Below are 57671 nucleotides of genomic sequence, written 5' to 3' on the forward strand. Positions count from 1 at the left end.
CTTTTAATCGTCCAGGTATCAGGCAAGTCGAATCCATCACCAACGAAGTATTTAATGATGAGGGCTACAGAAAATATTGCGGTTACTTTTTTGCCTTTCCATTTCTTGTTACCAGTATATTTCTTTTAGGTTCGATTTATTTTAACCGTTTCCATTACATTAAAACAGCATTATCCTTGATGGTGTTTATCGGCCTGGCATCATACCTGGTGGTTAAATTTTCGATGTGGATAATGGAAGGCAAGGTTCCCTACCATCACAGTTACAGGAAAGATGATAAGGACTGGATTTTGCTGGCACTTTTACTACTAACAAGCATCATCACCATCATCATTTGGGCGATTACATACATCCGCCTTAAAGAAAAAGAAGTTTAAATTTTAACGGTATCGATATGGAATTTAGAGACAATAAGGCAATATACCTTCAAATTGCAGAATATGTTTGTGAACATATATTGCTCGGAAAATGGAAAGCGGAAGAAAAAGTACCCTCGGTTAGGGAATTAGCCGTTGAGCTTGAGGTAAACCCAAACACCGTAATGCGCACTTATGAGTTGCTACAGAATAAAAACATCATTAATAATAAAAGAGGGATCGGATTTTTCATCACTGATGATGCTATAGACCATGTAAAAAGCTATAGAAAAGTATTGTTTATGGAAGATGAGCTCCCGGTGGTGTTCAGGAATATATATTTATTGAATATTAGCTTTGGTGAACTGGAAAGCAGATATAAAACATTTGTAAAAGAAAATTTTAACGCTTAACAATATGAAAACAAGTAATAAATTATTAATCAGCCTGGCGGTACTACTCATCGCTATACCAATTATAGTTGTGGCCATAAACGCAAAAGTAAATTACAAGGAAAGAGGGATTGAAGACTCTTATTTGGGTACACAACAAATCAATAATGAAAGTTTTGAACAAAAATCGAAAGAAAGGGTTAGCTTTTCATTGCAATCGCCTTTTAATGCAGTTCAGATTAAAGATGCAAAGGGTTTCAGTGTACAACTTTTTGTAAAAAAAGATAACAAATACGGACTTAAAATTCAGGAAAGGTTTAAAAACGATTTGAAGTATGAAGTAGATGCAAACGGTGTACTTCAACTATCGATTAAAAATTTTAACGAGGATAATGGCATTGAAAAAATTGTTATTGTCGTTTATTGCCCAAATATCAGCGAAGTTTCGGTCAAAAATTCAGATATTTTAGAATTTAGTGCACATTCTGATGCTGTAACATTAAACTTAGACAACGTTAAAGATCTATTTTTAACCGGAGATATTACCAGCAACGATTCAAAAGGGAAAATCACAAGTATAATTAACCCAACTAAAATTGGCAAACTTTACCTTAACCTAAATAAAACCAAGTTTAGCGGTTATACAAATTCTTTTAGGGATCTGTATGTTAATGCAAATAAATCAGAAGTTGAAATAGGGAATATGGATGAAAATAACACAAAGCCTTTCCCTTTTGATAATCTGAGTATCAAAACAACAGACACTTCCAGGGTACAATTGCAAAATGTGAATGTAAAATCCTTTGCAGGCGATTTCTCAGATGCTACAACGTTACAGATCCCAACACCCTTACTTAAACAGTTATTTAAGAAATAATACCAATTGGAAGTATTAATTAACCTTCTTTATTGAGCTTAAGTAAAAAAAGGGCATGATTTTTAAGCTAACTAATTGGCAAAAGTATAACTTGGGCCAATTAGTTTAGTTTTTACATCAATACCTGATTCATGAAGAAGTTTTTCTTGTTGTTTACCCTTTGTTTCTTCGTTCTTAGCCAGCTTAAAGCACAAAAAACAGATACCCTATCCATTACCCTAGATAACGTAAAATACCCTTATCCGGTTAAATATTTCCCGATCAATACTGAAGGGCAAGACATTAAAATGGCCTATATGGATGTTGCCCCCACGGCAAATGCAAATGGCAAAACAGCAATTCTTTTCCATGGAAAAAACTTTGGCGGTTACTATTGGACCAATGTTATTAAAGCCCTAAGCAACATTGGCTACCGCGTTATTGTTCCCGACCAGATCGGTTTTGGCAAATCATCAAAAGCATTTATCCATTACAGTTTCCACCAAATGGCTACCTGGAACAAGAGGCTTTTAGATACACTTGGCGTTCAGAAAGCCGTGGTTTTGGGCCACAGCATGGGTGGTATGCTGGCCACACGCTTTGCTTTAATGTATCCTGAAGCAACAGAAAAACTCCTGCTCGAAAACCCAATCGGCTTAGAGGATTACAAAACATTTATTCCTTACATTAATACCGCTCAACAATACAAAACCGAACTAAAAACCACTGCAGAAAGCGTTAGAAAATATTACCAGGGTTCTTATTTTACCTATTGGAAACCTGAATATGAATACCTGGTTGATATTGCAGGCGGCGTAACCCATAGTGCCGATTATCCGCGCTGGGCTAAAGTCGCAGCATTAACCTACACCATGATCTATGAACAATCGGTGGTATACGAATTTCAGAATTTAAAGGTACCTACTGTTTTATTTATTGGTAAGGAGGATAAAACCATTGTAGGCAAAGGATTGCTTACGCCAGATCAGCAGGCCCTGCATGGCCAGTACAAACTTTTAGGCAAACAGACGGCGGCTAAAATTATTGGTGCTAAAATCATCGAATTTGATGCCTGCGGGCATATACCGCACATCGAAATCCCGACCGAATTTTTGGTGGCTTTAACGGGTAGTTTGTAATATAAGTATTTTTGACCGATCGTCATTCTCGCGCATGCGTGAATCCTAAAGCTTATGATAAGCACCGTTATAAAGCATTAAGATTCCCAATCAAGTTGGGAATGACGACAACGCTAAACTTAATTAACCTCTTTTCCTATAATTTTATTAATGCCCTGCATTTCAAAATCGATGTCCTGCCCCATTGATTTCATTTTACCGTACAGTTCTACGCGGAGGTGGCTGTTTAATACAATACCGGTTTTAACATCAATTGATGTTTCTCCTGAGTTGGTACCACTTAAATCGGTTTCTATTTTGTTGCCCATCACTTCAAAATCACCTTTTGAAATCAATGTACCTTTTACACCCAGTATGGCCATGCCATCTTTTATTTCTTTCAATGTGTACTGTGTGATGGTCTCAATGGGCATGCTCATTTGCATTTTGGTATCAACGGTCCAGCTATCGCCTATTTTAACGGCCTTGTCAGGGTAAATTTTAAACGACGATTCCATCGTTTGTTTAACCACCTCATTGTTAAATTGTTTACTTAAGGCATTTTTAATCTGTTTAACCTGACCGGTATCCTTGCTCATCCTTTGCGACATATTATCGAGCATTTTATCTATACCTGCAACAGTTTTAATCCCTCCGTTTGGGCCTACCGTCATAAAAAAAGAGGCTCCTTTTATTCCCCTAAAAGGATTGTTTTTGGTGCTATCCTGATCGTCTGAATTAAGTGTCATGGCATTTCCCATTGCAGTCGATTTCATAAACGACCGGTTATAGGTTACCTTTATATCTTTATCGCCATTGTGAGCCTCGGTGATATCAAAAGTGTAATCGGTTTCTATGGTTTGCGTTGAGTGAACGTTCCTCCCACTAATTTTCTGGTTGATCATCTGATCTGAAATAAACGAGAAATTATATTTATTTCCTACCGGATAATTTTGCCTTAATACATAGGTTTTCTGCGCAAAACTGCCGATCGAAACCAGACTAAGGATTAGGGTGGCCAATATTCTCATTCGGTAATTCATTTTTAACCTGCAGGCTGTTGTGCAAAAATGCGGCTTAACTGAAAATACAGCTCTGGGTGTTTTTCTTTTAACAGTTCGGGTTTTTCAAAGAAATACTCAGATACTACAGCAAAAAATTCGGCCTGATTGGTAATGGCATAAGGGTTAATATCCGACTTGTTTTCTTCAATTTTTTCCATTTCCTCATGCATCATTTTAATCCATGGCAAAGTATATTCATGTGCCAGTAAATTCTCAGGAATACCGTCTGTCGCCCCATCAGATTTATCTAAAAGGTGCACAAATTCGTGTATTGCTGTATTTTCTTTACCTGCACTTTTAGAAAAACCATGGCGCAGTGCCGAACGCGATAAAATCATCTGTCCGTTCATATAACCCGTACCCACCATGCCCATAATATTCCTTTCGCCACCCTCGAACTGAAAATCTTTGTTAAAAGTATCCGGATACAATAAAACGCTCGTTAAGTTTTTGTATTGCCAATCGTCGAAACCAAAGATGGGGATAACGGCACTGGAGGCGATCAGCAACTCGTCTAAAGTGGTCATTTCTAAACCCACCGGCTCGATTTTAACTGTACTGAAAAATGTAGCCACCTTTTCTTCAAACCTAAGTTTATCTGTCGAATCAAGATTGTGGTAGTAGCTCACATAGTCGTCGAGTATTTTTTTGTCGACATCGGTTAATGGCTCTATCGCGACTTTCTTTTTCTTCAGGATTAAATAAAGGGCGATCAGGAAAATGGGGATCAGGTATGCAAAGGGAAGAGAATTCATGATAAGGATTATGTTGTTACCGGGCTTTCTATGATTTCTATCTGTGTTAAAACATCCTCGCGTGTTACCGGATACGGTTTTTTATTGCTTATTGCCTGGTAAACCGCTTCGAAAAGCGGCAAATAATTTCCTGCTTCTGATGGGATGATCTCCTCGGTCTTCTTTCCATTGGCATCAATGGTTGTTAATAAACCATCCTTATCCGCAGCTTCAATACCATAGCCCGCATCGGTTAATTTCATGCCTGCAAGCAACTGTTCTTCCTGGATATCACTCCTTTGTTTAATAAAGCTGCCATTTACACCATGTAAAACAAATCCAGGCTGTGGGTTTACTACTAACATGCTCGAGGTTACAAAAACATTTACGCTATCGGGATAGCTCAAATGGATCGAAAAATAATCATCCACCAATGTACCTATTCTATTTTTACCTAAAATTTTATAAAAACTTAAAGGTTTGCCAAATAAACTGATTACCTGATCTAAAAGGTGTGGGCCTAAATCGTATAACAGGCCACTGGCCTCTACCGGGTTTTCTTTAAATGCCTTTGGCCCGATTACGTTGCGGTAACGATCGTAACGCAGGTGCATCTCGTTCAACTTACCCAGTTTACCGCTTTCGAGTACTTTTTTTACGGAAGCGAAATCACTGTCCCAACGGCGGTTCTGGTAAAAGAAAATCTGTTTGCCAACGCTATCGGCCAGTTCGAAAAGTGCTTTGGCCTGTGCTGAGGTGGCGGTAAAAGGCTTTTCTACCAAAATATGTTTATGTGCATGTAATGCAGCCTTCGAATGTTCGTAATGAAGGTTATTGGGCGTATTAATCACCACCAACTCAATTTCTCCATCGTTCAGGAGTTCATCAACACTGTTGTAGCTTACCATATTAGGGTAATCGTTAACTGCATTTTTATTGCTACGTTCTACCACTGCCTTTAAATCGAAGCCTTCATGTGCATTTAGGAATGGGGCATGAAAAACCTTTCCTGACATGCCATAAGCTAATAAACCTGCCGTAATTCTTTTATTGATATTCGTATCCATAGGTCATAAATGTAACCAAAAATACCATTACCATTCAAGCTAAAGTGTTAAAAAGCCTAAACGTTTTACTTAAGGCTTACACGTTTTTACACTATCTTTGCAGGATATGAAACCATCGGAGATTAATGCCAAATGGAAAGTTTTACAGGAAAGGATTTCTCGGGAATTTAACTCGGAATTTCCGGATTTAAAGGTAATGCTTTTTCTCATTGGCATTCAGGAACTGGGCAAAGGGCCAAAGAAATACAGTAAACGTCAGAAAGAAGAACTGATGCATATTGCTACCTGCCGCTTATTGAGCGAAATGGGATTCTATGAACTGGAGGGCTTGGACCAGGATGGCTGGCCACATTGGAAACTGGTAAAAGCAATCCCGCCTTACACCATGCTGGAACAGGAGATGCTGATGAAATCGCTCGTGGTGAATTACTTTGAGGATATTTATTCAGCAGATTAAACCCGGTGGTGTCAGATATTTCTATCTGACACAGCGCTACCTAGTCAGGATGGCATTATCAGGCTGCGCAGTATTCATAATAGTGCTGGATATTCTCATCCTGCACAAACCTATTCAAAGATTTTTTAAATATTTTGTGCAGGAAAGATGCTGATCAAGGCTAACACAAGCTTGTATATTCTTATAGTTTTTTGAAAAGCAGGTTACTGTGGTGATCGGTTCCGATAGTCCCGCCATTCGCTTTACCTCTCTGCGCTCGGTGTCCGCTGCTGTCGGGTTTAGCTAACCCGGGGCAGTAGTTCTTAGGAAGGGTTGGATTACCGCGCTGGCTTGGACAAAACTTCGTAAGTTTTTCTAGCACATCTGCAACCCTGAATAGCTGCACCAGCCTCCAAATTTAAACGGGATTGAAGCGGCATCCTCCGATCCGATTTTCCATCGGAATCGAAGATATAGCGAAAAGCCCGGCTAACATAAAAAAAACAAGAGACCCTGCTTTCCAAAAATAGACCCTGAAACAAATCTGGATGACGACCGTTTATGCAATTTATTGTGCTATATCAGATACCACAAAAAAACCCCAGTGGATGTACACTGGGGCTGCATATATAATGACCTCATAGGTAGAGGGAATTTGCAATATTATCCTTGTTTTTGTGCTGTAGCTTTTAAGGCATCGTTAGCAACAATTACAATTTCTACACGACGGTTGGCTGCACGGCCTGCATCGGTATCGTTATCAGCAATTGGCTCAGAAAAACCTTTACCAATCGTCACCAACCTTGATGCCGGAACACCTTGAGAAACGGCATACGCTTTAACAGCTGCTGCTCTTCTTTCTGAAAGGCCCATGTTATATTGTTCGGTACCACGGCTATCGGTATGGCCGATAATTTTGATATCGGTATCAGGATATTGGTTTAATGACGATGCTAAACTCTGAATATTGGCTTTAGCTGCATCTTTTAAGGCAGTTTTATCGAAGTCGAATAAAATACCACTATCGAATTTTACAATAATACCTTCCCCTTCACGAATAACTTCTGCGTTGGGAATAGCTTTCTGAATTTCGGCAGCCTGCCTATCCATTCTGCGGCCGATAAAAGCTCCTGCTGTACCACCAATAGCACCACCAATTAAGGCTCCAACTGCTGTATTACCGGCTTTTTTACCGATTAAAGCGCCGATTACACCACCGGCAGCTGCACCTATACCAGCACCTTTTTGTGTTTTAGTTAAACTATCACAACTTTGGAATGCCATAGAGCCAACGGCCAATCCTATACTTAGTGTTGCTATTCTTACTTTTGAAATACTCATGATATGCTAGATTTATAATTTCCATCCGACATGTTCAAACACAATGCCAAAAACTAACGGAACCCATACTTCGGCTCATTTTGATCAATTTTCGTTAGAAACAAGAACCTTATTTACAAAAAAAGAGTCCCAATTAATCAGGACTCCTCTTACATATTGTATCATTCTTAGTACAAAAACTAAGCAGAGAAATAGCTCTCCAGTTCTTTTAACGTGTTTTCATCTGTCTTAAAATCCTTAATTACCTGTCCTTTTTCTACCAGCACAATGCGGCTACACACATCGGTAACATGATTTAAATCGTGACTGGAGATAAAAGTAGTCATGCTGCCTGCCTGTTCTTTTAATAATTTCTTTAAACGGATCTGGGTAGTTGGATCGAGGTTAGCAAAAGGTTCGTCCAAAATTAATATTTCGGGTTTTTGCATCAATGCGGCGGCAATACCTACTTTAACCTGGTTACCCTTGCTAAAATCGCGTATGTATTTGCCACTGTTCAGGATTTCGCCATTAAAAAACTCCACGTATTGATTAAGGTATTCAGATACATCCGCTACACTTAAATTGTGTAAACTGCCAATAAAAATAAAATACTCTTCGGGTGTGAGGTAATCGATCAGGAAACCTTCATCCAAAAAAGATGCGGTATAATCTTTCCATTTATCGTTCTGCATTACGTTTTCGCCCTTCGATAACACTTCGCCTGTAGTCGGGCGGATCAGATCTAAAAGCATCCGGAAGAAAGTAGTTTTACCTGCGCCGTTATTCCCTACCAAACCCACAGTTTCGCCGGCAGCAATCTGCAGATCTTCGATGTTTACAACAGTTTTATCGCCGTAAACTTTTTGTAATTTCTTAACTTCTAAAATCATAATTATTCTCTAAAGCCTTCGGCTATTTTATATCGTTGTTTTTCAAGTCGTTTCGCAATGTAGTTTACCCAAAAGCCCCTTAACAGTAGCATGATTAAACCAAATATGCTCACTACAGCCAACCCCCAGTAAGGTTTATTCAATATACCAAATGGCACATACATTAAAATTGGGGTAAGTGCATAAGGGAACATTAAAAGCCATTGCGTGGCACCGGTGCCCTGGTAATTAAAGCTCGCGGCCTTGGTAATATCCAATCTTTTATAATTTAGAGTAGCGAGATAAAGCACGACCACTGTTCCAAAACCAATATTATATAAATACGCCGCTAAGTGCAGGAGCAATAATTTCGGGCTTAAAAAGCCATAAAAACTGGCCAATATTGTAATGATGGTACAGCCAATGGTAAATAACAAAAATTTAGCCTTGATGAAATCTTTAAAGTTAATTTTATTGGCCAATAAGCCATCAAAATGAGCACTTTGCCAGGCAAACATGAACTGTCCATAAATAATAATCGAAATGCCGGTCATAAATATGGCGCCGAACATCATCTGACCGAAGGCATCGCTATTGATTGCCTTTTCCTTGTAAAAAATAAACCCATAAAAAAGGAAAAAGAAGCCCATAATAACTGCTGAACGCGGGCGCTTATGGCGAAGGATTAATTTTAGCTCTAAAGCAGCCAGTTCGCCAACTTTACCAAAACGGTTAAGAAAAGCGTAATCGGTACTGCCTTTTTTCTCCTGTTTCTTACTCAGTTCCTCTACATACAGGTTTTTACGTAAGAAACCGGAGTTGAAATAAAATATAGCTATGGCAGCCAGGGTAAATACAAATGCATAATACGGATGCGCTGCAATGGCACGGAATACAAAATCGGAGCCGCTCATAATGGAAATTACCTTGTAATATTCCAATGCGGCAAAAGCCGCAATTACAACCAATCCTAAAAAGGTATAAAGTGTATTGGTGATTGATTTCCGTTTGATATACAGCACGAAATAATTGTTAAAAACCATAATTGAAAATATCGAAACGATATACATGACGGTCGTAACTGCTCCTAGTGCTGGCGCTATTTTAATAAAGCAGAAAGGCAGAAAAATAAAAAAGGGCCAAAGGTTAAAAGCCGAAAAGAGGGCTTTAACATTTAAAAACCTGATGATCTTATTTCTCGAAATTCTTAAATGCAGATAGGGAATAATGCTTAACGTTGGCAACTCCTGAAATTGCAAACGCATGATGAAATCGAATGCAAAATAATAAAGAATGATGCCGTTAAAACTTTTGATCGGGTCTTGTTTGGGGAAGAAGTAGGCCAGTAAGTGCGACATACCAAAACCGGCCGCGAGTGCCAAAACCAAAAAATACAATAAAAAGAAGCCCAGAACAATCTGGCCGGCAATGCTACTGCCCCTGTTCCGCGAACGCCAGAAAGATTTTCTTTGATGGCTTAAAAAAGTACTCAGCATATTTAGTTTAGGTGTTTGATTTTATCGTTATATCCACTATTAGTATACATTAGGCAGAAAATGTTACACTAGTAGTTGTATTTGTTTTTCCAGTTCTGCCTAAGCTTTTCGCGCAATTTCTCTTCAGCAGGGTTTTTACCAGGATCGTAGATTTTCGTGCCGCTTAATTCTTCCGGAAAATATTCTTGAGGTGAAAAATTACCTTCGTAGCTATGTGAATATTGATAATCTTTTCCATAGCCGATATTTTTCATCAGTTTGGTAGGTGCATTGCGGATGTGCAGTGGCACCGGCAGATTACCCGTTTGCCTAACCAATGCCTGCGCCTTGTTAATGGCCTCATAAGAGGCATTGCTTTTGGGCGAACTGGCCAGGTAGGTTACACATTGCGACAGGATAATACGTGCCTCCGGGTAACCGATTACATTTACGGCCGTAAAACAGTTATTGGCCAATAAAAGGGCATTTGGATTGGCATTACCTATATCCTCAGAAGATAAAATCAATAACCGACGGGCAATAAATAGCGGATCTTCTCCCCCTTCGATCATTCTTGCCAGCCAGTAAACTGCCGCATTGGGATCACTGCCCCGGATTGATTTGATAAAGGCCGAAATAATATCGTAATGCTGTTCTCCGGCTTTATCATAAAGTGCGAGGTTCTGCTGTGCATGGGCCAGCACATTCTCATTGGTGAGCACGATTTTATTACCTCCAATACCGTTGATGGCAATTTCGAGTACATTTAAGAGTTTCCGCGCATCGCCACCGGATAAACGGATTAAGGCTTCATGTTCTTTGATCGAAATTTCCTTCTCAGCAAGAACCGCATCTTTTTTGATCGCTGTTTGCAATAAACCAACCAATTCTTCTTCTGTGAGCGATTTTAAAATGTAAACCTGGCAACGGGAAAGCAAAGCGGAAATGACCTCGAAAGATGGATTTTCGGTTGTAGCGCCGATTAAAGTAACCAGTCCCCTTTCTACAGCCCCCAATAAACTATCCTGTTGCGATTTACTGAACCGGTGGATCTCATCAATAAACAAAATGGGTAAACCTAAAAAGCTGTCTTTTAGCTGAGCAGCACGGTCAATTACCTCGCGGATATCTTTTACACCGCTATTAATGGCGCTTAAATTAAAAAATGGCCGGTCTAATGCTTGTGAGATGATATAAGCCAAAGTCGTTTTACCTACTCCCGGCGGGCCCCAAAAAATCATTGATGGCAGCTGACCGCTTTCAATGGCTTTGCGCAATACGGCATGCTCTCCTACCAAATGCTGCTGACCAACATATTCATCTAGGTTTTGAGGGCGCATACGTTCGGCTAATGGAGGCAGGTTTTGCATAATGGTAAATATATAAAAATTGAGTATTTTGTTTGTCGATAATTTACTAACCAAATGTTAGCGGCATAACCCATCAACAGTGGTGTAGCTAAAACAAAAAGACGAATGCTTTAGTTCTAATTTATATTATGGACATTAAAAACTTAGACCACCTGGTCCTAACGGTTGCCAATCCAGAAAGTACATGCAGGTTTTACAGCCTTGCCCTGGGAATGGAAATTATTGAATTTGGCGCGAATAGAAAGGCCCTGAAGTTTGGAAATCAGAAAATCAACTTGCACCAGTATGGATCGGAATTCGAACCGAAAGCTTTTAAACCCATGCCCGGAACGGCCGATTTATGTTTTATCACAGATCTCCCTCTCCGGGAAGTGATGCAAGAACTTAAAGAAAAATGTATCGAGGTGGAGGAAGGACCTGTGGAGCGAACAGGTGCAAATGGTAAAATTATTTCGATCTATCTGCGAGATCCGGATATGAATTTAATTGAAGTGAGTAATTATCTGTAACCGCCCGGCACTGTTTGCTATATTGGCCGTTTGAGCATGCTTCCTGCAAAATAGCCCCTGAATAAATTTCTTTCATGCCCGGTTCAGGGCGACGAGTTAAAAATCAATCTTCAATCTTGGAATGGTGCTTGGTATCTTTCATGGTAGTATACAAAATCAGGGAGATTAAAATACAGCCGGTTACATACCAATAGAAATAACGCTCGTGTCCGATATTTTTAAACCACAGGGCAAAATATTCTGCAGTTCCACCGAAAATGGCAACGGTTAACGCATAAGGTAAACCTACGCCCAAAGCCCTGATTTCGGCAGGGAATAGCTCAGCTTTAACCACCGCATTAATACTCGTATAGCCACTTACAATAATCAAAGCGCCCACCATCAATAAAAATATAATAGTGGTATTGGTTTCTTTGGCTAAACCGGTTAATATTGGATAAGTACACAAGGTACCTAACACACCGAAACCAATTAACAGGGGCTTTCTACCGATTTTATCAGATAACAAACCAAATAAAGGCTGCATAATGGCAAAAACCAACAGCGAAATGAATGATAATGTTGTAGAGGTTTCTTTGCTCAGGTGAACCGTATTTACCAGAAATTTCTGCATATAGGTACTAAATGTGTAAAAGGCGATGGTTCCGCCTAAGGTTAGCCCCACCACCGTAAAAACCTCTTTCGGATATTTCAATAAAACAGCAATGCCGCCTTTTTTGTCTTCCTCATTTTTACTTTTGAAGGCTGCTGTTTCATCGATATGCCTGCGCAGGTACAAAGCAATAAAAGAGAGGATAGCCCCGATAAAAAAGGGAATACGCCAGCCCCAATCGTGTAGTTCGGCAGGGGTAAGCAACCAGTTTTGTAAGATCAACTGGATCCCTAAAGCCAATAATTGTCCGCCAATGAGGGTTACATATTGAAAGCTTGAATAAAATCCACGGTGTTTTTTTGTGGCCATTTCGCTGAGGTAGGTGGCCGAAGTTCCATATTCGCCGCCAGTGCTCAGGCCCTGGATCAACCGGGCAAAAACGAGCAATAAGGGCGCTGCAATTCCAATCTGTTTGTAGCCTGGGGTTATCCCGATTATTAATGATCCTATGGCCATAATCAGCACAGAAAGTGTCATTGAGCGTTTTCGCCCCAGTTTATCGGCAATGCTTCCAAACAGCCAGCCTCCAATGGGGCGCATTAAAAATCCTACGGCAAAAATACCTGCAGTATCCAATAGCTGGGCCGTTGGATTACTGTTCGGAAAAAAGACAGGAGAAAAATAAAGGGCAAAGGCAGAGTAAGTATACCAATCGTACCACTCCACAAGGTTACCAACCGAACCACCAAATATAGATTTCAGCCGGTATTCAACATCCTTAGCGTTGTGCTGTAGTAATGCTTTTTTCATATTATCGAATAATTAAATGTTGAATACTGAACGAAACTTAACTTCTGCAACAGTTGTTTCTCAAAAATATAATAATTTTATAAAGAAAGCACGGAGATGTTTTTCATCGCGCTTCCATTCGCTCCTTTCATCATGCAAAATCCAATCATTTATCCCCATGAAAGATAACTTTTCTACCCAATCTGCCGATTACGCCGTATACCGGCCAACGTACCCCCAGGAATTATACGATTACCTGCTCGCACTGGTAAAAAACAAGGAAAGGGCCTGGGATTGTGCTACCGGGAATGGCCAGGTTGCACGGGTACTGGCTCAGCATTTCGATGCAGTTTATGCGACAGATATTAGCGCGAACCAGTTAAAAAATGCTTTTCAGTTGCCGAATATCACCTACAAATTAGAGCCGGCAGAACAAATATCGGTGGATGATGCCAGTTTCGACCTGGTTACCATAGCGCAGGCTATCCACTGGTTTAACTTCGAAGCCTTTTATGCAGAAGTAAAAAGAACATTAAAACCAGGTGGGCTTTTTGCGGTAATTGGCTATGGGCTTATGTATATCGATAAAAAAGTAGACAAGGTTATTTATAAACTTTATGAAGACATACTGGGTAAATATTGGGACAATGAACGCCGCTACATCGAAGAAGAATACCAAACCATCCCTTTTCCTTTTGAAGAAATTGTTGCGCCTCATTTTCAGATCAAAACTACCTGGCATTTTAACCAATTAATTGGTTATTTGAATACCTGGTCAGCGTTACAGCACTACAAAAAAGCCAACGAAAGAAATCCCCTCGAATACCTGTTTACCGAGCTAAAAGAAGCCTGGGGCGATGACGCAGAGAAAGATGTTCATTTTCCGATTTTATTGCGGGTTGGGAAGTAAAGGAACGACGAAGCAATCTTAAAATGAGACTTTAAGAGCGGTCGTTGTAAGATTGCTTCGTCGGCTGAAAAAGTCTTCTCGCAATGACGAAATTTCTTAGTGTTATTTGTGTCTTATTGGTTAATAACCTATTTCAACAACTCCAGTATGGCTAAAACCGTTAATTTTTTCTGTTCGCCGCTTTGCATATCTTTCAGCGTAAGTGCTCCGCTGGCAATTTCATCGCCCCCGATTAATATGACATAAGGGATATTCTTGGCATCTGCATAGGCCATTTGTTTTTTCAGTTTCGCCGAACTTGGATATAATTCTGCGGATATGCCTGCATTTCTAAACTGCTGCACAATCGGCAAGGCATATTTTTCAGCTTCTGCATCGAAATTACTGATCAATACTTTGGTTCCAACTTCTGTCGAGACCGGGAAAAGGTTAAGTTCTTCTAGCACGTCATAAATACGGTCTGCACCAAATGAAACACCCACGCCGGTTAAATCTTTTAAACCGAACATCCCTGTTAAATCATCGTAACGGCCGCCACCACCGATACTGCCCATGGCCACTTCGTTGGTTTTAACCTCGAAAATGCAGCCGGTATAATAATTTAATCCACGGGCTAAGGTAATATCCAGTTCTAATTTGGCCGTTAAGGGCAAACCATAAGCAGTTAAGCTTTCTACATAGTCAAAAACCTGTTCTATTTCTGTTATGCCTTTTAACCCGGTTTCGGATTGTGCTAAAACTTCTTTTAAACTGGCCAGTTTTTCTTCGTTAGTTCCTTCCAATAAAATTACCGGACGGAGTTTTTCCAGGTCGGTTTCGGTAAAACCACGTTCCAGCAGTTCTTTGCTTACGCCTTCCAAACCGATTTTATCCAGTTTATCAATGGCTACCGTCATATCAATGATCAAATCAGGTTTACCGATAATTTCGGCAATACCAGATAAAATTTTCCGGTTGTTAATTTTAATGCTGAAATCTTTTAAGCCTAATTTGCTTAAGGCCTCATTGTAGATCAAAATAAATTCAGCTTCATTCAATAAACTCTCCGAGCCCACTACGTCAACATCGCACTGGTAAAATTCACGGTACCTGCCTTTCTGCGGACGATCGGCACGCCAAACCGGCTGTACCTGGAACCTTTTAAAAGGAAAGGTAATATCATTTTGGTGCATTACAACGTAACGGGCAAAAGGCACGGTTAAATCGTATCGAAGTGCTTTTTCCGAAATTAAAGTGATCAGTTTGTTGCTGTTATCTTCTCCGGCAAAATCGAATGATTTCTTTTTTGGATCTTTTAGAAATTCGCCGCTGTTTAAAATTTTAAAGATCAGTTTGTCGCCCTCATCGCCATATTTTCCGGTTAGGGTAGAAAGATTTTCAAAACTTGGCGTCTGGATTTCGGCGTAACCATATTTCCTGAAAACCGTTTTAATGGTATCGTAAATAAAGTTGCGTTTTACCATTTCTACCGGAGAAAAATCGCGGGTACCTTTTGCTAATGAGGGTTTAATAACTGACATAGCGGCAAAAGTACAAAAATGTAAGATAATGTTTAAACCCCGCAGGTTTTTGAAACCTACGAGGTTTGAAATGTCATTTCCCCAACACCTCTTTCACCAATTCCCGATTTGGTTTAGATACCGGAATTTTATCGCCATTATCCATCAATAAAGTACCGCCATCTTCTTTTAGCCAGCTTTTTACAAACCGCGGGTTAACTAAATGGCTCTGGTGGGTACGGATAAAACCATGTGGTTTAAGCAGATCTGAATATTCTTTTAACGATTTTGAAATAAGCATTTGATCACCTCCGCTAAAAAAGAAGTTGGTATAATTGTTATCCGCCTCACATCTTACAATTTCATCAGTATTAACATACCTGATTTCGTTCTGTTGGGGCAGAGCAATCCTGCCATTTACCTTAATCGGCTCTTTCTTATCTGCCCCTCCATCCACCAGTGGATTTTGATATGCTATGGGAGGTGCAAAATTTATGGCAACGGTATTTGGCGCTAAATTTGGCGATGTATTTTTACTTTTTTTAATTAAATAGTAAATCAGCATAAAAATGCCACCGAAAAACCCCAAAAACAGCAGGCCTGCCAATAAAAGCATCATAATTTCTGGAGTTCCTATATTTAAAAAATCGGCATGGGCAATCTGAACACCATAGGTTAGGATAAAAATTAATCCGAAGATTAGCTTATTTTTCATTTTTAGCAGGCCTAATGCGTTTAATTAAGTATAAACATAAAAAAATAATCCCTATAACAAAGGCTAAAGCAAAAAAGCCTGTTATCAGAAGCAGAATTATCTCTGCCGCACCAAGATTCAAAAATTCTGCATGGGCAACCTGCAAACCAAAAGAAATAACAAAAAATAATAAGAAGAATAACCGTTTCATATTGATTGATTTAAATGTTTAACGAAAGTAGTTTCGCTACATACATTTAAAAACCAATATTGAGAATTGAGTAGGTTTTGATGAGGATTGAGCGCCAGGTTTTTTAGTATTTTGCAAGATCAACCATGGCTGAGAAGAAACAGTAACTGCCCTGATTTGTCTAGGGAAGTAATCTTTCATGGCTGTGATGTATACTTAAAAAGGGCCCTCGATCAGGCTCAGGATGACACCTCTTTTTAATTTAACCATAATTTAATCTCATTGATACTAACCTCCGGCCTTTTTGGCTTTATAGCCGTCTTTTTGTAAGATGCCCATCACCTTATCCCGAACATCACCCTGGATCATAATTTCGCCATCTTTAACCGAACCGCCAACGCCACATTTGGTCTTCAGCATTTTGCCTAATACCTCTAAATCTTCCGAACGCCCCCTAAATCCTGTAATTAAAGTTACAGCCTTACCTCCTCGGTTCTTTTTATCGAGCATTACCCTTAAATCCTGCTGGTTGTTCGGTAAGGTAACGGTATCATCAACTTCTTCTTCGTATTCGAAATCAGGATTGGTAGAATACATAATTCCGCCAAGATCACTTAAACTGTTTTTCTTTTGTTTCATTTTTTATAAAAGTTCATTGGTTCGTTGGTAAATCGTTGATGGTTCATGGTTTTAATAGCCTATAGTCAGATTTCCTCTAAACTCCAAGCGCTTAACTCCAAATTAAGCTACGGCACGATCACTTTTAACGATAGCGGGTTCACTATCGCTTCTATCTCAGTTCCCATCTGCAAAGGTTCGCCATCTACGTGCACCGCACCTGCCATTTCTCTTATAATTTTAATGTTTTTTCCTTTGATGATTTCGATCATATCAGAGTTTTCTGCTTTAGCCCTTAACATTACATAACCCAAAAGAGGTAATTTTATTATGGGGAAAGGCTTAATGATGCAAACATCCAGCAAGCCGTCCTTTACCGAAGCATTTGGTGCGATATAAACATCATTTCCATATTGCGATGAATTGGCAACGCTGATGGCAAAGGCCTTGCGGGTATAAGCGGTACCATCTATGTTTAACTGATAGGTTTGTGGTTTATAATTAAAAACCTCTTTAAAACCCAATTTTATATAGCCCGATAGTCCGCGTTTTTTATCTTTCGAAAAAACAGCACTCAGGTGCGCGTCGAATCCCATACCCGCCAGGTTGAAAAAACATTTGTTATTAAACATAGCAGTATCAATTTCATCGATCTTAAAATTATTGATATTCAGGAGCGCATATCTTAAATTTTTTGAAATACTTAAAAAGCGGGCAAGACCATTGCCTGATCCCAGTGGCAAAATCCCTAAAATTTTATTATGCTTCAATACTTTTGTAGCCACCTCATTTATAGTACCATCGCCACCCGCAGCTACAATCACATTGAAGTTTTTGGCCGCCGCTTCGTCGGCCAGTTCGCCGGCATGCCCAACATATTCGCTAAAAACAAAATTCGGACTAAACTTTTCCTTATCCAGGTACTTATCGATAAAGTCGGGAATACGAAGTTTTCCCTTCCCACCAGAGATAGGGTTGATGATAAAGAGGATATTGATCTTTGTGTGCAAAGTGTAAGATTGAATGCACAAAATAATCTATAATTTTTGAAATAAAGAAAATATGCTAATTTTGCGCCAGTAAAAAGTGGATTGATTTGCTATCCCGACACCTCGGGACCGGATTGCAACCACTTAAAAAAATTGCTAATGCCTCCTTTCAATCATTTTACCACCTGTTTTCAAGGGGTTTGGCAATTATAAATTTGTTTATTTATCATTAATTATTTAATAAATGTCATATTTATTTACATCAGAATCTGTTTCTGAAGGTCACCCAGATAAAATCGCCGATCAAATTTCGGATGCTTTAATTGATAACTTTTTAGCTTTCGATCCGGAATCAAAAGTAGCTTGCGAAACTTTGGTTACTACTGGTCAGGTTATTTTGGCAGGTGAGGTAAAATCTAAAACCTATTTAGATGTACAACAGATTGCCCGCGATGTAATCAAGAAAATCGGTTATACCAAAAGTGAATACATGTTCGAAGCCAACTCTTGCGGTATTTTATCTGCCATACATGAGCAGTCGCAAGACATTAACCAGGGGGTGGATAGAAGCAGCAAAGAAGAACAAGGCGCGGGCGACCAGGGAATGATGTTTGGTTATGCCACCAACGAAACTGAAGATTACATGCCATTGGCATTAAACCTTTCTCATAAATTACTACAGGAACTTGCTGCTTTACGCCGCGAAAATAAAGAAATTACTTATTTACGCCCGGACGCAAAAAGCCAGGTTACTTTAGCGTATGATGATAATAATAAACCTATTCGCATCGATGCGATTGTAATTTCTACACAGCATGATGATTTTGATGAAGAAGCTGCCATGTTGTCGAAAATCAAAACAGACCTGGTTAACATCCTCATTCCAAGAATCATCAAAAATAACCCGGCTTACGCACATTTATTTAACGATAAAATTGAATACCACATTAATCCGACCGGTAAATTTGTAATTGGGGGTCCGCATGGCGACACGGGCTTAACCGGTAGAAAAATCATCGTTGATACTTACGGAGGTAAAGGTGCTCACGGTGGTGGGGCTTTTTCGGGTAAAGATCCAAGTAAAGTAGATAGAAGTGCGGCTTATGCCACACGCCATATTGCTAAAAACCTGGTAGCGGCAGGAATTGCTGATGAAATTTTGGTTCAGGTATCTTATGCTATCGGTGTTGCAAAACCAATGGGTATTTACATCAATACTTACGGAACAGGTAAAGTAGGTAAAACCGACGGCGAGATCGCTAAAATTGTAGAATCAATTTTCGATATGCGCCCTTACTTTATTGAACAACGTTTAAAGTTAAGAAACCCGATTTATAGCGAAACCGCAGCTTATGGGCACATGGGCCGCACACCAGAAACCGTTACCAAAACTTTCAAAACACCAAACGGTGAGGAAAAAACGGTTACGGTTGAGCTGTTTACCTGGGAGAAATTAGATTATGTAGATCAAGTTAAAGCTGCTTTCGGCATTTAATTCCTTAAATAAATTCATAGAAAAGGCGTTTTGCAGCAGTGCAGAACGTCTTTTTTGTTATCGTGCAATTGGTAACACCTTACTCCACCCAAAAAATCATTAATAAGTTTTTGAAAAGCTAGGTCCCATGCTCCGTCGGCCCCAAAAGCCCTGCCATCCGCTTTATCCCGATGTAAAATCGGGATGTCCGCTCCTGTCAGGTTTAGTTAACATAGGCAGGTGGTTCTTAGGCAGAAGAAATCTCTTTAAAAATAAATACTCTGCAACTTTGCTTTTTCCGATAATAGAAGTACAAACCTAACGGATCTAAACCTGATTGACGCGAAAATCCTTTTTTGCCGCATTGAGCGCAGTCGAAGTGAAAGACAAAAAAGATTGTAGCAAAAAGCAGGACGAAGCATTAAAAAAGAGCCGCTGCATCTGCTTTCCAAGAAATAATACACAAATAATTGCCCGCCTATCTTCTAAATCAGATACAACCATCTTAAAGCCTGAAATTATAATAGCTTTTTTAGGATGAAAGACCCTGAAATAAATTCAGGGTGACGAAACAGGGCTTACGAAGTCGGCAAGGACTAACAGCAGACTTCGTAAGTTCTCTAACCTCTCCGTATTTAGGCCAGATGATATTTTAGCTCCTGGTGGCTGCCCTGTTCTACAACCAAGCCTTTATCCAATACAATAATTTTATCGGCATTATTCAGTGTGCTCGATCGGTGGGTAATTACAATTACAGTTTTATGTTCTTCTTTTAGCATTGTGATCATCCGTTGTACATGCTGTTCCGAAACCGAATCCAGTGATGAAGTGGCCTCATCTAAAATCAGGATTTCAGGATCACGGTATAAAGCCCTTGCGATGGCAATACGCTGTCTTTGTCCGCCTGATAAAGAGGTGCCGTTTTCGCCTAAATACGTTTGAAAGCCTTTAGGTAAAGCTTCAATAAAGCCGATTAAACCGAGTTTAGTGGCAATATCAATGATGCGTTGCATATCGGGTTCTTCTTCTCCAATGGCAATATTCTCGATTACATTGCCTGCAAATAAATCAATCTGTTGGGGCACTACCGATACCATTTTGCGGAGCGAGGAGTTGGTAATGTATTTTAGATCATATTGACCAATGCGTACATTACCGGCTTGTATCGGATAAATATTTTGCAGGATCGACATTAATGTCGATTTTCCGGAGCCGCTTTCGCCCACAATGGCTGTAAACTTGCCCTGAGGAATGGTTAAGTTCAGGTTTTCGAAAACGGGCAATCTGGCACCATAGCGGAAAGAAACATTTTCGAAATGGATATCGCCAATTTTATCGATAGTGAGCTCAATTTGGTTTTCACTTCTTTCGCGTTCCAGGTCCATAATTTCAAATAAACGGTCGGCCGCAATTACCGCATCCTGTACGGTTTTGTTCATCCCGATCAAGGAAGAAACCGGTCCTGTAAAATAACCGATCAAAGTATAAAACGACAACAACTCTCCCGGAGTGATCGAATTGCCCAATACATAACCTGCACCAACCCATAGCAAAACAATGGTAATCATCCGTGAAACAAATTCGGTAGATGTACCCGATACCACCGCGTTAACATTCGATTTAAAACCGGTTTGAAGCAATTTGATAAACCGGGTTTCGGTTTTTTCGTTGGCATGATCTTCCAGGCCGAAACGTTTAATGGTTCCTACAGCATTTAAACTTTCTACCAATTGCGATTCGAGTTCGGCTGCATCTTCCATTAACCTGCGTTGCGTGCGCTTGTTAAACCGGTCGGTAACCATGTAAATTGCAAAGTATAGCGGAATAACGGTAAGCGTAATGAGTGCCAGTTTCCAGTAATAGGTAAACATCATGATAAACGAGAAAAAAACGATAAAAATGTTCACCACAAAATTTACGCATACATCGTTTAAAAAAGTCCTGATTTTTACCGCATCGTTTATCCTCGAAATAATTTCGCCTACCCGCATGGTATCAAAAAACTGTTGCGGCAAACGGAGCAGGTGCTTATAATAACCTAAAATAAGCTGCGAATCGATTAGTTGACCGGTTTTTAACGTAAAAACTGTTTTGGCCGAGCCGATAAATAGCTGCACCAGCAAAATTACCATCATGGCAATACTCATCAGGTTAAGCAGGTTATGATTGCCATCAACCAGCACAAAATCGACCAGTTTCTGAACAAAAATAGAGGTGGATAAACCCAATACAGTATAAACAATAGCACCAAATAAAACTTGTGTCAGAATGCCTTTATGCGGTTTAATCAAATTCCAAAATCTACCTTGGATTGATTTTTTTTCATTGCCGATCTGAAAGTCTTCAGATGGCAACAACAAGACTAAAGCACCAGTCCATTCCTTTTTAAATTCATCGTGTGTTTTACGGTGCACTTTCCCATCTATAGGGTCCATCACCTCTATAAACTTACTGCTTACTTTGTAAATGACTACATAATGCTGAAGGATATCATTTACAATGATATGTGCTATAGCAGGAGTTGGTATTTTGAATAAACTATCGAAAGGTGCCTTTACCCCTTTCGCCTCGAATCCTAGTTTTTGAGCTGCTTCTACAAGTCCTAAAACAGTTGTCCCTTTTTTATCCGTTCCGGCAAGTTGCCTGATCCGGGCAACAGCCAGATCTAATTTATAATGAGCAGCAGCAGATGCCAGACAAGCCGCTCCGCAATCTGTTATATCCCTTTGTTTAACCTTTGTACTCATTACCTTTTATGTTTTTTGGATTAAGTTTGGATTAACCCAATCGTCTACCTTATCGTAAAGCAACTGGTATAAACTCCGGTTGGTTACTTTAAAACGGGCAGTAAAATTCATTCCTTTTTTCAAGTAACCTTTGTAGCCGTTTTTTAACATCAGAAAATTTTTATCCATTAGGCACTTTACTTTAAAGGCAGGTTGGTTATTATTTAATATAACAATGTCATCCGAAATATCGACAACCTTACCCACGGCTAAACCCCATTGGTTATAGTTGTAGGCATTGATCTGAAAATGCACTTCCTGTCCTTTTCTAATAAGGCCTATATCTGCCGGGTTGATATAACAGTAAGCCGCCAAACCTGCATCGGGCGAAACTTCGCCTACTTTTTGATTGGCAAATACATAAGCTCCATGCTGTAAACCCACAAGATTTTGCACCGAACCATCAACCGGGGCGCGCAATACATATTGTTTTTTTTGTTCGTTCAGCTCTGCCTGTTGCCCTGTAAGCTGGCGCAGTTCGTTCCGGAAATTACTGGCCTCTGTTTGCCATTGACTTTTATATTTGGTACGTACCATTAAATAAGCCGATTCGGCCTGTTCCAGTTCGTATCTGTATTTTTCATATTCTGATTGCGTAAGCACTTTATTTTGATAAAGTTTATTGTAACGCGCAAATGTGCTGGCTGCCTGCCGCTTTGTGATCCCGGCATTTTTTAATTCCTGCACATACTGTTGCCACGACGCGGCGTATTGACCGGTTTGTAAGTTAGACCCGCCATTAAATGACAAGAGGGCATTAATATCGTGTAAAAATTGAATAATCTGATTTTTTCGGGTCTCTACCAGTGCATCCTGCTGTTTAGGCAGCCCCGCATCGATGGCCAGAAGGGTATCACCTTGTTTAAGCCTTTTATTATCCGAAAGCCTATATTCGATCAGGCGGCCATTAACAGGCACAACCAATTCTGTTTTTTCAATTGTAGATTGCAAAATGCCGGTACCATGTATGCTAATGGGAATTTTAATAAAGGGCAGGGCAATTAAAACCGTTAAAATTACCACTACGGTAACGATGTATATTAACTGGTTAGATTTACTGATTCGAGAGCGGTAAACAAGAGCGCTATTCGAAATTCTTTCCGTAGAGTAAGTGGTTAGCGCCATAGAGAGATAGATATAAAAGCACCTACTGCCCTGCAAACCAGAACAGTAGATGCGCTGAATTTAATTATAAACTCCAAACAAGTTTCAAAACATTGGTTACTGTTTTGTTTAAGAATACTGAAGTATCTGCACCAACAGCATTTAAAGTTCCTGCAAGAGAAGTTAAAAGTTCGTTTAATGTATTGTTGATAATACCACCACCTTCAACTTGTGACATTTCAGTTGTGTTCATTTCTTTAACACCAAGATTTTTTAATTCTAAACTTTTCATACTAGATTTTTTTGAGTTTTAAGACCCCTACTCTTTTGAAGGCTTTTCGGGACTGCGCCTGATGCTTGGCCAAACACTTCGACGAATGTAATCATATTAGCTATACAGATGTAGTATTAAACACCTAATCAAAGCCTAACAATTCCATAACAAGAGTAAAAAACAGGCTTAAAGCCATCAAAAACAAAGAATTTAACGGAAGGATAGTGTATGATTTACGCTATTCAATTTATTCATTAGCATTAACCCGTTCGATATTCTTTTTATTCGCTCATTCAGCGTTCTTAATACTTAAAAATGAGTAATATCAGAGTTGATTGTTTTTCATAAAAATTAACTCTTTCGGAGCGAAATGATCATCATCTATGCTATAAGATTTAATGCCCGCAATTTTCATTTCATCAACAACATCAACAAAATTCTGAAACCTGGCAGTTTTACCCGGCTTGATAATCACGATCATGTGTTGATCAGGTTTATCTCGGTGTGTTGCTGCCACCAATAACTTATTTGCCCTAATTTCTTTTTGAAGATCGGCTACAGCAACAATTTTCATGTTCGCTTTTTCGATGGTCCCCATGTAGGCTACGGCTTTATTATCTTTCCCCAGTACGATGGTCATGGTACGCGATTCGGGAAAAGGAGCAAAATCACTTATGTCTTCTTTAACAGGTTTAGCAATATCAGCCGCATTTAAAGTGCCCAAAGAAGTCGTAAGCATAAAAAATGCAGTTAATAAAAACATGAGATCTACCATTGCGGTCAGATCTACCCTCGGGGTTGCGTTTTTGGTTCTTCCTTTTAAGGCCTTGCCGTTTGAAGATTCGTTTAGAGTTGCCATAATAATTTAGGTTTTTAATGATGATGACAACCCATATCAAATTGCATAAAAAAAGCGGTTAAAAATTTAACCGCTTAAGAAAAAGCCTTCTAGCAATGACGATCATATTAATACAGTTACTTTACCGCCTCAATTACACCGCAGCCCACCCTTGGTCCTGAATTTCCGGTAGGTTGTGTGGTATAATCATCCGTACCGCCGTGTACGATAATTCCCCTGCCGATAATGTTTTTAACATCGCCATCTTTAACGCTCCACCTATCGGTAGTAACCGAAAGCGTAGCATGGCCTTTACTGTCTAACATGATATTACCAATATCGCCACTGTGGTATGCGGCCGAGCCCCATTTGCCGTGGGCTTCTTTGGTTGGATTCCAGTGGCCATGGGTATTCTCGCCCATATTGCCGCAATCGCCATGTTCGTGAAAATGGACAGCCACATTGCTGTCTGCCCGTGCCGCGAAATTCATCTCAATATCCATTCTGATTTTCCCATCGCTCAGTTCGTAAAATTTCGCCGTTCCGATGGTTTTGGTATTATCTGCAGTTTCTGTTAAAGTTGCCTGTGCAATTTCTTTATTGGTTTTCGTACAGGCACTTAAAAATGCTATGGTTGCAATAGCCAGTCCTAAAAAAATATTTTTCATATCGATAAAATTTAGTTTTATGTAAAACAGATTGACCATCATTTAGTTTGCTTAAAACCATCTGTTGGCAAAACCATTTCCGGCACCACTTGTTTAATCAGTATAAAATCGTAAAACTATGGAACAGCCAACTGCAATGAACACTTTGAGTCAAATTTTGGAGAAATTGAGGCTGAAAGGAAAAGATAACGAATTAAAAATTTCAGACCACGGTAAGATGCAGAGTAAATCACTTGGAAAAATTTATAAACCCGAGGATTTAACCATTGTTAAAACCTATCGCTTTGAGGGGGATTCAGACCCCGCAGATAACTCTGTATTATATCTTTTAGAGGATCAGGATAAAAATATCGGATATATATTGGATGCCTACGGCACTTACTCTGATAACGACGGGCCATCGTTTGATGATTTTTTAAAAAAGATCCCTACCGAGCACCGGGATGAACAGGAATTATTTAGTTAAATGGAGAATTTAAAAGCTTTAAGTGGAGAATTGGTATAATCTGATTCTCCATTTTTTATTTAAAAAAATTTACCCGGCCACAATTTCTTAATTTTGCATTTCTTTAAGCTATCCCCGATGAAAAGCAAAATTAATATTCCACCCATTCCGGCTGTTTTATTGTCTATAATCAGTGTGCAATGCGGCGCAGCAATCGCAAAAACGCTTTTTCCAGAAATCGGGGCAGCGGCTACAGCCTCCTTACGTATCGGTTTATCGGCTGTAATCTTACTGATCACGTTTCGTCCAAACCTGTTTAAGTTAACGGCTAAACAATGGAAATACACTATACTTTACGGGGTTTGCCTGGGTGTAATGAATATGGTTTTTTATATGTCAATTGCCAGAATCCCGATTGGTTTAGGGGTAACACTCGAATTTGTTGGCCCTTTGGCTTTAGCCATCTTTGGATCTAAAAAAGCGATAGATTTTGTTTGGGTTATCCTGGCTGCAACAGGTATTATACTCATCACCCCATGGACGGGTAACGGATTAAATTTAGCTGGCATATTGCTGGCCTTACTGGCAGGCCTTTTTTGGGCGGGTTATATCATACTGGGCGGCAGAATTTCGAAAATCATGAAAGGGGGCGATGCCGTTGCCATTGGGATGATATTTGCCACCCTGGTCATCCTTCCATTTGGTATTTCGGGTGGCGGTTTAAGCCATTTAAATCCCGGCTTAGTGGGCTTGGGCGCAGCGCTTGCATTGCTATCCAGCGCTATTCCCTTTACCCTGGAAATGAGGGCCCTTAAGCAGCTTCCGGCCCGTACTTTCAGTATCTTAATGAGCCTGGAACCTGCTATGGCCTCATTGGCCGCACTCGTTTTTTTACAGGAATACCTTACATTAAAAGAGTGCCTTGCCGTGGCTTTTGTGGTAATTGCTTCTACGGGTTCTTCGTTAACAACGAAGCGTGCAAAACTGTAATCAGGCCAGTTTTGCAGTTTTATAGATGACAATATCATCGGTCAGCTTACCAGCTTGTGCAACAAATTCTAAAATATAAGGTTGCTTATTATGCAGATCCAAACCGGTCTGATCTTTCCATTCCTCCTGAAAAATAAAAGTATTATCCGCCGCCGATTCATGCAGATCGTATTGGATACAGGCTTTTTCCTTACGCGAGTTTACAACCATCTCTAGCAGCATGCTTCTTAATGCTGCTGTGGTCCCTTCTTTGCTTTTAACTATTGCTGTTAAATAAATGCTCATATACTGCTGTATTTAAAAAATTTTGAGTTAAATGTTCCCGGTACAATTTAAGTGCAGTCCTAATATCTGCATTCTTTTCTACATCATGAAAATGGATGCCCGCTATTTGTTCCATTCCGGTAAAGGCATTCATTCTGTGGAAACCGAACAAAACGCCATCATCTACGCTGGTTTCCATAAAAAACTCTCCGGGCAACGTAAATGCTTCTTTTGGAGCATTCCATGAGGATGTGACCATATATTTCCGTCCGTGCAACATGCCGCCTGTACCATAATTCCTGGTCGGATTATCAGCCTTACGCCCATCGCTAACATAAATTCCTTTTTTATGACCTTCGGTAAAAACCACATCTATATATTTTTTAAGTCCATGAGGTACCTGGAACCACCAGATCGGGGTGTGGTAAATCACAACATCTGCCCAAACATACTTTTCCACTTCTTCCTTAGGATCATAATCATCGTTGATATTGGTTGTTTTTACCTCAAATTCTTGCAATGAAGAAAAAAAATCGACAGTAGCATCAGTTATTGTCTCATTAAACCTTCCACCGGAATGCCCAAATTTTTGCCCTCCGTTAATAATGAATATTTTTTTCATTTCGTTTTTCTATTTTGATAACACAAAATTACAGCGCCTATATCTATCATTAAAACAAGTTAATTCATAGCTTTGTATCAGAATTATAATACTGTCATTATGGTAAATTTAGAATGGTACAGAAGTTTTAAGGCGATTTATAAAACAGGAACCTTAACCGGTGCAGCAGAAAACCTGTTCATTTCTCAGCCCGGGGTAAGTTTGCACTTAAGTTCTTTAGAAAGTTATGTTGGTTATAAGCTGTTCGAACGAACCGGCAGGAAAATGATCCCTACAGAAAAAGGAAAAGTATTGTATAATTTTATTGTAGAACCCCTGAGCAAACTCGAGGATGCCGAAAAGCATTTTCAGAAAAGCACGGAGAAGCATACCCCGACCATTAGTGTAGGCATGTGCTTCGAAACTTTTCAGATTACGCTTGAGCAATATATTTCCACACTTCCGTTTAATGTAATTATCCGTTTTGGTGAATATCCCGAAATGCTCGATCAATTGGATAAAGGTATTTTAGACCTCATTATTACGCCACAAAAAGGAAATTCGCCCAATGTAGAACACGAAGCGTTTTCTTCCGAAACCATTGTCTTGGTAGGTGGCATAGAAACTGATGGGCAGGCTTTCGATTCGTTGGTTGCCAAGAATGATCTGGCAGGAATGGAAGCCTGGTTAAAACAGCAAAAATGGTATGGTACCGCTGGCGATATGGAGCACCTCTTACGTTTCTGGCAGCTTAACTTTGGCAAGCATGCCGATTTTCGTCCAAACTACATTGTGCCTAATCTCAATTCCATTGTCCGCTGTTTATCTGGTGGAAAAGGATTGGCCATTATTCCTGATTTTCTTTGCAAAAAAGAAGTTGAAGAAGAAAAAGTGAAGGTAATTTGGGAAGGCTTCTCAAAGCTCACCAACACTTTATATTTTGGTTGTAGAAAAAATACCCAATATGCATCAGAAATTCACATAATTAAAAACCTTTTCAAGGAGGTTATGGTTAGTATATAGTTTCTGTTGAAAATGATCATCTTCAGGTTCATGATTTAAATTTTCTTGAAATCCAGTTAAAACATTAATTTTAGAATCATTCCTTAAACGGCAGCATGAGTCAATCAAACCTTTTTTTAAGCTATGAGCAATTACTGGAAGTTTTTAATCTAACGCATACTGCAACCGCTATACATGTTGGCGAAACGGCCATCATTCAAACGGCTAACGATGCCATGCTCAAAATCTGGGGAAAAGACAGAAGCGTAATCGGAAAATCTTTAGAAGAAGCATTACCTGAACTTAAAGGTCAGCCTTTTATAGATATGTTCCGCAGGGTATGGCTGGAAGGCCTGGTGATTTCTGGCCAAGATACTGCTGCCGACCTTATTATCAATGGAGAACTGAAAACCTTTTATTTTGATTTTGAATACCGGGCCATAAAAGATAACCAGGGAAAAACAATCTGCATTTTACATACAGCAGTTGATGTGAGTGAGCGCGTACTTAAACATGAAGCCTTAGAAAGGGCGATGGAAAGAGAAGAAGCGCTACAACGGGAACAAACCTTAAATGAGGAACTGGCAACAACAGTTGAAGAACTGGAATCAACCAATGAGGAACTCGTTGCCACAAACGAAGAATTACACGAAACACAGGAAAAACTACGCCTTTTAAACAACGACCTGGAATTAAGGGTTGTTGAGCGCTTTAACCAGCTTTCGGAAAGTGAGCAGCGCTTTAAAACCATGGCAGAAGGGACCGATATTTTTATTAAGGTTGATGATGAACATGGAAATGCCATTTATTTCAATAATCTGTGGACAACCTTAACAGGTAGATCGATGAACGATCTGCTTGCTTTTGGCTGGGCTGATCTGATCCACCCGGAAGATCGCGACAGGTATTTAAATACCTACTTTTCAGCACTGGCAGAGAAAAAACCATTTACAGGTGAATTCAGAATCCTGACCAAGAAAGGCGATTACCGATGGCTGTTGGCCAATGGTCCACCACGTTTCCATGCAGATGGATCTTTTGCGGGTTATATTAGTTCGTGCATTGATATTACCGAAAGAAAATTAATAGAGCTGGAAAGGTTGAATTTGAATAAACTCATCGAAGCCAGTTCAGAATTTATAGCTTTAGCCGGTTTGGATATGACGATCCAATACCTGAACCCGGCAGCATTAAAAAAATTAGGCTGGGATAATATTGCCAACAGGAATATACTGGACTGCATTTTCCCTGCAGACCGGCCTGCGTCCCAAAAATTTTTACCTGAGATTTTGCAGCGCATCAATTTCAGACAGGAAATCCGTTTCTGGAATGAAAAAACAGGAAATCCTTTTTGGATTGAGTGGAATGGTTTCGCGATAAAAGATCAGGAAACAGGTAAACTCACTGCCATTGCTTCGGTTAGTCCAGATATTACCGAACGGAAACTTTACCAGGAAGAGCTTCAGGCGATCAATATGGAGATGGCTGCAGCAAACGAGGAACTGGCCACAACCAATGAAGAGCTGGCCCAAACACACGAAGGCCTGATCCAATACGCTAAAAAGTTAGCCGATAGCGAAGAAAGGCTGCTTCAGGCTATTGATACCGGCAGAATGGGAACCTGGAGCATCAATCCTAAAACACTCGAAATTACCGTATCTGGTTTTGTTAAAAACCTGCTCGGCCTGCCGTTAAATGAGCCTGTTACCCTCGATCTCATTATGAGGGCCATTAACCCCGGTTATCATGATATGTTAAACAGGGCTTTTACAGAGGCATTAAAAAACCATTCGCCAAGTGATAATGAATATTTGATCAATAATTTAATCACGGGCGAAGAAAAGTGGGTCAGGACAACCGGAAGAGTATTTGTAGATCACCAGGGTAACGCAACAGAATATTCCGGGCTCTTTATGGATATTACAGAACAAAAACTGGATGAGCTTCGAAAAAATGATTTCATCGGTATGGTTAGCCACGAATTAAAAACACCTTTAACAGCCATAAATGGCTTTGTTCAGGTTTTACAGCGCAAGGCCAGAAAAGATGAAGACAATTATGCCATGATTGCCCTCGATAAAGCTTATAACCAGATCAGAAAAATGACCACCATGATCAATGGTTTCTTAAATGTATCCCGTTTGGAATCAGGCAAGTTACTGATTGAAAAAACAGATTTTAGCCTGGATCAGTTATTAAAAGAAATCATTGAAGAAACGTATATTTCACAATCGTCACACGAGATTATATTTGAACCAACCTGTGAGGTAACTATCCATGCCGACCGGGATAAAATTGGCAATGTAATTTCTAACCTGATCAGCAACGGAATAAAATATTCGGATAATAATACCCGGATAGAAATAAACTGCGACATACATGGTCAGGAGGTTGAAGTTCAGATTAAAGATGAGGGAATGGGCATAAATCCCGAAGATATTGATAAGCTTTTCGAACGTTATTACCGTGTAAAGGGCAATCATACCATCTCTGGCTTTGGCATAGGACTTTACCTAAGCGCCGAAATAATAGAAAGGCATGGTGGCAGGATCTGGGCCGAAAGCGAGGAAGGCAAGGGTTCTGTTTTTCATTTTACTTTGCCATTGAATTAATTTACCCAAGCTTTTCACCACAAAGTACACAAAGAAAATAGGCGCAAAGCATTCGTGTAATTTTTCCTCCCTGCCCTTTGTATAAAACTTGGTATCCTTTGTGATAGGAAAAAAAGAAAAGCGCCCATGTTTTTCGTGGCTAAATTGCCGTTACAACACTTGTGCGATCTATTAGTTTAGTTTGTCATTCTGAGTGAAACGAAGAATCTTTCAGTATGTATGAAAAGATTCTTCACTGTGTTCAGAATGACAAAAAGCATTTTTCTTTATAAAACCTTAATCTATCTTTAATCCCTCCAAAACCTTGTCATCAACCAGGTGCGGCAGCGTAATCTTCATAGTATCAGTACGGTCCATTTCGCGCTGTATTGCAAAGCGGGCTTCTTTATTACGTGCCCAGCTTCTGCGGGCAATCCCGTTGTTCACATCATAAAAAAGCATGTTCTGTAGTTTCTCTGCAGCCTGTTCGGTTCCATCAAGCACCAATCCAAAACCACCGTTTATCACTTCGCCCCAGCCTACGCCGCCACCGTTATGGATCGAAACCCAGGTTGCCCCCCTAAAACTATCTCCAATTACATTATGGATAGCCATATCGGCAGTAAATCTGCTTCCATCGTAAATATTGCTCGTTTCCCTAAAAGGCGAATCCGTTCCGCTTACATCATGATGATCTCTTCCTAAAATCACAGGGGCCGATAATTCGCCGGTTTTAATCGCCTCATTAAAGCGCAAAGCAATTTTTACCCTTCCTTCGGCATCAGCATATAAAATCCGAGCTTTTGAGCCCACCACCAACCTGTTTTCTTTGGCTGCAGTAATCCAGTTGATATTATCCTGCAATTGCTGTTGTATTTCTGCAGGTGCGGTAAGTTTAATTTCTTCCATCACTTCTTTTGCGATGCGATCGGTTAAATCGAGATCCCTTTCATCGCCCGATGCACAAACCCATCTAAACGGACCAAAGCCGTAATCGAAACACAATGGCCCAAGAATGTCTTCCACATAAGACGGATACCTGAAATCTATTCCATTGGCCGACATCACATCGGCACCTGCCCTGCTGCATTCCAGTAAAAAAGCATTTCCATAATCAAAAAAGTATGTTCCCCTGGCAGCATGCCTGTTAACGCTGGCCGCGTGTCTTTTCAGTGAATCCTGAACCTCAATTTTAAACTGTCCTGCCGCATTGGCCATCATTTCATTGGCTTCCTCAAAACCTAAACCTACGGGATAATAACCGCCTGAATAAGGGTTATGAAGCGAAGTTTGATCAGAACCAATTACCACTTCAATATTTTCTTCATCAAAACGTTCCCATACCTCCACAACGTTACCAATGTAAGCCAATGATACAGTTTGTTCTTTGGTTTGAGCCAATAAAACCCTTTTCACCAGATCATCTAAATTATCGATCAGTTCATCTACCCAACCCTGTTGGTGTCTTTTGGCCGCTGCCTTCGGATTCACTTCGGCACATACCGTGATGCAACCCACAATATTACCGGCCTTAGTTTGTGCACCACTCATTCCACCCAGTCCGGCGGTAAGGAAAATTTTACCGGCAGTATCCTTCCCATAAAAACCTTTTTTACGGAAAGCATTCATTAAGGTAATTGCCGTACCATGAACAATGCCCTGAGGCCCGATGTACATATATGAACCAGCGGTCATCTGCCCGTATTGGGTTACGCCTAAGGCATTGAATTTTTCAAGATCTTCAGGCGAAGAATAATTCGGTACCATCATGCCATTGGTTACCACAACCCGTGGTGCCGCCACACTTGATGGAAATAACCCCTGCGGATGCCCGCTGTAAATATTCAGCGTTTGCTGATCGGTCATTGTGGCGAGGTATTGCATGGTAAGTAAATATTGGGCCCAGTTTTGGAATACGCTGCCATTACCGCCATAGGTAATCAATTCTTCGGGGTGTTGCGCTATTGCCGGGTCTAAATTATTCTGGATCATGAGCATAATTGCAGCGGCATGTCTCGTTCGGCATGGATACTCCGTTATCGGCCGGGCATAAATGGCATAATCTGGCATAAAACGGTACATATAAATGTGCCCGTAGTTCTCCAGCTCATCTAAAAACTCCTGCGCGAGTTCCCGGTGCCATGCTTCGGGGAAGTAACGCAGCGCATTTTTGATGCTCAGTCTTTTTTCCGCAGCATTTAATACCGCTCTTCTTACCGGCGCGTGGTTTAATTGCTCATTTCTTGTTTTTTTTGCGGGTAAAACCGATGGGATACCTGCCAATAACTGTGCTTTAAAATCCATTTTCTGCAATTTTAATTTTTATAACCCCTGTTCAGCCTGAGTTGCAGCGGCAATAATTTTACCCTGTTTTACCATTTGGATAGCATTTTCCATCCTATCGTACATGATCTGATCTTCTTCAAAATGATCAATTTCTGACCGGACAAAAGCATGTACTGCAGCCAGTATTTTACCGGGCTTTAAAGGATAATGATAATCGATGGCCTGTGCCGCACAGAAGAGTTCGATTCCCAGTATTTTTTCTACATTTTCTATTACCTGTAAAGCTTTACGCGCGCCAATGGAACCCATACTTACGTGATCTTCCTGACCCAGCGAGGTGGGAATACTATCGGCACTGGCCGGGAAACAAAGTCCTTTATTTTCGCTGGCCAAAGCTGCCGAGGTATATTGAACAATCATAAAACCTGAATTTAATCCGGTTTCCTTCATGAGCAATTTCGGCACACCCGGCGTATTTCCCTCTAAAGAAAGGTAAATCCGTCTATCGCTGATATTTCCGATTTCTGAAGCGGCCAAACAGGCATAATCAAGTGGTAAAGCCAATGGCTGACCATGAAAATTACCTCCGCTGATGGTTAAATCGTCATTAAATATGACAGGATTATCGGTTACCGCGTTAAGTTCGATTTCCAAAGCTTCTTTTAAATGTAACCATGCCGTTCTGGAAGCGCCATGTACCTGTGGGATGCACCGCAAAGAGTAAGGATCCTGTACTTTAGCGCAATTGGCATGCGATTTCATAATTTCAGAACCGTGCAACAGTTTCCTTACCTGCCCTGCCACCTCAATATTTGCGGGATACGGCCTTAGCTCATGAAGCCGCGCTTCAAAAGGTTTTTCTGATCCCTGTAAGCCCTCAATCATCAGCGCCGCAATAATATCTGCAGATGCCAGCAAATTTTCCAAACGCTGCACTACCTTAACCGCATGTGCAGCGATAAACTGTGTGCCATTGATCAGGGCCAACCCCTCTTTAGGTCCCAAATGCAAAGGTTGCATGTTGTATTTTTTTAAAAGCGCTGTTGTGCTGATCATTTCACCTTGGTAATGCACTTTTCCGAGACCTATTAATGGTAAAAACAGGTGGGATAATGGAGCCAGATCGCCAGAAGCACCAACTGAACCCTGTTTTGGAACAACCGGTATAGCGCCAGTTTCTAAAAACCAGATCATACGATCGAGGGTTTCTATTCGGATGCCCGAATAGCCCTGGGCCAAAGCCTGCAACTTTAAAACCAGCATCAGTTTCGATATTTCCAGATCAATAGGCTCACCAACGCCTACGGCATGGCTTTTTAATATATTTTCCTGCAGTTTCCTGGTATCTGCTGCCGAAATCATTTCGGTACAAAGCGGCCCGAAACCTGTATTGATTCCGTAAACGGCCTTGCCAGAAACCGCAATACGCTCTACTACCGCACTACTTTCGATTACCTTTTGCCGCGCGCTTTCGCTAATTACCCCTTTGGTTTCACCCCTGCTGATGGCCAGTGCCAATTCAGCCGTTAAATGATCTGTACCATAGTTAAAAATCTGTTGCCCACTCATAATCTTAAAGGTTTTACACAAAAATAAGCGGTATATTTGATACCTATAAATACCAATTACATCATCATTTAATAACCATGAGTTATCAGATAGAATTGCGCCATTTAAAGTATTTCCAGGTGCTGGCCGAAGAACTGAAATTTAGGAAAGCGGCCGACCGCCTGTTTATTTCGCAGCCTGGCCTAAGCCGGCAGATTAAACAGATGGAAGAAATTTTTAATGCCCCATTGTTCGATCGTAATAAGAAAAAGGTAACCCTTACCGAAGCAGGCATTTACCTGAAAGAAGAGGTTGATTTCTTGTTCGGGCATATTGAAAACATTAAAAAACAGGTAGCCAATATAGCAGAGGGCAAACAAGGTGAACTCCGGATCGGTTTTTTAGGTTCTGCCGCACAGAAAATTGTTCCGGAAATTATTTTTAAACTCAACAAACATTTTCCGGAAATCAGGACCAACCTGGATGAGATGCCCAATAAGCTACAGATGGAATTATTGGAAAAGGATATGCTGGATATTGGCTTTGTGCGGATACAACAGTTTAAGGCTGGTATTTCCAAATACATGATCCACCAGGATACTTTTTCATTGGTGTTACCCAAAAGCCACCCGATGAAAAAAGCCAGCTTTGAAGCGGTGAAAAAACTGGGCGATGAACCTTTTATCTTTTTCTCGAGTGATGACAGTCCCTTTTATTACGACCTGATGATGAGCATCTGTGAGGACCATGGATTTAAGCCCAAAACCTATCATAAATCGGTTAATGCCCTCACCATTTATAAATTGGTAGAAGAAGGTTTAGGCATTGCCATTGTGCCTACAGGCCTGCAATACGGCTATCAGGAAAATGTGAAGTTTATAGAGCTGACCCATATCCCGCAACGAACGGAGCTGTACATGACCTGGAAAGAATCGAACCGTAACCCTGCGTTAAAGAACGTAATTAAATTATTGCTAAAGGATAAGGTTTAGCGTATATCCTTTAGCAAACTTTTAACATCATTTTTATTTTTCCAAAATCCGTTTTTCCAGCTTTTGGGTGGTTTCATCCAATGGAACGGGAAGCTTTTGTGCTATAAAAGGCAGAAAATCTTTTAATAGTGGATGGGTAATAAAATCAATCGGCAGACCCTGTTGTGAACGCAATTGCAGGAGTGTTATAATTTCTATCGGAAAATATTGCCATCTTTCGCGGTTGAAAGGCCGAGTTAAATCATCTTTGCTATTTGCGATATGAAAATCAGCCAACTCATTAACCCATTTATTTACTACTAGCGAATCTGTAGCATATAAATTTTTGCCTGCAAACTCATATGCTTCGTCTGTTGGTTTTAGATGATGGTTAATCTCTTTAGAAATAGTTGAGTAACCCGCGTTATGAAGTAAAACGGACGTTAAATACAAAGTGCTTTTAAAACCAAAATCTAAATTTTGAGGATAAATCTCCAATTTGGCTTTATTGGATTCGAGAAAATTCGATAAATGCTTAGCTAAAACTTCGGTTTTATCAGGGAAATAACCCAATGACAGAAGTGTACTTAATGCCAAATCGGTATGTAATACGCTGTTAACGAATTGATTGGTTTTGTAAGCATAAGTTTGAACTAATAGATCAGTAAAATATGATTTTAATAATACGACAAAGGCGTCTTCATTATTTTTCTCAATAAGATTTAATATTCCTTCCGGAATTTTAAATCGATATGAATAAGAAGAGAGTACATACAATAAATCATAATCCACTACCTCTTCTTCGTCCCACACAACCATTTTCTTTTGAAAGGTTCTGGCATTTTTATGAAGAAAATCTTCAATAAACTCTTTAATGAATGGTTCTTCATCCTGTGATGACTTGAGTACTTTCTGAAAAAAAATTTTGAATTCTTTTGTGCTATACATAAACTTTTTTTTTATTAATGGCATGTACCTTTAGCTGTTTGAGTGCGAGAAACTTCATCCCAGTCTGATACCAATGCGCTTTTCACTTTGAATCTACCTTTTGCTCCCCGGCCAACAAATACATCCACAACTCTTTTATCTCCAATATTATTCAATATACTATTAGCTTGCTGTCGAGATAATCCAAAATCAGTAATATTATCTTTCTCCAATATGTTTTTGATAAAGAAGTCAGAATTTAATTGCCTGTCAGATAAATTACCTACGTTTCCTGAAATGTTGGTTTTTACCTCAAAAATATCAAATTTTCCATCATGACGCATCCCCACTACATCAATACCGTGGCCGGATGCATTTTGAACTTGAAATACACGTGAATACCTGTTCGAATTTTGTAAAGCCTCTTTCACCCATTTTTCGCCGTAATCGCCCAATGCCTGCTGAAAGGTCTTTAAGCCAAATACATCTACTTCATAATTACTATTAAATACGTAGCCATAAATTGAAGGATTACCGCCCCATAAACCGATCGGATCCTGAGAAATGTAATTTCCCTGCTCCGGGTCGTAATATCTAAAACGGTTATAATACAATCCTGTTTCCACATCTTCATATTGCCCCTGGTACCTGAACGGTACAAACTCCCGGTTACCGCTCAGTTTACGGATTTTCCCGTAAATATCGAGTTCGCAATCCCATACTTTTCCCCCTGCATCATCATAAGCCTGTACGGGAGTGCCCATATAATCGCTGATAATAGAATAATATTGCCCGTTAACGATTTTGGCACTTGGCGTAAATTTAACCTGATCGTAAACCCAGGTAATTAAATCATCGCCAAGTGGTTCTGTTTTATCGTAACCAAGCAATCCATCTTCATTAATCACCAGGTTGGGTCGTTCATTTAAGGGATAATTCCACTCGTGAAGCAGCAGATTACCATCCCATACATAACGGTAAATAACTCCCTGCCCTTCGCTCCCTTTTAATGATGAACCATGAATAATTTTAGCCTTCCTCCTGCCTAAGGCATCGTATTCGAAACTGATAAGCTCACCGTGTGGGTTCCTAATGGCCTTCAGCATGCCAGTTGCTGCCCAGGCATAAGCCCAATCGCCCTCTTTCCATTCTGGTAAGTCGGGATCGGCATCGGCTAAAATATCAAGTGTTTCTGCTTTAGGGAGATCGGGATTGGCCATTGCCCAGTTTAATTTTTTACCAAATAAGCCATTTTCTTCTTCATCGGTCACTTCTTCTTTTGCCAGCCCAATAATATTGCGTTTACTTTTTTGTACCAGGTTACCCCTGGCATCGTAACGGTAATACCATTGATCATCTTTAAGCAATTTACCTCCTTTGTCGTAACGCCTGTCGTTACGCCCGGTTGTTTTGTATAGATTTCCAACTTCATCGGGGTTTTTATGGATTACTTTGCCGTCATCGCTATAACTTGCTGACGACAGGCTACCGAAAGTATCATACCTGTAATTGATATTCCCCCCCGTAATGCTGTTTAAACAGCTATTGAGTTTATCGTTCGGTCCCCAGGTATATTGTTTAAAAGCAGTAACAGCGTGGCCTGCTTCAATCTTTTGACTAATCGGATGGCCTTCGTGGTCATAACTGAAAGCAGCTTTCACTCCACCGCTTAAACTGCGACTGATTTCCTGTCCGTTTTTGTTATGGGCGATGGCTGCAGCCCATTGTGCAGACCGGCCACTTTTTGCTGCAATGCCTTTCAGATATCCTATTTCATCATAATCATATTTAATATCAGCGCCTAGTGAACTGTTTAAACTAATCAGATTGCCAAAAACATCGTATTGATAATTGATCTGATATCCATCCTGTATTTCCTGAGTAATAAGCCCTAATGGGTTCCGCTTAAAATTAACCGAAGAAAGCTCGTTTTCTGCGGTTATGAGCAAACCCAGTTTATTGTATTGGAAAGCTTCGTAGGTACCATCTTCATAACTGCTGTAAACCAAACGGCCACTTAAATCATAATTGTGGTAAATGGCTTTACCATCAGCCTGTATCGTTTTGATGATCTGCCCATCCAGGTTGCGGATATATTGCTGCTCTTGCCCATCGAAGCCGATTTCTTTCACCACATCATCATTGGCATCTCTTAAAAAGATATATTCTTCGCCCTTTTCATTGGTAATGGCTTTTAAATTTTCCCATTGATCATAAGCAAAGTGAAGGGTTTGGGTATTTTGTTTCGATACCTGATTACTTCTTCGCTGCATTTTTAAGCTACCCATTGGGGTATAAGCCATATGCCATTCTTCATGGCCATCGGTAGCATAAACAGGCAGATCGTAGGCATCATATTCGAAACGCAAGGCTTCTCCTCCAAAATCTTTCACCATAATTACCCGTCCCATTTCATCACGTTCCCAAAGGGTAGTTTGATCATCACCCGAACTAAAGCGGATCAATCGGCCATAATCATCATAAGTCCAACGGCTGCTATTGCCTTCGTTCGTAACCGATTCGATTAATTGGTTTAAAGAATTATAGGTCCAATGGACCTCATTTCCATCCTGATCGCGACAGAACACAGGTAATTTCTGTTCTTCTTTATAATAAAAATCAATTACACGGTTATCTTTTTGAACGTGTTGAAGCAACTGGTTCTGATCATTGTACAGCCAGGTTTCGTTCGATCCGGCCGGGTCACTGCGTAGGATCAGGTTATTGTTGTCGTCGTACGCGTAGTGATACTGCTCGCCATCTGCAGTATGGTAAGTGATAATATTGCCGCGATCATCGTACTCGTAGCCGATTACCCTACCCTCAGGGCTGGAAACCATTTTTTCTTCGTTGTAGCGATCATGTTCATACCAGGTTTCGCCGCCCAGCGCATCTACTTTTTTGTATACCAGATCGTTTTCATCATAATAATAACGCTCTGTTTTGCCATCACGATAATACACCTCATTAAAACCTTCATCCGGGAAATAACTTATCGAACCACTCATGATACCATCTCTGCCTTCGGTATGGATTACACGGCCTTCCTGGTCATACGCCCAGAAATAAGCCATTCCGTTTCGGTTGGTTCTTTTTACCACACGGTTATTATCATCGTACTCAAAAATGATGGCTTTACCTGCCCGGTCATATACTTTGATCATATTGCCACGCTCATCATACTCGTAACTTACCAACAGGTCGTTGGTATTTTTGTAGTGATAATAAACTGCTTTAATGGCTGTACCCTCATCATTATGCTCCATTTCGAGCACGCGGCCAGAGTTTTCTACAATCCGGGTTAGAAGCTGTTTTTGATAATAAAATGTAAGGTTGGTACCAACGCTGTATTTAATATGGCTTATGCGGTAAATATCGTCATCAGCTTCTCCGCTGAACAGCTTATAGGTATAGGTATGCTGATCAATGGTAAGTATCCAGGTATCTTCATCGGGCCTTTCCATCCAAAGTTTCTGTGCACGATCGTATTGTTTGCCCGAATAGGCTTCGATATAAGGCAAAGGCATTACCATATTTTCAGTTGGATGGCTAAATCCTACAATACCCGCTTCCGGATCGGGGTAGATATAAAGATCGTAATTGTTATATACCTGATTGCCCAGCATGCCTGCATAGGGCTTATCGCTACGCCATACATTGCTCCATGCGAGTGTTTGACCTCCGGGAAGTTCAAAATCGGTCCACTCGAAAAACATCGCCCCGGTAACAAAATTAACAGGCTCCAGTCCCCAGTGGCAAAGCTTTTTCGATATCGGGTTATTTTTAAAAAGCCCCCGTAATACTTTATTCACTCCCCTTAAGGCCGCTTTAGATAAGGCGCTTCCCAATTTGGTAAGCCCACGCATTATACCAATAGCAGCAAAACGCATTAAGTATTCTTTAAGCGTATAATTATGCGGTGCAAATGTACCTCCAACCAGTACGGGTTTTCCGGTATTGATCTGTACATACATGCTTAATAAATCGCTATAAAAAGCGAAATAAGCCAATGGATTTTTCTTTAATTTACCTGGTACCGTTGGTAAGGGCTTTAAGCCCATAGGCGGGCACCAGCAGGTAAGAACCTGCCCAGGATTAGAACCACTCATTTCTGCGCCCTGCCCTTTTACCGTGGTAGATCCCCAATATACTTCACCCTCGTGCGGCGAACCGGGTATGTTTACAATAAAATATACAGGTAATGAGGTAATGTGCCTGAAAGGAAGTAAAACCCCCATTACACTGGTGGTGGTGGTGGCTTTATGCCTGCCCTGTACAAAAATAGAGCCTCCCATCGGGATACTGGCCGCACCGATTAAACCCTGTGCAAATTTCGGAACCGGAATAGTAAAACGCAGGTAATCCATCGGATCGAAAACCATCCCAATAAAGGGATGTGGCAATGGCAACGGAATAAACCCAAAAGACGGCGGAATGGGAATGGTTGTCCAGTGAAAATCGATAGCCAGCACCACATCAAAATGTTTGCTTACATGCTGCACTGCGGTGTTGGCCATTGCAGGCTTTTGAGCTTTTAAAAGCTTAAGCGAACTTTTTGCTGCGGGCGGATTGCTTCCGGTAGCCACACCACCCCCGCTACCAACTGCTTTGGGTTCAGCTTTGGTTAAGCTTCCTGATAGGCTGATCGACCTATCGGTAGCCATATTCGGTTTAATTGCTTTTACTTTTTTCATCCGTATATTTTTTATGATAATGGATTAGCGTGGTTTTTTGGTACTTCGGCCATCGATTTCCAGTCTTCACCATAGTCCCGCTGCATATCCATATCTAATTTTTTACCTTCCGGACTGTCTGCCCCATATTTTTTTAACATGATCGATGCTGTATAGGCCATCGAACTCTGCCGCCGTTTTTCAACCGGCATTTTCCTTGCAATTTCCAAGCATTTTACATAATACGCCATCGCCTTTGCCGACCCTGTTATTTTGCTTTCCGAAAGCTGTCCGAGCAAACGGGTACATTCCATGGCTATAAAATCATTTCCCAACATTTCGGCAATCTTTATGGCCTTTTCAAAGTACTTTTTAGCTTCTTCTTTACCAGCATGGGCAAGTAAAAAACTGCCATAACTCATATGAATGTGCGCACTCAGTTGTGAGTGTTCACCGGCCCTTGCCAAAGCCATTTCATATTGCTCGCGTGCTTCATTTTTTTTGTTTTTTACGGCTAAACTCTGTGCAAGCATAATCCTGGCGGCAACCACTGCCTCGTGTAATCCCTGTTTTTGTGCAATTACGATTGCCCGTTCCAAAACGGCATTTGCCTGTTCGTGTTTCCCCTTACTTAAATAATTACTGGCCGTTAATATCTGCTGTTGGTAATCTGCTTCGGGATTACTTTTTTCGCGGTTGGTGTGTGCCGCAGCGTTTTGCATCAACCTGCCCACATCGATATTGAGCCTAAAATCTATTCCCTGTTTTAATTTTTTTAACGTACGGTGTGTATGATGCTCGGTATACACCAGCTTAATATTCTGGTTATTGGTAGCTTTAACAAATTTGCAACATTCATTTATCCATTCAGAAAGTCCAATAACATCATCAATACCTGTTGGTGCGAGCTGAATGTAAATTTTTTTCAATTTCAACTCCGGATAAAGATCACAAAGCCTTGTTAAAGCCATAATGGGGACATAGGCATCAGTTTTATACGCTTTTGCATATTCGGCTGATTCGACATTCCAAACAACACCTTTGCCTGTATCTTTCTGCCATAAATCAAAAATCTCTTTCCATTCCTTAACCAAACTTCTGCCATAATCGCTTTTATTCTGAAAACCCTGATAATGGAGCAGGTATATATCATCGGTTCTGCTTTCTTCGGTTAACTGGTATTTAAAATAAGCTTCAAATAAATTTACCTCGTGGCGCTCACCTAAGCAGAGAAACAGGATTTCAGTTGGATGTTTCTTTACTACTTGTTGCCACTGTTTATCTATTTTAAATAATTCGATTTGTATAGGGTTCATTGGAACTTTAGTCGATATTAGTTTAGGTTAATTGTCCCGCTACTGATATTCGTTTCGCTTTCGCCACCTACATTAATCTTTTTCGATGCCAGGTTAGCTTCAGTTTCACCACTCATCGAAAGTGTTTTGGTGCCAATATCCAAGGTTTGTGCTTCTATACCGATGCCCGAGGTTGGTGTTCCGTCTTCTGGGCCCACTCCAATGCCGATACTGGTCGTGGCAGAATTTCCGATGTTTTCACCCAATGTTAAAATATCCTTCCCTTTGATGATAATTTTACCTGTTTTATCCATAAAAATGCTGCTCTCGCCACATTTAATCAGTATGGATTCTTTGGTTTCAAAAACCGCTTTACCAGCTCCATCCAGCTCAATAAAATTGCTGTCTTTATCGCGCATAATCATACCTGCCCCATCGTCCATGGTTAACGTATGCCCGCTTTTTGAAGTTAAGCTTTTACTGTTATTACTGGCGCTACCGCCACTTGCACTTTTGCCGTGAAATACTGAGCCCAATACAATCGGACGTGCAATATTTCCTTCTTCAAAAGTTAACGCTACCTGATCTCCTATTTCCGGAATGAACACAAAACCCCTGTTTTTACTCACCTTATCGCTACTTCCCGCATCCGGTGTGATTACCCGCAGCCACTCGGTTACATCATTGGTTTTACATTCCCATTTAAATTTCACCTTAATGCGGCCCTGACCCTGTGGATCGGCATTATCAATGACATCAGCCAATTGCATATCTGGACTTGGTTTAAGGTAGTTTTTCACTGAAAGCCGCTCTGTTGTGGCTACCAAACCCTCGAAGGTATTGTGGTATTTTCCAGTACCATCAATGGTATGGTTGATCGCAGTAATGAGGAATTTACCCAAACTCTCCGTTGCAAAAGATAATTCCTGCCTGATGCTCATGGTAATTTCGGCAATGTTACCAATACCTAAAGCGGCATTATCGCCACTGGCATGTACTTTTAACAGGTTACTGATCTGTGCTTTTTCTTCATTCTGCACCTGGGCCTTAATGTCGCTATTGTTATCTACCCTGATGGGCGAAGGCTGATTAAAAGTTTTGCTGTACATGGTATTGGATACCTGTATGGCATGGGCTAAATCCGGAGATCCATCGCTTTGCCCACCGCTCTCGCTCTGTAACATTTCGTCCTGTTTAGGATTATAGGCAAAACGTTTATTTTTGATCGGAGCAATTTCCATGGCATATTGCAGGTTCTGCACATCGCGGCCATAAATCAAAACCACTTCTTTCTGATTTTCCGGTTTACCGAAATTCAGTTGCTTACCATCATAATAAAACCATTCGTAATATTCGGCCGATAACCGGTTGAGAAAAGAGAAATCGCTTTCACGGTACTGGATCAGGTAATCGATCGGTTCTTTTCTTGCCGCATTAGCTACAATTTTCAGATCGTTGGAAGGCACTTCGGACGTAGCCAGGTTTACAATTGCATTGAGGTCTTTATCGAGGTAAGAACCCAAATCGGGGCCACGGTCGATCAAAATCGTCGGACTATAGCCACTAACGATCAGCACTCCATGGTAACCATGGCTCTGTGCGAGCTCTACCCTGGTTATCAAACCAGAAAATTCCTGTAAATTGCCGGCATCGTAACCAAAGGAGGCTACCAGGGTTTTCCCTACAAATTCGCGGCTATCATTTAAACTGATCATGCCCGGCGCACCCATCTGATCGTGGTTAAACCTCAGCTCAAAATAGTGGTGTTCGTTAAAAGCCTGCTGAAGGCTAAATGACGCGAAATGCGTAATCGTTTTGCCTTCTATATTAATTTCGGTGATTAGTTTCTTTTCCATACTAACTTGTTGTCAGGTGATCACTACTTAAACATTCCGTCGCGAAAGGTGAGGGTATTTCTTTTCCCATTATAAAAAGTTCCATATTTGCTTTCATCGACTTCAGGATAGCTGATGGTTTTATCTGTTGGATTATAGGTGATGGCCAATTGCGAAAGAAGCTTTTCTTTATCCTGGTCTTCTTTTAATTCTGCAGCAGCAAACAACTGGGTCTGATCTCCTTTCCCCACCTTAAATAAGGGTTGGTTAATGCTACAATTAGCCCCTTTGATCACTAAGGTATGGCTTACACTATAGGGTTCGGTTCCGCTCATCTGCCCGTAACCCGTAAAAAGATAGGTTTTCTGGGGTGAGGTAGCTAAAGCATAAATGTGATCAAAAAATGGTGTGGGGCTTCCCTCATCATCTTTATCTTTATAAAGGCTGTTAAAAGCAACTGCCCTCAGGGTATTGTTTTCATCTTTATACTGGACGATGTTCTGCACGTGCCACATTGAACCCGAATAAGGCGAAAGCCAGTAGAAAAGCCTCAGTTTCCGATCGTCGGCATTTAATATGTTGATCTCGTACGCCTTTAAACCTGCAAAGTCCTTTTCATAAGCCCCTGGCTTTTTCAGCTGTTCGATTAAGGCTTTAATAAATATATCTTCTGCCGTTGTACTGCCATCTTTAATATAGGTTTCCCTTGAAGCCACCATGTTTGCGGCTAATTTTTTAAGTGAATCGCTTTCGGCAGAGACTGTTTTTTGCTCGTTGCCAATATTGGCAGAACCGGTAACGTAAGGGCTAGATTGCCGCTCATTTTCATGTTTTGCCCCACAGGAGGAAAAAAAAAGAACCAGCGAAATCAAAAAGAGGACTACTGTTTTCATGTTACTGCCTTGGTATGTTGATTAAACCCCTGTTTTCCATCGCTTTTAAAATAACGGCTGTTCCAATCTGTTTATTTACATAATCGAGACTAAAGACATGGTCTCTTGCGAAACCGCCTTTGGTGTACAGGTTGGAGCCACCCCATAAGTAAGGCGAGTTGATGTGATTTTTTTCGTAGGCCCTAGCTATACCATTATATTGTTCTAAACGCAATAAAACCTTTGGTAGCGACCAAACCGTTTCTTTATCCAGGCCACGTAACTTCAAAGCATCAACCGCGCTTTCTTCGAAAGTAAAAGGTGGACCGTGACTAACTTTTGGACGATTAGCGGGATACTGCCGGGTAAAGCTGCTCAGCGGATCGCCGTTGTGCAGGTGCTTGGTAAAATCCGAACTGCTTTCGCGGTAATGTATACAGGCGATAAAATACCAAGGTATACCCGTACCTTCGGAAAAAAGACCAGCTTCGGAAAAAGTCCTGCTAAAAGTGCTATTGGCAATCCTGGGGTTTCGTTTAATAAAATTATCGTCGGGTTCGGTCAGAAAACAGGCATTGCGATAAGTATATTCGTTCAGACTGAGCAGTTTATTACGTACGGCCTGATACCGTGATTTATTGTTTAAGATTTTATCATCAATAATCCGGTTAATTTCTGCAGATTTTAATGGCGTTATTATGCAGGAATTAAATAGCTTAATGTATTCTAAATCGGTAGCCATAGGTAGCTCTTTTTTATCACACCTCACAAAAAACATTATTAACTGCCGCGCATTGCAGGCAGTTAATAATGTTTTATAGCAGATTAAGCTTTTGGCCAATCATTTTCGTGCTCTGCATTGCCCAGCTTTAGCTTGCGCGCCGATACGACGAAACTTAAAGTCATGGGTGTATTGTCGTTTACCGCAATACCCTCATTGTATTGGATGATATAACCATCTTCGAAAGAAAGCTCTTTCATCTTTGCATCTTCTTCGCCTTTTTTGAAAACGATATTGCCTGAAAGTGGTTTGTACTGGTTGTTTACCATTGATTCGATAACAGAAGTATCTTCAGTTGATTCGATTTCAATGTGGATGGTACCACCATAAACGCCTGATGACGGACGGCCTTTTGCGTCAACATCTCTATTTAATGAAAAGCTGCACTGTAGTACATCAAATTCTTTTGATCCTAAGTTTAAACGGGTTTTGAATGCCATTGTAGTAATGTTTAAATGTTTTTGAAAAATGAAATAGTTTTTTTGCAGAGTGAATGGCGGTTGGTGTTTATTTACCTAAACCCTTAACCTACTTCCCTAAACTGGTTAGTGCTTAGAATTTACCTTACACCTTCAACCTGGCTAGGCCTTTGGCCAATCGTTCAGGTGCTCTGCGTTTCCTAACTTAAGCTTTCTCGCTGAAATCTGGAACTTCAGTGTCATCGGGTGATCACCAACAATGTTTATCCCTTCGGAATATTTAACAATGTAGCCATCCTCGAAGTTTACTTCTTTCATTTTGGCATCTTCCTCTGTTTTCTTGATCAGAAGGGTTCCTGTTATAGGTTTGTACTGGTTGTTTACCATCGCCTCGATTATTGAGGTGTCTTCGGTGGATTCGATCTCAATGTCGATGGTACCGCCGTAAACTCCGGAAGAGGGTCTTCCCTTAGCATCTACATCGCGGTTTAACGCATAGGCACAATGAAGCACATCGTACTCCTTGCCTGAAAAGTTTAATCTAGCTTTGAAAGCCATAGTTTTAAAATTTAAAGGTGAAAAATCTGAAAGTTTGTAGCCTCCGCTACATTATATATAAACCAATAATTAAGCCAATTATTGTGTATACAGCTCATTTTAAACGAATAACAGCCAGCCTTTTTTCAAAAAACGGCTATTAAGGTGATGGAAATGCAGATTTATATCCAGGAAAAAAATGTATTTTTTTCAAAAACACCGGATGTCTCATTCCAATTACACACTACCCTGAAGAATATTGTAGTATTTCAAGACAGCTTGTAGTCATGCTCCACAATTTGCATCGATAAAAATTAACGGACAAACCAAAAACTTCCTTTACTGTTTTTCCGTGTTTTTATCCTGTAACTTATTATTTTTAAAAAGGTGTGCAAACGGACTGTCGTACTCTTTAAATAGGGGTTTAGCATATTCTTGAACAATATGCCCCATATACGCTTGTTTGGTTATAATCTTAACAGACATATTGAGATGTGCATTTGTCGGATCTAATGTAATATGGGTAAGTATATTGTTTTTACTCCAAAATAACTGTTGGGGGTATTGAGTTGACTTATTATCGAATTCATCTGCAACCTCTTTCACCAGACCTGGCATTGCATCTTTCAGAACATTAGCTGTTTCCTTTTCTGAATCTATGAATTTTGTGGTATCATAAGACACTGAATCGGGGGTAGAATGAGTTTTAAGCAAATATTTAAGCAGACTTACGGCATCTCTGTTATCAGGATGAACCCCTATAAAACTCACTATACCATTATAGGTTATTACTTTGGTCTCTAAAACATCATCAATTTTAGCCTTTTCAAAAGTTATATCTTTATTACCGGCAAAATAGTAACACACTACTTTCTCACCTTTATCAACCGTTTTAAAACCGTCAGTTGCCGCTTCGATATGTCCATTTTGGTTTTTGACCCGCGACGCATAACCATTCAAATCAATATCTAATGGTTTATCGAGAGCTAACTGAGCAATATCTATAACCTCTTTCTTACAGGCAAGTGTTAACATTACAAGTAATAAAGCGAATGACAATAATTTTATTTTCACTTTAAATATTTCAAGGAGATAATTATTCGTGATTATTTAACTCTTATATATTCAGATTTTTCGCCACCAAAAGTCCATCGCTCGAGGAAACACGAGTGCATCAAGAATAAGGTTTGCTTTTTTATAGTAATCCGTAAGCGTAATATTTTTTATCTCTTTTTATCGAAATGCCAACCTGAGCTCTCATTATAAAAGTTACAATCAATTTATCCTCATTAATTATGTCTATATTATATTGCTTTATCATCATATTTTAATCTATGATTAAAATTGATTGCGGCTTTCCCTGATGCTCTTATTTGATCTTTTAGAACCTAACTAAATCACTTCAAACTCTTCTTTTCCTTCTGGGATATAGAATGAAATATCTAACATTAACTCTTCCTGTGTTTCGTTATTCTCTAAACATAACGCAGATTCTCCATTCAATTTTTTTAAAAAAGCAACTTTGTTATCTGCACATAAAAACATTAAAGAATCTTTTGGAATATTAGAGATTTTAAATCCAGATTTAAAATCGGCAATGAGTTCTGCTACCCTCGCATTTGACTCACCCTTTGATAAATACATAGAAATAGCCATATTTTCTTCTCTTTTGGAAATCAGTTTATTATAATCATCAAACCGGCCATCCATAATCATTCTAATCACTTTTCTGTAAGCTAATTCAAGTTTTTCTCTGCAATCCTTAATATTTTTAAGGTTTTTGCCTTTTTGCCAGGCCTCCAATTGATAAGGAACCTCAGCTTTGAAAGAATTTACATATTTTAATACTGGGATTTTTTTCTCCCCTACTATTTCTGACTGGTATTCTCCAAACTGTTGATCAAAAACAAAATCACTAGTACAATCAAAAAGTTTTATATTAAATTTTACTTCCGATTTAGGATGTAATTCCAAATCCCCCAAATTAGGTAAAATCGTGACAGATATAAACTGAATACCGCTTTTTAATATCGCATAATTGATAGGGATATTACTCGCAACCTGACCTTCAACGTTCATGTGAATAACCGGGTAATCATTTACTCTAATTTCAAACAAGCATGCCGATGCACTAAAATCGATAATGTAATATGGCTGTTTCATATATTATTAGTTGACAATTATGTTAAATCTAAATTTGCTAAGGAGTAAATGTCCTAATAATAAGCGAAACAACATTTTTATGCCCATCTGAAGTTGTTACCTGATTGTCTACAGAATATAGAATAGAAGAAATATTTGGTTTATTATTCGTGTATTCATAATACTGAACAAGCACAAGAGTTTTATCTTTCAAAGTCCAATAATAAGCTGCATTTCCCAACACTTTTCCTTCACTGTTTTTTTGCGGAATTCTGGAAAGTATTGTCGGGGCTTTATATTGTGACTTTAAATAAGTTAAAAGTTCATTACTGATAGATGTGTCCTCTATCTCTATTTTAATACCGCAGGTAAGACGCTTTGTAGTATTATTAATTAATACTCCAACGGAAGAACTTTTTATAGAAGTTTCTTTACTATTTACAAAAGAGATATTCCCAAATTTATATTGTTTAACATCTTTAGTATATGCTACAGGAAGTGTAGTAACAATTTCTCGGACATCTGTCTGAAACTTGGTATTATTTAGGATTTCTTTATAATTCTTTGCAAAGTTAATTTTTTCAAGATCAATCTTTTCTTGCGATCGACATGATAAACACGTTGTAAAATACAGAAATATTAAAACTATCTTTTTCATATGATTAATTTTTAATTAATGGAATATTGGCACTGATTCCGAAAAGTTCCTCCAAACTTTTGATCACATCAAATTTTGGAATCACTTCATTATACTTGCCTTCTGCAATGATACCTTCGTCTTCACTACTACCTTTCACCTTTCCTGGTTTTTTATTTCCGTTTTTTGGAATTTTCTTTTTTGCTGACATTCCTACTTTTCCCTTGATCACATATTCAGCATTCAATCCATCAAATCCCAATTGTGGTCGATAATTTAAACCCATCCTATCATATTTCACTCCATGGCCAAATGTGACAGAGGCATATCCTTTTCCACTCATTTCAAAATAACCTTCGACTTTAACAATTACTAAATTAGTTTCTGCCTTAGCCCAAACACCTGCTTTTAGCTCAACTTTAAGTGTATTTGTTAGTTCCAATTTACTTTCTTCATCACTTTTATCACTTGCTGTATTGAAAGAAAAACCAATATTAGTTTTTATCATACTCGAAATAACAAGATCGATATAAACATCAGCACTTACTTTAGCACCAAAATCATCGTTACCAAATTCTATGCCTGTATTTACTTTATCCTTTATGAATCCATAAAGTCTTACAGCTCCGGGAGCTGCAGTTCCTCCGCTAACTGCTCCAGCAACCAATCCTACGGCAGTACAAAGAAGATCTATAGTCATCTCTAAACCAATTAATGGTTCAGCATTGAAGGAGATATCTACCTTGGTTCCTATCTTATCTGTTTTTGTTTTTTCCAAATTCCATTCTCCTTTGAGGTTGAGATTTGGAGGTTTAACAGCGAAAGTCATAGGTAATCCTTTGAAGCCTATATTTCTGACCTGGCCTTTGGTTTTATTTGTTATTCCATCGGACATTGCACCTACAGAGGCAAAAAGATCAAAAAGCTTTTTAAATTTAGTTTCGTATTCCGCTTTCAGTTCTTTACTTCTTTGATAACTATTATTATTTTTATCCCATTCGCCCTTAAGGCTAAATCCAAAAGATGCGTCCTTTTGTTTCCATCTTCTTTCAGCACCAATCTTGCCTGCTTTACTCTGCAATTCTTTATGCTTTGCAGCAGGCTGATTTTGCCATTTAACGCTTAAGTCATTGGTGAGATTGATAAAAAATGTCAAAGTCCATTTGATATCAGGATAAACTTTGACTAAAACTGTCGGATTATTTTCTACCGAATAATATCTACATGAATGGATGTGTACATAATAATCATTAGCCGAGCTGAATGAAACAGTTTCTATAATATTGTACATTGGCCATATATACTGCAAAGGCATTGGATTACCTTTGCTTAATAGCGACACTGCAGGGATAGTAATATTCCCTTCATTTTGCGCTTTTTTCTCATTAAGATTGTATAGTGTAATTATTTTATTATGTTTTTTCCTAATAAAACAAGCCTTGGTATCGAAATTAACTGGTTGTAATAGAACATTCTTGGGCGTACTACCTAATATTGTCTGGTAAATGATTGTGCGCGCATTATGGCCGTAATATTCAAATGTAATATCTACCCTTCTATTGTTGGTATAATCGTATTCATCTTTATATTTGATATTATCGCGCCCCATTTTATCATCGGTAGGATTTACTTCGCCATGGCCAATCGTTTTGATACGGCTAGGATCGAGCTTCCCTTTGATAAAAAACTCTTTGACCGTTTTGGCTCTGTTTTCTGATAATATATTGTTATGGTTCTGTTTACCGATTACACACGCAAAACCATCAAGTTGGATGGTACTATGCCTATGCTCTAACAGGAACTGCAGAATATTATTCAGCTGTTTTAAGCTTTCGGGTAATAGTTCAGTACTATCGAATTTAAAATAAATAGATTCGAGCGTTTTTTCCCTTTTATCACTAATATTTTTAACACCCTTTCCGTTATCGAAGATAAGAACAGGCTTACCTCCTGCTTCGGTAATATTGATCTGCTCAAACTTGCAAAGCTCAAACCTGGCCTCATTCTTATCGGGTTGATAAATGGTAACCGGTGTCCTGTTCTGAGGTGCTTCTATCACCTGCGATTTCACCTTGTCTTTTATCCTCAAAAAACGGGCGTGGGCAGTATCGCCCTTACCACCCGTATCTTCAATATATTTACCTGTTACCGGGTGTACCACGCGTACATAAAATTCTTCTACATCTTCCCTGTCTTTCATCGATTGATACCAGGAGTAGGTGTTGGGAATTTTTAAATTGATTTCGCCATCAATTACGTTTACCCTATAAATTTTACGGGTTACTTCGTCGTCTTTGGGCCACAGTCCCATCATGCTCCGCAATTTTCTGAATACACGAACCTCTACGTTCTGATAGCCATTCAACCCTTCAGTGGTTAACCTCAGCCAGATCAGTTCGCCATAAGAAAACTGATAGGTTTTCCTTACATCGGGTCCGCCTTCATTCTGCGACCATTTACTACTTACAATCCTTGCCGGCGATTCGCCCCTGATCTTCAGGCCTGATTTGCCATCGAAATTCCCACTCCAGCTCGCTTCTATATACCATAAATACGGGCCACAAAGTTTTGGTGGAATTTTAAATCCATATTTAAAATTGCTTGGGATCGTTTTCTGAAAATCAATAATCCCTTTTGGGTTAAAAATTGCCCATTTTATATTCTTAGTTTTATCCTGCTCTGTGGTTCCGGGCTGCCATTCCCCAATTTTGAACCAAATATCCTGACTTGGGGCAACTACCACTAACTGACCCGGTATTGATCCTTTAGATGCATTATATACGTTACCTTCGCCGGTCCAAACAATTTTCTTAATTCCCTTTGCCATAGCTTATGCTTTAACATTTGCTTCAACGCCTTCAGAATTATCTGCAGATTCATCTAAAGATTCTGACATGGGGTTGAGCTGTGATTGTACGTTTTTATCTGCATTATCAAAGTTTTGTTTCGAAGCCTCTGCTTTTTGCCCGTGCTGGATGATTTCAATACAATCTGAACCGCCTACAGGGCAGGTGGCCTTACTATCCTCAAGCAGGATCTTCCCGCCATTACTTAATATGGTTTCTTCATAAAAACCCGACCATTTTGTAACCACTGCATTGCAGGGTTTATTGTTCATTTTGGAGCATGATCCGAACATGTTTTTTTCGAAAGTTGCGCCGATATCTTTTGTTGTTGCGATTGATTTCTGACTTCCGTCTTTATCGTTCGCGTACTCTTTGGTATGCGTAAGCACCTTGAGCTTATCTGGCGCCGATCCAAATTTGCACATACATTGTGCCCCCTGAACTACAATATGTTTCTCTGCCATGTTCTAGTTATTTAGTAAACGGCCCCAAAATCCTTTTCTCGGCCTTTGCCCATCAACTACTACCATTTCCGTTACCGACATACCCTTAACATTGGTATCTAATTCAAAATCGTGATCAAATTCCAATCCATCCTCCGGGATCACTGTAATTTTCACCTTCGCTTTTGATCCTACAGGTGCGCCATAACTAAAATCAGAAACCACCGAGATGATCCTTCTGTATTTTGGATGTAAAAGATAATAGCCTTCATACTCACCTGCTGCCCTGTTTGCGATATACAAATCATCTGCTAAGGGCTTAACTACACCCTTATGCCATAATTCTATCGCGCCAAAACTGTTGGTTTCTCCGCTTAGTTTTTCTTCGGTTATATAACCTTCAACATTAAAATCTTTTACCAGCGGAAATTTATATATGGATCCGGTAATACGGTGCTGTCCATATTCTTTATAAAGCGGTTTAAAAAAAGCCTGGATAAACCAATCGTTCAAAAACGCAAATTGTATGCTGTCTTGGTTGGCAAGCTGTTTCTCCATGCGTTCGATATATTTTTCAACCAGGCTGCCTTCAAAATTATCGAGAACCCTTTTTTTAACTGTGGGCCATCTTTTTAAGATTTCCTGGTGGTTATAAATGTTTTGAAAACCACCATTCTGATCTACGGTAATTACCAGCGGATAAAATACTTTACCCAGGGCATAGGCTAAACGGTCGGCCACCAGGTCAGGAAGCATTTCATTAACAAATACATCACTAACCCGCTCGATCTGAAATAATGGCTGACCTTCTGTGCCCGGTTTTAACCTGGTCACTTTTGCTTCGTATTTTACCTCGTTGCTATTTTCTTCACCTTCGTTAAAGGTGATCAGAACACCGTATTTTACCGACAGTTCTGCCGGCCATTCCAAGCGAAGTGCATTTACACCCGAATAATATATCGTTTTATTTGAAATGTCCATTTTATCGCTGTTACAATCTGAGTGGATTTAAAACCACTCCATTACAATAGTTATCTTAATATTTTTAAAAATCGTGCTAAGCCACAAACATATAATGCTGAAAATTAATCGGATAGCCCCCTTTATCATCATGTTACATAGCTTATATTCATTTAAATTGTTTAACCAGTTGCTTTACCTCTACCGGAGAGAGGTATAGGGATTTTACCTTTCCTATTTTTTTTTTATTGATTGTTGTAATGAGTATGGTTTCTTTATTTTGGCCCGTTTCTTCAACCTGATCTGTTATTTTTAGCTGGTTGATTTTTAAAGGAGAATAGATAACCTGCCTGGATATAATCTGACGATCTTCGGTATTTCGATAAATGTCCATCTTAATGGTACCGGAGTTGACATAACTCATTTTCTTACTAAAATGCGTTTCCTCTGCTGATGCGGCTTTAATTGACTTCAGTTTGTCCAGGCTGTTATATACATATTTAGCATCCCAGGTGTCTTTTAAGTCTGACTGGCTCCTTTGAGTTGTAATTTTAGCTTTTTGAATAGTCTTACTCCACCTTGCACGATTTTCGGATAATAACACTGGATAAATATCACGAATGGAATAATCCTCCAGATAATCTTCTAAAAGATCAAATAACCCAATAATTGAATGTTTGGTATTTATTTCTTGTTTAACAGACGCATAAAATTTAGGATAAAGCACATAATGATCCTGGTTAACCCGCATTAAATGCTCAGCATCTGAAAATGTAATTTGCCACCCATCTGCCGTTTCTGAATTATTTAATACCGACTTAGCATTTAAATTAAGGCCTTTGCCGTTTCCTGTTAAACTATAAGCAGTGGCTTCAGAAATTATACCTTCTGCAATTTTGTATACCAATAGGCTGTCTTTTGAGCTGTTTTGAAGGTACAGGATTTTGCAGGTATCCCTTTCGTTGCCTTGCTTAGTTTTAACTTCAGTTAATCGGGTTAATAAAATTCCGTTATAGGCATTAGTTTTTTTCTGTAATTGTTGTGCAGTTACAGAAAAAACGGTCATCAAATGGAGGGTGAATACTAATAACAGCTTATTCATATTTATTTTGTTGTTGCAGCCGTTAAACGGTTGGGTGTTATTTTCCAGAAAATACTTTTTCCGGCAGTAATCGTAGCAGAAATACCATTCGTAGTTTTTACGTTGGTTTCGTAATAAAAATTGCCGCTTGTCCAATATTGCTGATCTTGAAAATCGGCTGATGGGACAGCATATTTAATTCTGTCAGGCAATTCAACTTCTTTAAATTGTGATTTTCCATCGGCACCTTTTACCTGCTTACCGTCAGGGCCAAGTACTGGTTTTTTAACTTTCTTTTTCAAGTGCTCGTGTGTACCCTGGTCTGTGGCGGCATCATGGTTACCTTTATCTTTGTATCTGGCAGAAGTACCGTTTGCAGCAACAAAATCATCATAAATGGCTTTCGGAATTTCTACAAATTTGTATTCATCAAATTTATTTTGACCCAATTTGTTATATGGATTTGTTTCAGAATTACCCCAGGCAAGAAAATCTGTTCCATCCCAAAATTCGGCACCATCTGTAATATCTTTTATCCCGAAACAAACATCCAATACCGCATACCTCGCCAGTTTTGATTTTTCATCGTTTTTATCCGGCAGTTCCTTCTTATTTGGTACAGAGGAATACCCTGAAGCAAGTAGCGACCGCCATGTTTTTTTTGTAGAAACCGCCCTGTTACGACTGGTAAAGGCTACACACCGGAGTTCTTTTATATCAGCATTACCTGATTCATGACTGACAATGTAAGCAATGTACCTGAAATCTGAATGGCTGAGGGCTTTCCCATCGTATTTAACCAGATTTGCATCATCGTTCAAAGATTCCCAATTTTTTGCGGCCGCAGCCTGGTCATACTTTTCTTTGGTTGTTACAAAGATTTTAGCACTCCCAACAATGCCGCCAAGATATTCTCCCTCACGTGTATAATAAACATATTGCAAGGTGTCTTTAGGATCTTCCTGTGGGGTATAGTTTCCAAATGTGACGTTTGCCATAATTAACTTGATTTACCACCTTCACTTACTACTTTTTTATTGCTCACCAGAAAAAGGTTTTTACTTTTTGCTTCAACATTTATCCGGTCGGCCATTTTTTTAAAGCAATTTCCGACCAAAAGATTATAATCTGCTTTTACGGTGATCCGCATATTTGTGCATTGTTTTTTAATCGCCATAACTTAAAACAGTTTTGATTTCTCCGCGCTGTTAACCTCAACGGTCTTACCACTTTGCAATGTCATGTTTTCTTTCTGGCTGAATAAAGTAATTTCACCGGCCAGTTCATTAGATATTTCTGCCTGTCTGACAAAATCTTTGGCTACAAATTCTGTGCGGTTATCTGAGTTTTCCCGAATTTCCCCGGTAGCGCTTAATGAATAATTACTTCCTGCAACAGTCGAAATATCGTTGTTAACAGAAGTGCTTTGATTATTTCCGACACTTGTACTTTGATCTTGCCCTACACTCACATCCATATTCTCCTGTACATTGATCTGCATGTTCTTACAGTTCAAAGTCATGTTTTCTAAAGCGGTAATGGTAATGTTATTCCCTTTTGTATCGATATGGATGATGTTATTGTGGATATCCGTAATTTTAATGCCTTGTGTTTGCTGGTTATCGTCAAATTCGATCAGGTGCCCGCTCCTGGTAATAATACTTTTAAGGTTGTTCTGAATGAGTGGACTGCTGTCTACGCTCGAACTGTGGTATACACTTCCTATTACCACCGGCCTTGCAATATTTCCTTCTTCGAAAGCAACCATCACCTGATCGTCGATTTCGGGAATGGCAAAATACCCGCGGTTGTTACCCCTGTCACCAATCCCAGCACTAGGCGTAACCACGCGTAGCCATTCGGTTACATCGTTGGTTAAACATTCCCATTTAAATCTTACCTTGATCCGGCCCTGGCCCTGCGGATCGTTATTATCGATCACGTCGGCCAGCTGCATATCGGGCTGGGGTTTTTCAAAATTCTTTACCAGGATACGCTCGGTTGTAGCGATTTTCCCTTCGAAAGTATTGTGGTATTTACCGTTTTCGTCGATATGGTGTGTAATGCTGGTAATCAGAAATTTACCCAAACTTTCGGTAGTAAAAGCAAGTTCTTTTCGCAGGCTCATCGTTATTTCGGCAATGCTCCCGATGCTTAAACCCGCATTATCGCCCCTGGCCGTTACTTTTAAAAGTTCGCTGGTATTGGCCTTTTCTTCATTTTCGACCAGGTTTTTAATATCGTTTTGATTGTCTACCCTGATTAATGAAGGTTGGTTAAAGGTTTTGCTGAAAGTAAGGTTCGAGGCTTTTACCGCATGGGATAAATCTGGAGTACCTTCTACTTTACCGGTGCTCTCACTCAACAGCATTTCGTTCTGCTTCGGGTTATAGGAAAACCGTTTGTTTTTTATCGGAGCAATTTCCATTGCATACTGCATTTCCTGCACATCCCTGCCGTAAAACAACGAGATTTCCTTTTGTGTATTGGGTTTACCGAAATTGAGTTGTTTGCCGTCGTAAAAAAGCCAT

The 57671-nt window shown here is 39.7% G+C and carries 53 protein-coding genes (2 of these 53 running past the window's edge); 13 read left to right on the forward strand and 40 right to left on the reverse strand.

Annotated features, from left to right (window positions below; translation table 11 throughout):
* From GGQ60_RS15720 to GGQ60_RS15735, 4 genes are all read left to right on the forward strand, one after another.
* Positions 1-377, forward strand: the final stretch of a protein-coding gene (locus tag GGQ60_RS15720; RefSeq protein WP_183766162.1) for a hypothetical protein. 427 nt of this gene lie to the left of the window's left edge; the window shows 377 of its 804 coding nt (coding positions 428-804); its start codon lies beyond the left edge, outside the window; the stop codon is at positions 375-377.
* A gap of 17 nt (positions 378-394) precedes the next feature.
* Positions 395-769 carry a GntR family transcriptional regulator gene (locus GGQ60_RS15725; RefSeq protein WP_183766165.1) on the forward strand — a complete coding sequence of 125 codons (375 nt, stop codon included), beginning with the start codon at positions 395-397 and terminating at the stop codon, positions 767-769.
* Positions 770-773: 4 nt separating this feature from the next.
* Complete coding sequence (locus tag GGQ60_RS15730) at positions 774-1625, forward strand: hypothetical protein (RefSeq protein ID WP_183766167.1); 852 nt, start codon at positions 774-776, stop codon at positions 1623-1625.
* A 131-nt stretch (positions 1626-1756) separates the two neighbouring features.
* The gene (locus GGQ60_RS15735; protein ID WP_183766169.1) at positions 1757-2743 is read left to right on the forward strand and encodes an alpha/beta fold hydrolase; all 987 of its coding nucleotides are present in this window, start codon (positions 1757-1759) and stop codon (positions 2741-2743) included.
* Positions 2744-2862: 119 nt separating this feature from the next.
* Here the strand turns inward: GGQ60_RS15735 and GGQ60_RS15740 are convergent, their stop codons facing one another.
* The 3 genes from GGQ60_RS15740 to GGQ60_RS15750 are packed head-to-tail and all read right to left on the reverse strand — an operon-like array spanning position 2863 to position 5587.
* Positions 2863-3765: a DUF6263 family protein gene (locus GGQ60_RS15740; RefSeq protein ID WP_221235980.1), complete on the reverse strand. Its 903-nt coding sequence runs from the start codon at positions 3763-3765 to the stop codon at positions 2863-2865.
* 2 nt (positions 3766-3767) lie between these two features.
* Positions 3768-4541, reverse strand: coding sequence for a M90 family metallopeptidase (locus GGQ60_RS15745; protein WP_183766173.1), 774 nt, complete (start codon positions 4539-4541; stop codon positions 3768-3770).
* A gap of 8 nt (positions 4542-4549) precedes the next feature.
* Positions 4550-5587 carry a Gfo/Idh/MocA family oxidoreductase gene (locus GGQ60_RS15750; protein WP_183766175.1) on the reverse strand — a complete coding sequence of 346 codons (1038 nt, stop codon included), beginning with the start codon at positions 5585-5587 and terminating at the stop codon, positions 4550-4552.
* 106 nt (positions 5588-5693) lie between these two features.
* On the opposite strand from GGQ60_RS15750, the gene GGQ60_RS15755 reads away from it, so the two are divergent.
* Positions 5694-6044 (forward strand): hypothetical protein, encoded by a 351-nt coding sequence (locus GGQ60_RS15755; protein ID WP_183766177.1) that lies wholly within the window; start codon positions 5694-5696, stop codon positions 6042-6044.
* Positions 6045-6686: 642 nt separating this feature from the next.
* Here GGQ60_RS15755 and GGQ60_RS15760 read toward each other — a convergent pair.
* From GGQ60_RS15760 to GGQ60_RS15775, 4 genes are all read right to left on the reverse strand, one after another.
* On the reverse strand, positions 6687-7364 hold the full coding sequence (locus GGQ60_RS15760; RefSeq protein WP_183766179.1) for a YiaD family glycine zipper/OmpA-like lipoprotein: 678 nt from the start codon (positions 7362-7364) through the stop codon (positions 6687-6689).
* A 179-nt stretch (positions 7365-7543) separates the two neighbouring features.
* Positions 7544-8236, reverse strand: a complete 693-nt coding sequence (locus tag GGQ60_RS15765; RefSeq protein ID WP_183766181.1) for an ABC transporter ATP-binding protein — start codon at positions 8234-8236, stop codon at positions 7544-7546.
* Positions 8237-8238: 2 nt separating this feature from the next.
* A complete protein-coding gene (locus GGQ60_RS15770) occupies positions 8239-9711 on the reverse strand; it encodes a DUF5687 family protein (RefSeq protein WP_183766183.1) in 1473 nt (490 codons plus the stop codon).
* 68 nt (positions 9712-9779) lie between these two features.
* Positions 9780-11060 (reverse strand): replication-associated recombination protein A, encoded by a 1281-nt coding sequence (locus GGQ60_RS15775; RefSeq protein ID WP_183766185.1) that lies wholly within the window; start codon positions 11058-11060, stop codon positions 9780-9782.
* A 128-nt stretch (positions 11061-11188) separates the two neighbouring features.
* Between GGQ60_RS15775 and GGQ60_RS15780 the strand changes: the two genes are divergently transcribed.
* Positions 11189-11569, forward strand: a complete 381-nt coding sequence (locus GGQ60_RS15780; RefSeq protein WP_183766187.1) for a VOC family protein — start codon at positions 11189-11191, stop codon at positions 11567-11569.
* A gap of 103 nt (positions 11570-11672) precedes the next feature.
* Here GGQ60_RS15780 and GGQ60_RS15785 read toward each other — a convergent pair whose 3' ends face one another.
* Complete coding sequence (locus GGQ60_RS15785) at positions 11673-12971, reverse strand: MFS transporter (protein ID WP_183766189.1); 1299 nt, start codon at positions 12969-12971, stop codon at positions 11673-11675.
* Between the two features lie 157 nt (positions 12972-13128).
* Here GGQ60_RS15785 and GGQ60_RS15790 point away from each other — a divergent pair, with 157 nt between their 5' ends.
* Positions 13129-13860, forward strand: a complete 732-nt coding sequence (locus tag GGQ60_RS15790; protein WP_183766191.1) for a class I SAM-dependent methyltransferase — start codon at positions 13129-13131, stop codon at positions 13858-13860.
* A 128-nt stretch (positions 13861-13988) separates the two neighbouring features.
* On the opposite strand, the gene hisS is transcribed toward GGQ60_RS15790, so the two are convergent.
* From hisS to GGQ60_RS15815, 5 genes are all read right to left on the reverse strand, one after another.
* Positions 13989-15380 (reverse strand): histidine--tRNA ligase, encoded by a 1392-nt coding sequence (hisS, locus tag GGQ60_RS15795; RefSeq protein ID WP_183766193.1) that lies wholly within the window; start codon positions 15378-15380, stop codon positions 13989-13991.
* Between the two features lie 73 nt (positions 15381-15453).
* Complete coding sequence (locus GGQ60_RS15800) at positions 15454-16074, reverse strand: LytR/AlgR family response regulator transcription factor (RefSeq protein WP_183766195.1); 621 nt, start codon at positions 16072-16074, stop codon at positions 15454-15456.
* Positions 16064-16264, reverse strand: a complete 201-nt coding sequence (locus tag GGQ60_RS15805; RefSeq protein WP_183766197.1) for a hypothetical protein — start codon at positions 16262-16264, stop codon at positions 16064-16066. The genes GGQ60_RS15800 and GGQ60_RS15805 overlap by 11 nt, the downstream gene beginning before the upstream one ends.
* Before the next feature lie 267 nt (positions 16265-16531).
* Entirely contained in the window at positions 16532-16882 is a 351-nt protein-coding gene (locus GGQ60_RS15810) for a translation initiation factor (RefSeq protein WP_183766199.1), read from the reverse strand.
* 107 nt (positions 16883-16989) lie between these two features.
* The gene (locus GGQ60_RS15815; RefSeq protein WP_229685133.1) at positions 16990-17871 is read right to left on the reverse strand and encodes a diacylglycerol/lipid kinase family protein; all 882 of its coding nucleotides are present in this window, start codon (positions 17869-17871) and stop codon (positions 16990-16992) included.
* 223 nt (positions 17872-18094) lie between these two features.
* On the opposite strand from GGQ60_RS15815, the gene metK reads away from it, so the two are divergent.
* Positions 18095-19345: a methionine adenosyltransferase gene (gene metK / locus GGQ60_RS15820; protein ID WP_183766203.1), complete on the forward strand. Its 1251-nt coding sequence runs from the start codon at positions 18095-18097 to the stop codon at positions 19343-19345.
* A 614-nt stretch (positions 19346-19959) separates the two neighbouring features.
* On the opposite strand, the gene GGQ60_RS15825 is transcribed toward metK, so the two are convergent.
* The 5 genes from GGQ60_RS15825 to GGQ60_RS15845 form a co-directional block, all read right to left on the reverse strand.
* Positions 19960-22071, reverse strand: a complete 2112-nt coding sequence (locus GGQ60_RS15825; RefSeq protein WP_183766205.1) for a peptidase domain-containing ABC transporter — start codon at positions 22069-22071, stop codon at positions 19960-19962.
* Positions 22072-22077: 6 nt separating this feature from the next.
* Entirely contained in the window at positions 22078-23235 is a 1158-nt protein-coding gene (locus tag GGQ60_RS15830) for an HlyD family secretion protein (protein ID WP_183766207.1), read from the reverse strand.
* Between the two features lie 64 nt (positions 23236-23299).
* Positions 23300-23506, reverse strand: coding sequence for a bacteriocin (locus tag GGQ60_RS15835; protein WP_183766209.1), 207 nt, complete (start codon positions 23504-23506; stop codon positions 23300-23302).
* 307 nt (positions 23507-23813) lie between these two features.
* Entirely contained in the window at positions 23814-24347 is a 534-nt protein-coding gene (locus tag GGQ60_RS15840; protein WP_183766211.1) for an ExbD/TolR family protein, read from the reverse strand.
* 116 nt (positions 24348-24463) lie between these two features.
* Entirely contained in the window at positions 24464-24994 is a 531-nt protein-coding gene (locus GGQ60_RS15845; RefSeq protein ID WP_183766213.1) for a superoxide dismutase family protein, read from the reverse strand.
* Between the two features lie 118 nt (positions 24995-25112).
* Here GGQ60_RS15845 and GGQ60_RS15850 point away from each other — a divergent pair, with 118 nt between their 5' ends.
* Both GGQ60_RS15850 and GGQ60_RS15855 read left to right on the forward strand, forming a co-directional pair.
* The gene (locus GGQ60_RS15850; RefSeq protein ID WP_183766215.1) at positions 25113-25460 is read left to right on the forward strand and encodes a hypothetical protein; all 348 of its coding nucleotides are present in this window, start codon (positions 25113-25115) and stop codon (positions 25458-25460) included.
* Between the two features lie 117 nt (positions 25461-25577).
* Entirely contained in the window at positions 25578-26429 is an 852-nt protein-coding gene (locus GGQ60_RS15855; protein ID WP_183766217.1) for an EamA family transporter, read from the forward strand.
* Here the strand turns inward: GGQ60_RS15855 and GGQ60_RS15860 are convergent, their stop codons facing one another.
* Positions 26430-26714, reverse strand: a complete 285-nt coding sequence (locus GGQ60_RS15860) for a putative quinol monooxygenase (RefSeq protein WP_183766219.1) — start codon at positions 26712-26714, stop codon at positions 26430-26432.
* Positions 26686-27315 (reverse strand): NAD(P)H-dependent oxidoreductase, encoded by a 630-nt coding sequence (locus tag GGQ60_RS15865; RefSeq protein ID WP_183766221.1) that lies wholly within the window; start codon positions 27313-27315, stop codon positions 26686-26688. Before GGQ60_RS15865 ends, GGQ60_RS15860 begins: the two co-directional genes overlap by 29 nt.
* A 99-nt stretch (positions 27316-27414) precedes the next feature.
* On the opposite strand from GGQ60_RS15865, the gene GGQ60_RS15870 reads away from it, so the two are divergent.
* Together GGQ60_RS15870 and GGQ60_RS15875 are read left to right on the forward strand one after the other, a co-directional pair.
* Positions 27415-28317: a LysR family transcriptional regulator gene (locus GGQ60_RS15870; RefSeq protein WP_183766223.1), complete on the forward strand. Its 903-nt coding sequence runs from the start codon at positions 27415-27417 to the stop codon at positions 28315-28317.
* 95 nt (positions 28318-28412) lie between these two features.
* Positions 28413-30908 (forward strand): PAS domain S-box protein, encoded by a 2496-nt coding sequence (locus GGQ60_RS15875; protein WP_183766224.1) that lies wholly within the window; start codon positions 28413-28415, stop codon positions 30906-30908.
* A gap of 276 nt (positions 30909-31184) precedes the next feature.
* Here the strand turns inward: GGQ60_RS15875 and hutU are convergent, their stop codons facing one another.
* Positions 31185-33191 (reverse strand): urocanate hydratase, encoded by a 2007-nt coding sequence (hutU, locus tag GGQ60_RS15880; RefSeq protein ID WP_183766225.1) that lies wholly within the window; start codon positions 33189-33191, stop codon positions 31185-31187.
* An 18-nt stretch (positions 33192-33209) separates the two neighbouring features.
* Positions 33210-34742 (reverse strand): histidine ammonia-lyase, encoded by a 1533-nt coding sequence (hutH, locus tag GGQ60_RS15885; protein ID WP_183766226.1) that lies wholly within the window; start codon positions 34740-34742, stop codon positions 33210-33212.
* A 77-nt stretch (positions 34743-34819) separates the two neighbouring features.
* Between hutH and GGQ60_RS15890 the strand changes: the two genes are divergently transcribed.
* Positions 34820-35713 carry a LysR family transcriptional regulator gene (locus GGQ60_RS15890; protein WP_183766227.1) on the forward strand — a complete coding sequence of 298 codons (894 nt, stop codon included), beginning with the start codon at positions 34820-34822 and terminating at the stop codon, positions 35711-35713.
* 33 nt (positions 35714-35746) lie between these two features.
* Here the strand turns inward: GGQ60_RS15890 and GGQ60_RS15895 are convergent, their stop codons facing one another.
* From GGQ60_RS15895 to GGQ60_RS15980, 18 genes are all read right to left on the reverse strand, one after another.
* Positions 35747-36640 (reverse strand): hypothetical protein, encoded by an 894-nt coding sequence (locus GGQ60_RS15895; RefSeq protein ID WP_221235981.1) that lies wholly within the window; start codon positions 36638-36640, stop codon positions 35747-35749.
* 14 nt (positions 36641-36654) lie between these two features.
* A complete protein-coding gene (locus GGQ60_RS15900) occupies positions 36655-41313 on the reverse strand; it encodes an RHS repeat-associated core domain-containing protein (RefSeq protein ID WP_183766229.1) in 4659 nt (1552 codons plus the stop codon).
* A gap of 11 nt (positions 41314-41324) precedes the next feature.
* Entirely contained in the window at positions 41325-42608 is a 1284-nt protein-coding gene (locus tag GGQ60_RS15905; RefSeq protein WP_183766231.1) for a tetratricopeptide repeat protein, read from the reverse strand.
* Between the two features lie 17 nt (positions 42609-42625).
* Positions 42626-44443: a type VI secretion system Vgr family protein gene (locus GGQ60_RS15910; RefSeq protein ID WP_183766233.1), complete on the reverse strand. Its 1818-nt coding sequence runs from the start codon at positions 44441-44443 to the stop codon at positions 42626-42628.
* A 23-nt stretch (positions 44444-44466) separates the two neighbouring features.
* A complete protein-coding gene (locus GGQ60_RS15915) occupies positions 44467-45315 on the reverse strand; it encodes a hypothetical protein (protein ID WP_183766235.1) in 849 nt (282 codons plus the stop codon).
* A gap of 1 nt (position 45316) precedes the next feature.
* Positions 45317-46036 carry a hypothetical protein gene (locus tag GGQ60_RS15920; protein ID WP_183766237.1) on the reverse strand — a complete coding sequence of 240 codons (720 nt, stop codon included), beginning with the start codon at positions 46034-46036 and terminating at the stop codon, positions 45317-45319.
* A gap of 83 nt (positions 46037-46119) precedes the next feature.
* Entirely contained in the window at positions 46120-46515 is a 396-nt protein-coding gene (tssD, locus tag GGQ60_RS15925) for a type VI secretion system tube protein TssD (RefSeq protein ID WP_167296071.1), read from the reverse strand.
* Between the two features lie 141 nt (positions 46516-46656).
* Positions 46657-47052 (reverse strand): type VI secretion system tube protein TssD, encoded by a 396-nt coding sequence (tssD, locus tag GGQ60_RS15930; protein WP_025141859.1) that lies wholly within the window; start codon positions 47050-47052, stop codon positions 46657-46659.
* A 318-nt stretch (positions 47053-47370) separates the two neighbouring features.
* The gene (locus GGQ60_RS15935; protein WP_183766239.1) at positions 47371-48105 is read right to left on the reverse strand and encodes a hypothetical protein; all 735 of its coding nucleotides are present in this window, start codon (positions 48103-48105) and stop codon (positions 47371-47373) included.
* A gap of 318 nt (positions 48106-48423) precedes the next feature.
* Complete coding sequence (locus tag GGQ60_RS15940) at positions 48424-49194, reverse strand: hypothetical protein (protein WP_183766241.1); 771 nt, start codon at positions 49192-49194, stop codon at positions 48424-48426.
* A 37-nt stretch (positions 49195-49231) separates the two neighbouring features.
* Positions 49232-49831, reverse strand: a complete 600-nt coding sequence (locus GGQ60_RS15945) for a hypothetical protein (RefSeq protein ID WP_183766243.1) — start codon at positions 49829-49831, stop codon at positions 49232-49234.
* A 4-nt stretch (positions 49832-49835) separates the two neighbouring features.
* Positions 49836-52637: an OmpA family protein gene (locus tag GGQ60_RS15950; RefSeq protein ID WP_183766245.1), complete on the reverse strand. Its 2802-nt coding sequence runs from the start codon at positions 52635-52637 to the stop codon at positions 49836-49838.
* Positions 52638-52640: 3 nt separating this feature from the next.
* Positions 52641-53120: a DUF4280 domain-containing protein gene (locus GGQ60_RS15955; protein WP_183766247.1), complete on the reverse strand. Its 480-nt coding sequence runs from the start codon at positions 53118-53120 to the stop codon at positions 52641-52643.
* A 3-nt stretch (positions 53121-53123) separates the two neighbouring features.
* Positions 53124-54080, reverse strand: coding sequence for a hypothetical protein (locus GGQ60_RS15960; protein ID WP_183766249.1), 957 nt, complete (start codon positions 54078-54080; stop codon positions 53124-53126).
* 148 nt (positions 54081-54228) lie between these two features.
* Entirely contained in the window at positions 54229-55161 is a 933-nt protein-coding gene (locus GGQ60_RS15965) for a hypothetical protein (RefSeq protein WP_183766251.1), read from the reverse strand.
* Positions 55162-55163: 2 nt separating this feature from the next.
* The gene (locus GGQ60_RS15970) at positions 55164-56138 is read right to left on the reverse strand and encodes a hypothetical protein (protein WP_183766253.1); all 975 of its coding nucleotides are present in this window, start codon (positions 56136-56138) and stop codon (positions 55164-55166) included.
* Positions 56139-56140: 2 nt separating this feature from the next.
* Positions 56141-56317 (reverse strand): hypothetical protein, encoded by a 177-nt coding sequence (locus GGQ60_RS15975; RefSeq protein WP_183766255.1) that lies wholly within the window; start codon positions 56315-56317, stop codon positions 56141-56143.
* 3 nt (positions 56318-56320) lie between these two features.
* Positions 56321-57671, reverse strand: the 3' portion of a protein-coding gene (locus GGQ60_RS15980; RefSeq protein WP_183766257.1) for a type VI secretion system Vgr family protein. It continues 512 nt past the right edge of the window; the window shows 1351 of its 1863 coding nt (coding positions 513-1863); its start codon lies off the right edge, out of view — the gene reads right to left on this strand; it ends in the stop codon at positions 56321-56323.

This window comes from Pedobacter zeae (assembly GCF_014196715.1).
GTDB lineage: Bacteria > Bacteroidota > Bacteroidia > Sphingobacteriales > Sphingobacteriaceae > Pedobacter > Pedobacter zeae.

What these genes read in the sequence shown, in the direction of transcription:
- GGQ60_RS15725 (WP_183766165.1), top strand. Translation starts at nt 395, where the DNA reads ATGGAATTTAGAGACAATAAGGCAATATACCTTCAAATTGCAGAATAT.
- GGQ60_RS15730 (WP_183766167.1), top strand. Translation starts at nt 774, where the DNA reads ATGAAAACAAGTAATAAATTATTAATCAGCCTGGCGGTACTACTCATC.
- GGQ60_RS15735 (WP_183766169.1), top strand. Translation starts at nt 1,757, where the DNA reads ATGAAGAAGTTTTTCTTGTTGTTTACCCTTTGTTTCTTCGTTCTTAGC.
- GGQ60_RS15740 (WP_221235980.1), bottom strand. Translation starts at nt 3,765, where the DNA reads ATGAATTACCGAATGAGAATATTGGCCACCCTAATCCTTAGTCTGGTT.
- GGQ60_RS15745 (WP_183766173.1), bottom strand. Translation starts at nt 4,541, where the DNA reads ATGAATTCTCTTCCCTTTGCATACCTGATCCCCATTTTCCTGATCGCC.
- GGQ60_RS15750 (WP_183766175.1), bottom strand. Translation starts at nt 5,587, where the DNA reads ATGGATACGAATATCAATAAAAGAATTACGGCAGGTTTATTAGCTTAT.
- GGQ60_RS15755 (WP_183766177.1), top strand. Translation starts at nt 5,694, where the DNA reads ATGAAACCATCGGAGATTAATGCCAAATGGAAAGTTTTACAGGAAAGG.
- GGQ60_RS15760 (WP_183766179.1), bottom strand. Translation starts at nt 7,364, where the DNA reads ATGAGTATTTCAAAAGTAAGAATAGCAACACTAAGTATAGGATTGGCC.
- GGQ60_RS15765 (WP_183766181.1), bottom strand. Translation starts at nt 8,236, where the DNA reads ATGATTTTAGAAGTTAAGAAATTACAAAAAGTTTACGGCGATAAAACT.
- GGQ60_RS15770 (WP_183766183.1), bottom strand. Translation starts at nt 9,711, where the DNA reads ATGCTGAGTACTTTTTTAAGCCATCAAAGAAAATCTTTCTGGCGTTCG.
- GGQ60_RS15775 (WP_183766185.1), bottom strand. Translation starts at nt 11,060, where the DNA reads ATGCAAAACCTGCCTCCATTAGCCGAACGTATGCGCCCTCAAAACCTA.
- GGQ60_RS15780 (WP_183766187.1), top strand. Translation starts at nt 11,189, where the DNA reads ATGGACATTAAAAACTTAGACCACCTGGTCCTAACGGTTGCCAATCCA.
- GGQ60_RS15785 (WP_183766189.1), bottom strand. Translation starts at nt 12,971, where the DNA reads ATGAAAAAAGCATTACTACAGCACAACGCTAAGGATGTTGAATACCGG.
- GGQ60_RS15790 (WP_183766191.1), top strand. Translation starts at nt 13,129, where the DNA reads ATGAAAGATAACTTTTCTACCCAATCTGCCGATTACGCCGTATACCGG.
- hisS (WP_183766193.1), bottom strand. Translation starts at nt 15,380, where the DNA reads ATGTCAGTTATTAAACCCTCATTAGCAAAAGGTACCCGCGATTTTTCT.
- GGQ60_RS15800 (WP_183766195.1), bottom strand. Translation starts at nt 16,074, where the DNA reads ATGAAAAATAAGCTAATCTTCGGATTAATTTTTATCCTAACCTATGGT.
- GGQ60_RS15805 (WP_183766197.1), bottom strand. Translation starts at nt 16,264, where the DNA reads ATGAAACGGTTATTCTTCTTATTATTTTTTGTTATTTCTTTTGGTTTG.
- GGQ60_RS15810 (WP_183766199.1), bottom strand. Translation starts at nt 16,882, where the DNA reads ATGAAACAAAAGAAAAACAGTTTAAGTGATCTTGGCGGAATTATGTAT.
- metK (WP_183766203.1), top strand. Translation starts at nt 18,095, where the DNA reads ATGTCATATTTATTTACATCAGAATCTGTTTCTGAAGGTCACCCAGAT.
- GGQ60_RS15825 (WP_183766205.1), bottom strand. Translation starts at nt 22,071, where the DNA reads ATGAGTACAAAGGTTAAACAAAGGGATATAACAGATTGCGGAGCGGCT.
- GGQ60_RS15830 (WP_183766207.1), bottom strand. Translation starts at nt 23,235, where the DNA reads ATGGCGCTAACCACTTACTCTACGGAAAGAATTTCGAATAGCGCTCTT.
- GGQ60_RS15835 (WP_183766209.1), bottom strand. Translation starts at nt 23,506, where the DNA reads ATGAAAAGTTTAGAATTAAAAAATCTTGGTGTTAAAGAAATGAACACA.
- GGQ60_RS15840 (WP_183766211.1), bottom strand. Translation starts at nt 24,347, where the DNA reads ATGGCAACTCTAAACGAATCTTCAAACGGCAAGGCCTTAAAAGGAAGA.
- GGQ60_RS15845 (WP_183766213.1), bottom strand. Translation starts at nt 24,994, where the DNA reads ATGAAAAATATTTTTTTAGGACTGGCTATTGCAACCATAGCATTTTTA.
- GGQ60_RS15850 (WP_183766215.1), top strand. Translation starts at nt 25,113, where the DNA reads ATGGAACAGCCAACTGCAATGAACACTTTGAGTCAAATTTTGGAGAAA.
- GGQ60_RS15855 (WP_183766217.1), top strand. Translation starts at nt 25,578, where the DNA reads ATGAAAAGCAAAATTAATATTCCACCCATTCCGGCTGTTTTATTGTCT.
- GGQ60_RS15860 (WP_183766219.1), bottom strand. Translation starts at nt 26,714, where the DNA reads ATGAGCATTTATTTAACAGCAATAGTTAAAAGCAAAGAAGGGACCACA.
- GGQ60_RS15865 (WP_183766221.1), bottom strand. Translation starts at nt 27,315, where the DNA reads ATGAAAAAAATATTCATTATTAACGGAGGGCAAAAATTTGGGCATTCC.
- GGQ60_RS15870 (WP_183766223.1), top strand. Translation starts at nt 27,415, where the DNA reads ATGGTAAATTTAGAATGGTACAGAAGTTTTAAGGCGATTTATAAAACA.
- GGQ60_RS15875 (WP_183766224.1), top strand. Translation starts at nt 28,413, where the DNA reads ATGAGTCAATCAAACCTTTTTTTAAGCTATGAGCAATTACTGGAAGTT.
- hutU (WP_183766225.1), bottom strand. Translation starts at nt 33,191, where the DNA reads ATGGATTTTAAAGCACAGTTATTGGCAGGTATCCCATCGGTTTTACCC.
- hutH (WP_183766226.1), bottom strand. Translation starts at nt 34,742, where the DNA reads ATGAGTGGGCAACAGATTTTTAACTATGGTACAGATCATTTAACGGCT.
- GGQ60_RS15890 (WP_183766227.1), top strand. Translation starts at nt 34,820, where the DNA reads ATGAGTTATCAGATAGAATTGCGCCATTTAAAGTATTTCCAGGTGCTG.
- GGQ60_RS15895 (WP_221235981.1), bottom strand. Translation starts at nt 36,640, where the DNA reads ATGTATAGCACAAAAGAATTCAAAATTTTTTTTCAGAAAGTACTCAAG.
- GGQ60_RS15900 (WP_183766229.1), bottom strand. Translation starts at nt 41,313, where the DNA reads ATGAAAAAAGTAAAAGCAATTAAACCGAATATGGCTACCGATAGGTCG.
- GGQ60_RS15905 (WP_183766231.1), bottom strand. Translation starts at nt 42,608, where the DNA reads ATGAACCCTATACAAATCGAATTATTTAAAATAGATAAACAGTGGCAA.
- GGQ60_RS15910 (WP_183766233.1), bottom strand. Translation starts at nt 44,443, where the DNA reads ATGGAAAAGAAACTAATCACCGAAATTAATATAGAAGGCAAAACGATT.
- GGQ60_RS15915 (WP_183766235.1), bottom strand. Translation starts at nt 45,315, where the DNA reads ATGAAAACAGTAGTCCTCTTTTTGATTTCGCTGGTTCTTTTTTTTTCC.
- GGQ60_RS15920 (WP_183766237.1), bottom strand. Translation starts at nt 46,036, where the DNA reads ATGGCTACCGATTTAGAATACATTAAGCTATTTAATTCCTGCATAATA.
- tssD (WP_167296071.1), bottom strand. Translation starts at nt 46,515, where the DNA reads ATGGCATTCAAAACCCGTTTAAACTTAGGATCAAAAGAATTTGATGTA.
- tssD (WP_025141859.1), bottom strand. Translation starts at nt 47,052, where the DNA reads ATGGCTTTCAAAGCTAGATTAAACTTTTCAGGCAAGGAGTACGATGTG.
- GGQ60_RS15940 (WP_183766241.1), bottom strand. Translation starts at nt 49,194, where the DNA reads ATGAAACAGCCATATTACATTATCGATTTTAGTGCATCGGCATGCTTG.
- GGQ60_RS15945 (WP_183766243.1), bottom strand. Translation starts at nt 49,831, where the DNA reads ATGAAAAAGATAGTTTTAATATTTCTGTATTTTACAACGTGTTTATCA.
- GGQ60_RS15950 (WP_183766245.1), bottom strand. Translation starts at nt 52,637, where the DNA reads ATGGCAAAGGGAATTAAGAAAATTGTTTGGACCGGCGAAGGTAACGTA.
- GGQ60_RS15955 (WP_183766247.1), bottom strand. Translation starts at nt 53,120, where the DNA reads ATGGCAGAGAAACATATTGTAGTTCAGGGGGCACAATGTATGTGCAAA.
- GGQ60_RS15960 (WP_183766249.1), bottom strand. Translation starts at nt 54,080, where the DNA reads ATGGACATTTCAAATAAAACGATATATTATTCGGGTGTAAATGCACTT.
- GGQ60_RS15965 (WP_183766251.1), bottom strand. Translation starts at nt 55,161, where the DNA reads ATGAATAAGCTGTTATTAGTATTCACCCTCCATTTGATGACCGTTTTT.
- GGQ60_RS15970 (WP_183766253.1), bottom strand. Translation starts at nt 56,138, where the DNA reads ATGGCAAACGTCACATTTGGAAACTATACCCCACAGGAAGATCCTAAA.
- GGQ60_RS15975 (WP_183766255.1), bottom strand. Translation starts at nt 56,317, where the DNA reads ATGGCGATTAAAAAACAATGCACAAATATGCGGATCACCGTAAAAGCA.